Source organism: Bacillus sp. ISL-7 (assembly GCF_018613065.1).
Genome location: NZ_JAGGQW010000002.1, coordinates 57,451 through 103,868, shown reverse-complemented (window position 1 = coordinate 103,868; position 46,418 = coordinate 57,451). Strand labels below are relative to the sequence as shown.

The window sequence follows — 46,418 nt, the reverse complement described above, 5'->3', positions numbered from 1 at the left end:
AAAGTTGCTTTTTTTGTCTTTTGTTCAACCATAAAAAATAAAAACGTAAGTTTTTCAGTGCCCTCGAGGACGGGGCTGGGGAGACCCCGCAGGCGCTAGCGCCGAGGAGGCTCCCCAGACCGCCCGCGGAAAGCGAAGTGCCTAGAGCGGAAATCAACAGGCCCATTAGCAGGTACTATGAATAATTAAATGCGAGAATAAAAAATTGCCGAGATAAATACCCTTTCTCGACAATCTGAGTGATCAAATGATCATCCATAATGCTTGCTATTGTTAACTCAACGGCTTTATTGAAGGGAGATCCTGACTAAACCAATTATCCTCGGGGATAATATTCGAAACAGTTAAAATTAAGGATGGAATTCTCTCCACATTGAACACAATTGCACCAATTTTCTTTGTAAATATGATAAAGGCATTTCCATGTGAATAATTATCTAGGTCTAACCCCATATGGAGCAGTGCAAATAAAATGGTCTGCTTTTCATCAGAATCAATATAAACTTGGGGTGAAAATCTTAATATCCACTCATCGCCTTCAATGGAAAATCGGTACATCCTATCCCCGCCTCTGTAAATAAATTGATTAATTTAAGATATGATGCAGAGGTATTTTTCATGTTAGGGATACGGACAAAATCAGACACTTAAATATTTTCATAGAAACTACCATAATTTCAATAAAAGAGACAAGTCATTCCTTGACTGTAAATTTTCATTATTGTATATTTAAAGCATCATGTAACTATATATGCATAGCAAGTGGCTGCGTGATAATATTTATCTTTGGCACCAATAAGGGTGGCTTGAAAGGCTTAGGAGGAAGAAGTAAATGCAAAACGGTAAAGTAAAATGGTTCAACAATGAAAAAGGTTTTGGTTTTATCGAAGTAGAAGGCGGCGACGATGTATTCGTACACTTCAGCGCTATCACTGGCGAAGGCTTCAAATCTTTAGAAGAAGGCCAAGAAGTTTCTTTTGAAATCGTTGAAGGAAACCGTGGACCACAAGCAGCTAACGTTGTAAAACTATAATCTAAAATAATCAATCAAGGGCTGACGTTTTCGTCAGCCTTTTTAATAGGCGCTGACAGGACTTAGGTGAATTTTCAACTCAGTTTCTTCCCATACTCCTGAAGTTGTTCTCCCACTGTACACTTTGAAATGCAAAACCGGTGTGCTGCTCTCCGCCCACCTTCTTTTTTCAAATGCTGGTGTAAAAAGCAGCCTTCACAGTATTGAACCATTAAGGATTCTACATGAACCAATAATTGCCTTTTGTTTAAGTCCTTCACAAGAGTTTCACACCCATTTCCTAAAGAATCAATGTTTTTGCAAAAATTTCTTTTCCTTCTAATGCTTGTGTCGCCAATTTATCAGCTTCTTTGTTATCTTTTCTAGCAATGGACGTATATTTAGGGACTAAACCAAGCGTTCTAATTTTTTCCTCTATTCTGTCAAGCCAGCTATTAAGCGTATCTTCATAACAAGGCCAATCCCCTTCCAGCTGTTTTAAAACCACTTGGGAGTCACCTTTAAATTCACAAGATAAATGATGAACTCCTAAATCCTCTAAAATACTTAGTGCATAATAAAAAGCAGCATACTCTGCTTCATTATTTGTTTCCAATTCATCAATCCGTTCATTGGCTCGGATACGGTATTTCTTCTTCCCCTGCTTAAAAAAGATTACAGCCCCAAGACCTGCTTGATTTGTTTCCTTTTGAAACCCTCCATCAAAGTAAACAGTTATTTCATGAGGATCATCTTCAATTTCGGTCATCAACTTTTTCATTTCCTTTAAGATCCATGATGTTCCCTTTTCATCATAAAAAAACAAATCAGATACCTTCCCAGTCATTTCAAGCTCTTCACCAATTTGTATAGCCGTTTCACCTGATACCATTTCAGAGGAAAACTGTACCTTTTCATTACTTTTAATTTTATACATCCACTCTAATCTATAGTTCAATGTCCTCAACCTTTCTAAAAAGAATTCAAGGGCTTTTTAAATAACATATTCCATGACACTATATCGACTACATCATTCTAACCTATTCTGATATATATTCTTATCATACCCACTTCTTCATAGTAGTTATAAGAATAAATATTTTCTGACTTAAAAGAAATATGATAAACTTTCAATATTAAGTTTATGGAGGAAACAGAATTGATTGAGGTTTATATTGACGGGGCTAGTGCTGGAAATCCTGGACCAAGTGGGGCCGGGATATTTATTAAAGGAAACGGTATTACAGAAAAATATTCGATTCCATTAGGAAAAATGACGAATCATGAAGCAGAATATCATGCATTTATTAAGGCATTGGAAATATGTTTAGAAAAGGGATTTGAAAATGAAGTCGTGTCATTTCGGACCGACTCTCAATTAGTTAACAATGCGATAGAAAAAGAATTTGTAAAAAACAAACTATACTTACCATTATTTGAACAGGCATTACACTTATCAAAGAAATTTCAATTATTTTTTATGAAATGGATCCCAAGTGCTGAAAATAAAGCGGCGGATGAACTAGCAAGGCAGGCAATAAGAAAAAATATTCCCGAGGAGCAATGATACATCATGAAAAAACCTATATTTGCAGATTTAAGTTTGCTCCTTGTAACGATCATCTGGGGCAGCACTTTTGTGTTAGTCCAAAATGCGATTGATTTTCTTGAACCATTTTCCTTTAATAGCATTCGCTTTCTTGCGGCAGCGATTTTATTGATTTTCTGCCTTGTAATATTTGAAAAAAAACAGTTAAAACAATTGAATTTAAAACTGCTTTTATCAGGTATATTTATCGGATTTTGGCTTTTCCTTGGTTATGCTACCCAAACAATCGGCCTTTTATATACAACTTCTTCCAAAGCTGGTTTTATTACAGGGTTAAATGTTGTCCTTGTTCCAATATTTTCAATGATGTTATTAAAGCAGTTTCCGAACAGGAATGCTGTCTTGGGCGTGTTAACTGCGACCATTGGCTTATTCCTACTGACGATGACGGATGTTACTTCATTAAATAGAGGTGATGGTTTCGTTTTCATTTGCGCCATCAGTTTCGCACTACAGATCATCTATACAGGTAAGTTTAGTAATAAATATCCAACCTTGCTGTTAACAGTCATTCAAATTTCAACAGTTGCCCTTTTATCGATTTTATCCTCTTTCTTTTTTGATGATTGGAAAAAGTCATTTAATCTACATATATTACTCAAGCAAGATGTTCTAGTTGCCCTTGTAATCACAAGCATATTTGCAACAGCACTGGCATTTTTGATTCAAACAAATTTTCAAAAATACACTTCTGCAACACGAGTTGCGTTAATTTTTGCAATGGAGCCGGTATTTGCCGCGATTACAGGTTTTTATTGGGCAAATGAACGACTTTCCTATAGTGCCTTAGTTGGATGCTGCCTCATTTTTGCAGGAATGATTTTTGCTGAGATGCCAACAAACAAAATCCCTTTACTTAGAAAAAACAAGCCCTTTGAGGATAGGGTCTCATAAAAAACTCCCTTTCAGAGAAGGGAGTTTTTTCCTAATTATATCGCTAACAGTTCCTTTTCTTTAACGAACCTAATGGCATCTTTCCTTGAGTTGATCCTGTTCGAAATTAATGTTTCCAGTAAGGATACATAAAAACTGCCATCAAAACTTTTTTGCGCTTTTAATGTCAGTTCAATGGCTGTAATACTCATCTCATCAGAAGCATTTGTGTAGTGTTTCCCAAAAAATATAAAGCCAATTGCATCCTCTTGGAATTGAAATCCTTTTCCTTCCAAGTGGTGCAAATAATCTTCGACTGTTCCCAATAACTTTGCCATCCCTCTCCCAACAAACTGTGAACATCCCTTAGAATCTTAACTTAAATTTTGATAATTTTCTATTCTTTTTTGTACATAAGTGACCAATGACTCCCACCAAAACACCTAGAATTGCCCCTCCAACAACTTCTTCGGGCTCATGGCCTAACATTTCTTTTAGCTTTTTTGGAGAGTCCTGTTTAAATTCAACACTTTCCTCTTTATGAATTTTTTCTATTAATTCATTCATTGAATTCACCTTTAATGTTAGCTCCCCTGTTTGCCTTCTTACCCCTTGCGCATCATACATGACAATTAAGCCGTAGATGAGGGAAAGGGCAAAATCAAAGGTTGGCAGTCCACGCTGCATTGCAATGTATGTTGTTAATGTAGAAACCCCTGCTGAATGTGAGCTAGGCATCCCACCGGTACCAAAAAACAACTCTGGACGCCATTCTTTCTTATTATAATAATGTATAGGAATTTTCATCCCTTGTGCTAGTCCCATGCTGAAAAGTGCTAAATAAACACCCTTGTTCATCATATCACCCCTGCTAATATTGTTCGAAAGCCCGTGTTTTATTATTCCACATGGAAATACTAAAAAAGTGGGAGGTGAACGTAGATGGGTAAAAATGGTCAAACTAATCGAGGTGTCAAAGCTCCAGGGGTTAATCCTCAAGGATATGGTCAAGATGCGGAGTTCGCTGAAGAACCAAAAAGTAAACTAGAAAATGCAGCAAAGAAAAAAAACACTAAATAGACGCAAACATAAAAACTGGCTGTCCCTTGTCGAGACAGCTAGTTTCTATTTAAAGTTTTTGCCTATTCGCAAGATAGATGCAATAAGGAATAAGCCGCCTGGCCACTTCAAATTCCCTATGCTTACAACCTGGCCTCCAATTGACTTCAAATAACCATAGCCTTTGGAGTTGATCCATTCCAACATCAATACCCAGTTCATCAAAGGAATGTGCGTATAATGTGTCGAAATGAGCAGAAAATGTTAATGCAAATTGCTCTAGAACTGTTTTTATTCGATCTGACTCTTCCCCAAATTCATCTAAAAGAAAAGTTTCTAAGTCACCGCGGTACCCTCCGCTGCTAATATTGCTAATCAATTGGGCGTTGCCGCTGATCCGTGGATAAATTAAGGTAATTTCCCAAAAACCACATCCATTTTTTTGAACATGCAAGCGAAAATCATAGGTTAATCCGGCTTTTGTTTTACATTCAATAAAAGGCTGAAGCAAATATTTTTGCTCAAGGACCAGCCCTTCAATTAGAACCTCCATTTCTTTTTGGTTAAGTACGCTAACTTTCTGACCCTCGGTTAATTTGAACAGTTGCTTTTCATTAAGTTTTTCGATAAATAATATTTTTTTACCTTGATTACCGGTTACTGGTTTAATTACAACTCGAGAATGTTCCTGGAAAAAAGAGATAAATTTTTGTGAATGATTTAATTTTGTGGAAGGAATCAAATAACTGGAGAATTCTTTCGCATTAAAGATTTTTTTGTACACTTTAAACTTATTTCCAACAGGATAACTTGTAAAAATAGCATATTGCTTTAATTTTTTCAAAATGGTGGATTGTCTTTTCGTTTTAGGGTTGCAGCTGTTAATGATGACTGTTGGAAAGTCGATAACTTTTTGTGTCCATTCACCATTTTGATACACCCAGCCATTAATTTTCAAATGATTAAAATCAACATTGTTGTAAGAAAAATAAAAAAAGGGGATTCCCTCCATTTTTGCGACAGCAGCAAAGGGATAAGCTTTTTTAACTTCTAGCGGATTTTTTCGATAGTGAAGCATCCCAATCGACTTCAAAATCATCACATCCTTAAAATGGCTCTAAGTAAAACTTGATTTCTTTCGAAGCTATTAATGCAATCTCCTTGGCCTGTTCAGGTGTATCAGCGCTGGCAATCACATAGGCATAGCGATCACCGAGTGAATACGGCTTTGTTAAGATCGCCCCTTTTCTTGGTTTCACATAAACTTCCTTTACACCATCATAATTTAAGGCTTTAGTTTTTCCTGTTACTTTTATGAGTCGGCCCCTTGAATTAACAGTAAGAAATTTTGCATAAACATGCGACTTTTTCGTTGCTTTTAAGACGGGATCTAGCCCTAAGAAGAGTTTAAGTGTTTCTTTAATTAAATTGATTCCAGTACCCTCTTCAATAATTTTATTCATTGCTCCGCCCGACATTCTTGGATTTATTTCTATTAACTTCCACTTCCCTTCAATAAGCCTCATTTCTAAATGACAAGTTCCATTTTCTAATTCAAGTACTTGAATAATACTTGCAACTGCAACTTCTAATTCCTCTAAAGTCTCATTTTCTAGTACGGCCGGATAACAATACCCGGTAATAATAAAGCGATCACCATTTAAGACCTCTTGTTCAATTACTGCCACCATAGCAATCAGCCCATCCTTAACGATGACTTCGATTAGATATTGCGTTCCAATCAAATATTCTTCAATTAGTACCGGAATAGAAGGGAATTTTTTATTTAAGTACTCCAATCCTTCTTTTAACTCTGAGCAGGTTTCAACCAATAATACATCCTTTGACCCATTTGATACAGGAGACTTTAATATTAGTGGTAAATGACATTGATTTTCCGCAACAAATTTTTGAATAGACTGTTCTCTTTGAAAAATTGTAAACTTTGGTGTAACAGGCAGTGTTTTAAGGTGTTCACGAAAACGAGTTTTCTCCTCCATGATTGCCAAAGCATCCGTGGACATTTGAAAAAGTCCTAATTTTTTCGAGATTCGCGCCGCAAAAGAGACAAATGGATCAATGAAACTAATAACAGCACAGATTTGTTTTCTATCTTCTTCAAGGTTATTAATTATTGAAAAAATCATCTCCTTATCCATTAGATTTTCGACATATACCATTTGATGTACTTCAGGGAATTCTTTCTCTTGCTTTATAAATTCTCTTCTGTTCGTTAACAAAACAGTATAATAACCCATAGTTGTTGAAATACTCAGAGCTTCTCGGCTCGTTCCTGATTTGTTACTTCCAATAAAGACAATTGTTTGCATACCAACCTACTTCCTCTTTGTTTTTTATTGGCTATTTCTTTTAGTCAACAAATATTTCCCATAGCATATTGGGGTAATGTAGGTTTCTCGCCATGTTTCGAACATTAAAGCATGACGAAATGCTAACCTTAGATCTCGCGCATTACATTCAATAAACATTGGAAAACCATCTGCTGTAATCCCGACATCAAGCCCAAGATCTGCTAGGTTATCAATTTGATTGCCCATCTGTTTGGCAACCATTAGTGATACCTGTTTCACGTCAGCTACGACCTGTTTTTCATCAAGGTATGGAAGGCTTCTAAGGATATCTTCAAGAGAAATGCAGATACCACCTCTAGCAACATTTGTAACAAAGCTGCCTGTTTTTGCTACTTTCCCCACCATCCCTGTCACTTGCCATTCTCCATCCTTATTTCGTTGGACGGTTACCCGAAGGTCAAATGGATTATTATTATATTCTGCAAGTTGAATTCTCTCTTGAATTATATACAGCCCGCTTGTGAGCAAAGATCCTATCTTCAAAGGTAATTGGTCCGCAGAATACATTTCTTCTTGCCACATGTCTTGTTGGGGATAGGATAACAACCACTCTGTATCGTTAAGGCGTGTTGCTCTCATGTTACGTTTTCCAAATGTTCCACTGTTTGGTTTTATGATTAACTCCCTATGTTTTCCCATCATTTTGACCATATTACCAAGATTGAATCGAACCGTTTCTGGGAGGTGTGGTCTAATCTCTTCACTTTCCATTAATAACTTATGAGCTTTGTGTTTCCCATATTGATTCCATTCATTAAAAATGATTAAGCCTTCAGCTAGTAGCATTTTTATCTGTTTCTTGGCATCCTTCGTCCAATGATACCCTCTGTTATGAATCACAAATGGTTTAGGTATAGTGTACTTCTGATACTCACCGTTGATATTCATCACAAAACCCGTTGTCTCTGGTTCACCAGGCTGTAAATCCTCCAAACGAAGATAAACAGGAATCAGATTATTTATTTTGCCCCCTTCCTCATAGAAAGCCAAGACTTTTGGTTGATTACCGCGGTCAAGTTCTCTATATAATTGCGAGCTGATTATAATTCCAATAAATTGCTGTTCCAAGCTATTTTCCCCGCCTTATTAATAGGGTTTACTTTCAGGTTAAATAAATAAACTTCTTTCGTACTATTAAATGCAAAAGTTGTATATTTGGAGAGATAAAAACCCGAATTATTTTGAAACATTCATTAAATACGTGAATACACTAACTTACATTAATCTAAGAGGTGTTTTGCTTTATGAGAACTAAACCAAAGGTAGCCATTATTACCCCTGGTTCCTTCCCTATTCCATCCTCTCGTGCAAGTTCAGTTGAAACAGTGGTTGAAATGCAAACAAACATTCTTCAAAACGATGTTGATTTCACAATATTTGGGAAAAAGGCTAAAGGAATGGCCTCTACTGAAAACCAAGGAAATATTTCTTTTATCCGGTTTCCTTATCAAAATTGGACAAGGTACCTCACAAAGGTCATTCCTAAGTTATCAAGAATCAATCCTGATATCATCCAAATTGAAAATCGCCCTAAATATATTCCCATCATTCGGAACAAGTTTCAAAAAGCTCAAATTTGGTTGTCACTGCACTCGACCATGTTTATTTCAAGTCCACATATTGAAAAGGAAGAGTTAATTAGTTGTCTTCATCAAGCTGATAAGATCATTGTTAACAGCCATTTTCTTAAAAACTATTTAATTGTTCAAACTGGTTGTGAGGAAAATAAAGTCATTGTTAATTATTTAGGTGTGGATATAACACAATTTCATTCGAAATGGTCCATCGATCAAAAAAGTAAAATAGAGAATTTTATTAAACAATTAAACCTCGAAGGAAGGAAAATCATCCTATTTGTCGGACGTTTAAGAAAAATAAAGGGCATTCATAAAATACTTCAAGCGATGCCTTCCATTATTCAAGCGGTGCCTGACACCATATTAATTATTGCCGGAAGCGCCTTTTATGGTTCAGAAAGAAGAACAAGCTATGTTGATAAATTGCATGCGTTAGCAAAGGATTTCCCAGAGCATGTCAAGTTTATGTCGTTTATTCCACATGCGGAAATCCACATTTGGTTTGAGGCGGCAGAGATTGTATTAGTACCCTCAATTGGACATGAAGCATTTGGATTAGTGAATGTGGAGGCAATGGCATGTGGTGTCCCCGTGATCGCAACGAATATTGGGGGAATGCCAGAGGTTATTGAACATGGCAGGACGGGGTATTTGATCAATACTCAAAACATTGAAGTGGAACTATCCAATTGTGTTATTCAGCTCTTAAATAATCCCAAAAGAATTAAAAGGTTAGGTCTTAACAGTATAGATAGAGTGAAGGAAAGTTTCACATGGGAAAAAAGTGCTAACCGTATCCTCCAATTATATAACCAAAATGTATCTGAAAAATAAAAGAACGTCCCTTTATGAAAAGGGACGTGAATGACTATAAAAAATATACTCTTTTTGGAAGTGAAAAGTATTTTTAAATGCATCTTCATCAAGAATTTGAAACCCTTGAATTTGAACTGCATAAAACATTGGTTGATTACGAATTTTTAAATACGTATCATAATCCAATTTCTTAAAGCCTTTGAAGCTAGGATATATATTTGCTTCAAGAATCCACGGGAAGCCCACTTCATCTAAAGCAATATCTATACCAAATTCAGCGAAATGATCATTTCTTTGATCCATGATGCGGCAAAACCTTTGACAAAGGTTTAATATATTCCGATAAACAAGTGAATAGCTGAGGTCTTGAGAAGACTTCTTTATAACTGTTTCTAATGTCATCGCTTCTCCACCCCGAGCAATATTAGTTAGATCCTCATCTTCTCGAGCAACCCTGCATTCAATTCCAGTGCATTGCCACTTCCCTTTGTTATATTTCTGCATCACAACCCTGACATCAAGGGCTCGATTATTTACCTTTAAAAGCGGAATGTAGGTTTGATATAAATACTCCTGTTTAAAAATTCCAAACTCCTTTAATAATACTTGTAAACCTTCTTTATCCTTCAATCTGTGTTGTACCTTTGTCATACTCCGATAATCGTATAAACTAAAACCTTCTGTTTCGTCATTTAATTCTAGTATGAAAATTCCGCGTCCTCTTGATAAGCTAACAGGCTTTAAAATAATCTTCTTATTTTCTATTAAAAAGTCAATTAATTCTTCCATGTTATTTAAAAGGAAAGTTGCAGGTAAGTGTTGTTTAATTTCTGGGGTATTTTTTAATAAATAAAGATCTGATTTTTTAAAGTGGTAGGAGTTAAATAAATTATTATTGGTTATTTCCACTAGTTGTCTAATATTATCTTTCTTTTGATGGAAATTTCTACGGTATATAGTAGAGGGAATCGGAGTAGAACCATAGCGCCAATGTTTTTTTACTGGGTCATAGATCATCCCATATGCAATTCTCTTTTCCCAGTCGACTGACCTTGCTGAAAAGGCGATCGTTACTCCGCCATAGCGATGGTATTCACCAAAACGGTCATTGAATTTCTCCATATAATCCAAATTATAAACGTGATTTTTTTCACCTAATAGTAAGCCAATTGTTGGACCGATAATTGCCTTTCCCTCTGAAAATTGGATTTGATAAACTAGGTCAACAGGAAGATGCAGATATTCTACTAGAGTGTCGGAAACAAATAGCTCTATGGGATTTTGATAGGAATTATGTCTTAGCGGAATTGCTTCTTCGTAATTTACAAAGTGACATGGCAGCTCATTTACCCCAAATTTTACAATTTCAGGTTGTTCCCTCCAGCTTTCTGTAATTCGGTTAGGTAATTTCATTATCATTTCATGGTCTTGAAAAACTTTAAATTTCACCCAAACATTCTCAAAAAGCTGACTTGATTTCCTGGTAAATGGCGTAATATTATCGTCGTGTAATTCTCCACTGCTTACCTGAACGGTTGCCTCAGTTTCTCCACTATACGTATCCATTGTCTTTTCATCGTTTTTCAATTCCTTGATTTCTTTTGCTAGATCAATCGGCCACTTAAGAATCATACCCACTACTTTTTTGTTGCTATAACTTAAGTCTTTCACAATGGTAAAGATAGGACAAGTGGAATGAATTCGAATTTCACCAGTTTCCATCCCGACAAATTGAAGACCGATTTCATAAATTCTTGGATAATAATAGTGAAGAATTTCTAAAATACGGTGGGTTACTTCATAAAGGTACTCTTGTGTCTCTTCTTGCATTTGGTGATCACCGGTAAGTAGCAGATAGGCTTCCTTAAAGGTTAACACTTGGTCATTATTCTTTGCATAAATAATCGGAGTCGTCCATTGATGATGGCAATCTTTTTGTCCTAAAACGTAAAAACTAAATGAAGTTGGAATTTGATTTTCCGCTATTAAATTAAAATCCTTTAGTGCAGGGTGTGTTGCTATCAATTCTAGGAAATGCTTATTCTTAATATTATTCTTTTCATTTATTAGAGTTACACCTGTTTGCTGTGCGAGTTCAAAGATTGTCCGATTGTTTTTCTTACGATGATAATTTGTGGGATTATAGATAATTGACGGAATATCAACGAAACCTAGTAAAACGATCTCCTCATCCTTTATCATAATTGCATTTCCCTTACGCTCTTTTACCAGCAATCCTTCAATATTAATAAATAGTACGTCAAAATTTAACTCTTCGCCCGCTTTTGCATATTGTAAAACATAGGAATCATCATCGTTTAATTCCTCTTGGGCCAGCCTATTCCATTGCCGTTTTGATAAAATAATGCCAATAGACTTTTCATCCATTACTCAGTCACCTTCAATCATTTTCAGGTCATTTAAAATATTTCTATTCATGATTCTATGAAACTGTATAGGCATATGGGAGTAACCCGCTGATATTAGTCTTTTATTTTCAACGATTTCTTCCATTGTTTATAGAGGTCAGGCTCTTGATTATTTACATGCTCTAAAAACGTTGCCAATAAACCCAATTGTTTTAAGTCTTTGAAAAGTCGTTTTGGAAACGACCTTTGAATTTTAAAAGAATTAACATGATCTATGATTTTCAACTTTCCATTTATATCATAGATGGTGTGTCGTAAGGAGAAATCAATTCTCATAAACTGTAAACTTCTAAGTTCTTTTATTAAATTGATAATTTCAACTGTTAAATCCTCGGAAATTGTCTTTGATTTTTCAAGATATTCTTGTAAGGAAGGTCCAGCAAGGTATTCCATTATAATAAAATTTTCTCCCGCTTCATAAACCTCTGGTAAAATGGCAGTTTTTTCACCGATTTGTTGTAGTACCTTCTTTTCTCGAAGGCAATATATTTGTTTTGAATAAATTTTCACACATCGGTCTTCGGATAGTTTAAACACTGCACCTTGTAATCCTTTTCCAATGAGTGGATAGTCGGTTGGATTGGTTTGAACCTGAACTGGTTTTCCCGGCGTAACAACAATTTGGGTAAAATCATTCAACTTGCATTATCTCCTTTAATGGAAATTATTATTGTTTTGTGCTTCCTGTTAAAGCATATCCAGAGACTACCTTTTATGAAAATGGTAGAAGTGCATCAATAAATTCTTGTGCCGATTGATACCGTTTGAGTTTATGCTTTCTTGTTGATTTCCTCAGAACCTTTTGTAATTTCTGATTGGGAATCTGTTTGCACGCCTGTTTTTTTCGATACGGTGCAAAACCAGTTAACAGGTACAAACATACACATGCAACACTATATAAATCTGAGCAATAGTTTAAATTAGCAGTAAAGATATGATTTTGTTTCTTAAGCTCAGGTGGTCGATACCATCTCGTTGCCCCTCGATGATTTCCAATATATTCACCAGAGTCATTTGTGCGGACAGCAGAGCCGAAATCGATGATTTTTACTGTTTGGGGGTCATCATTACAAATTAAAATGTTATGTGGAGTAATATCGCAATGGAGAATGCCATGTTGGTGGATCTCCTTTAACCCTTTAAGGATGTTAATTGTTATTTGAACGGCTAATTTTTGATCATGGATAATCCCTTTTTTAAAATGCCCCAGCCTTCCCCCTTCGTGATATTCTAAAACAATATACCCTTTATGTTCATCCTCAAAAAAATCTAGCCAGGTGATGATATGTTTATGAACCGGTAAGCTTCTTAGTATATCGCTCTCTTGTTCTGCTTCTCTTCTGCTATCCACCTTTTTTATTACTACCCTTTCATTTCGTTGATTCAGACCAAGAAAGACAAGGCTTGTCGCACCCTTACCTAAAGTTTGATGATCCAGTGTGTACTTTTCGAATGTAGCTCCCCCCCCCTTTGTGGCCCCTGTTTTTTATATCTTATTATTAGTAAGACAAGAATTCCTGTATGTTTATCCATAAAAAATAAGGTTGTCTCTAATGGACAACCTTATTTTTTCAGGAAACATACGCTTCGTCTATTGGCAAGAGCCGTTGCACTCCACGAAGTTCTAATTCCATTAACTTATTCAATGCTTTTTCTTTTTCAATACGAAGTCCTGCATCATCCAATGAACAGCTCACTGGAACATCGCATTTTATTTCAGCAAGCAGTCTCGACAAATGAAGCATGTCTAAATCTTGCTCAATTTTAGTCTTATTTGACTTTGATAATCGATCTAAATTAGAGATAATGCCCTCAATATGTTCAAACTCCTGTAAGAGCTTAAGGGCTGTCTTCTCTCCTATCCCTTTTACGCCAGGATAATTATCGCTAGGGTCCCCCATGAGGGCTTTTAAATCTATCATCTGCCGAGGAGTAATTCCTTTTTCTTCAAAGAAGGAATCTGGTGTATGAACCAGGTAATTTCCATAACCTTTTTTCAACAAAATAACAGAAATACTATCATCAAGCAGTTGCAGCATATCCTGGTCACCGGTTAGGATGGACACATCGGCAAAGTCCTTTGATTGCTTAGCGATTGTTCCAATGCAGTCATCTGCTTCATAGCCTGCTAATCCAATATTGGGGATATCAAAGGAAGCAACCACTTCTTTTACTAAATCAAATTGTGGGATAAGCTCTATCGGAGCATCACCGCGATTACCTTTATAATCTGAGAATAATTCAGTACGAAAGGTCTTACTGCCCATATCCCAACAAACTGCGAGATGGGAAGGTTTAAATGATGAAACTGCCGTGAATAAATGCTTAACAAAGCCATGAATTCCATTGGTCGGTGTTCCATTTGAATTTATCATAAATTGTCCTGTAACTGCCGTAGCGTAAAAAGCTCGGAATAGCAACGCCATTCCATCAACAAGCATAAGTGAAGGCTTTTGATTTGTCATATTGGACCTCCTTATTGGTGTCGTTTAAAAACAACACGCTTTCCATTATAACATAAGTTGGCCTGAAAGATTATTCTATTTTATGATCCGCATAAGAAATCCAATCACTAAAGCTTCCGACATAAAGCTTTACTTTATTAAATCCAGCCTCCTTTAATGCCAAGTAATTAGGTGTGGCCGTGACCCCAGATCCACAGTAAACAATAATATCCATATTAGGTTCGATATCTGAAAACCTTTGTCTCTGTTCCTCAGCTTGTTTATATCGCCCGCCACGAATCCCCTCCATCCACGGCTTATTTATGGCACCAGGGATGTGACCGGCTTTTTTATCAATCGGTTCTTCTAGCCCTAGATATCTTTTTGATTCCCTTGAATCGATTAATATCTTGTTTTCCAGCTGTTTTTCGACTACTTCTTTTACTTCTTCTGTAGTTGCTAGTAATTCCGGCTTTAAGTTGCAATGGAATTTTACCTTTTCAAATGAAGGAATATCTTTTGTTACTGGATAATTTGCTGCTGCCCATCCATTAAATCCCTCATCAAGTACATAAACATTTTCATGACCAAGGTATTGAAGCAGCCACCAAAAGCGGGCTGCATACGCCCCTTCACCAGTATCATAGGCTACAACGACTGTGTTTTCATTAATTCCCTCTTTCTCAAGTTTCATGATAAATTCCTCAAGTCTAGGCAAAGGATGCCGTCCGCCATGGACTTGAACTGGACTTGATAAATCTTTTTCTAAATCAAAGAAAACTGCGCTAGGTAAATGACCTTTTAAATATTCCTGTCTCCCTTTTTCTGGTTCAGCTAATGAAAACCGGCAATCGACAACCCTGACATTGCTCTCGGTTAAGCTTTTCAATAACCATTCTTTGTCTTTAACAAATTTCACGCAGCTTCCTCCTCGTCATTGATTAATACTTTATAAGTTTTTTTGTATTTCCCTTAAATATTCAATAGAAATTCCGCCATCTAAGGCTGAAAGATAACTCAAATAAAAATCATTTACTTGTTCGTTCATTTGTTCTATTAGCCGATTGAATTCCTTTGTTATGTCATCTGAATAATGTGTTTTTAAACGGTGAGCTCCATTCGATAGATATTCATCCGCAGGCAAATTCAGCACTTGATACAGTTCATCACTCATGAATTTTTTTTCATTTTTTTCAAAAAATGATTTTGGATTTTTAAAGTACGACAAGGCTTTAGCAAATAATTGTTTATTCATATCTTTAAAAGCGATAGGAAATTCGATTGCTTGTTGATGCTTCACTTCAAATGCTGAAAAGGAAAGGTCTTGATTGATTTCTTGTAAATTTCGGATGAGACCTGATTGGTAATCAGCCAATTGCTTTTCGGCAAATCTTTCCAGGCGAACTGTCGTTGCCCGCAATTCCTGAGCAAAATCAAAGCCTAGACTTTCGAGAAATTCATCCAGTGCAGCTAGTAATACTTTTTTCAAATGACGACCATCATCCTTTAGTATGGCGGGATTAAATGACTCCCTAAAGAAATCCCCAAAGCGGAGGAAGACTCTTTGTTTAATGTAATAAACTAACTCTTCTGCTTCCTGGTACAAACGATTTTGCAAGATTTCAATCGTTTGGTTTTTCAATGACACTAAGATATCTGCTTTTTGTTTTTCAATAGTCCCGCGTTTTCTCTCTTTTACAGTTTGGTCTTCCTGTGAACTTTTGATAAGTTTATCAATTAAATCATGAACCCGGGTTATTTCTTTTTCTGCAGAGGAAATAGCCATTTCCGTTAGTTCATTAGTAATAAAATGATAAAAGGCCTGCTCAAAGTTAGCCATTCCAGATTCCGAAATAGGATTTGGTGTCTCCTTTTCTTTTAACGCCAGCAAGCTTGATACAGGATAGAGATGAGGATTTCTTATTCCATATTTGCTAAGCTGCTCCTCGACATATTCAATAACGGTTTCCTTTTCTTCTTCATTCTCAGCAAGGTCAATGGCATTAATAATAAAGAACATTTTATCCATTTGAAAGGATTCCTTTACACGTCCAAGCTGGATTAAAAATTCACGATCTGCTTTCGAAAATGCATGATTGTAATAGGTAACAAAAAAACATGCATCCGAATTTTTAATGTAATCAAAAGCGACACCTGTATGGCGGGCATTGATAGAATCCGCTCCTGGTGTATCAACCAGAGTAATTCCTTTATTAGTTAACTCGCATTCGTAGTAGAGCTCAATCCATTCTACGAAGCAGGATTTTTCTTCATTAGCAACGAAATCGGTAAATTCACTTAAGTCTGTTTCAAGAACGCTTCCCAAAGAATTACCAAATGATTGATAACCTCTAGTAAATGCCTGTAAGAAAGCAATATGTGTCTTCTCCAAGACACCGCCTTCTTGCTGTTTTTGAAGCATAACCTGGTCAATTTTTTTGACCGCACCATCAAAATCATCTGCTTGGAGTTCAAAAACCCTTAATGAGCGATTTACATCTTCAAGCATGGCTGATACTTCCTTAAACTTAACAAGCACGGTGCCATGCGGATGTCTTTCCGTAACAGGTTTAATTTTGTTAATGGCTGCAGTCGTTGGATTGGGTGAAACAGGCAGGATCTTAGCACCCATAAGTGCATTGGCAAAAGAAGATTTGCCTGCACTGAATGCTCCAAATAATGCTACGGTAAATCCCTTGTTTTCAAGTCTTTCCGCTTTTTCGGATAATTCTTTAGAAAGCTTATAAAAACCAGGGAGGTCTCTAATTAAGGATGAAGTCTTTACTAGACGTTCGACGGTTCTCTCTAAATGATTGCCTGATGGAAGTACCTTTGAATCATTTTTCGCGCTCTCAATCACTTTGCCTTTCAAATCGTTTTTCATGTTGCTACTTCCGTTTTCAGACTTTAGCTGTGTTTTGACCACTTCATATTCTTCTTCGTCCTGACTAAAAAGATGATAAATATCTTCTTGTAAAATATCATCTTGTGTTAATAACTCTTCGATCTTTGTTTCCTTCAACTTAGCATTCTGCTTAACCTTTTCCAGTTCTGACAAGGCATTTAGGTATCGATCGTTTTTGCTCAGTTCCTGTTCATACTGTCCAATTAATTTAGCTGTTTGTTGCTTTAATGCTTTTAGGAACTCTTCCTTAAAAATAGCCAGTTTTTGTCGTGCGATTTTTTTAATTTCATTAGCCACGTCTTCTGTGTAATGTAGGACATATTCACCTGATACTCGTGCGCCAGTTTTAACAGTATCGGATAAGAGGTTTGCCTGCACATCGATTGAATAAGACTGCGCCAAGCCCTGTAAATCTCCTCCGTCAAGACCCGTTTCCTTTAAGGTGCGCAGTAAATATTCGCGTACGTGCCACTCGAGCTGAGATTTTGCTTTATCATGAATATCATGATGAAAGCGTTCAAGCCTCACATTCTTCTCATCCAACGTCTTTTGCTTGGAAAATATGAATCCAATTTTGAATTCCGGTTGACATGATTCCAAATAACTCTCCGCTAACTCTCTGGTTTGAAATGGCATGAGGTATGCGTTTTTAAGTATTTGGGCAATTTGATGATCAAATTCCTTCTCTGTTCCGATTACCCCCTCTTTTAAAGTCTGGAGGTTTTCTTCCATTTCTCGAGAACTATTGGATAATTCACTTTTTTCTTCCTCAGTTAATTCATTCAATACCTCAACGATAGGTCTTAGCTCACGCTCATCTAATTTACTTAATTGAGCAATATGATCTTGGGTAATTTTTTTTAAGGAATGAAAAACCGATGGTATTAATAATTGGTCTTTTGAGGCCAATTTGTCTGTAATAAATTCCTGAAGATCATTGAATTCATTGAAGGCATGGTTTTTATTTTTCAAAGAAGTATAAAAAATTCTTGCTGGTTTCACTCCCCAAGATGCAAACGAATCCACCACACTGTTTTGAAACTCATCGAAGCTCAGTTCTTCATCATTGTGTTTATCAATTTGGTTAATTACTAAATAAACCTCTTTTCCAGCTTGGGTTAATTCCTTTGTAAATAAAAAATTCAACTCTGCTTGGACGTGGTTAAAATCCATGACATATAGAACGATATCGGCAAGATGAATTGCTGATTCGGTTGCAATCCGGTGGGCATCATCAGCAGAATCAATTCCAGGTGTATCCATGATTACCGTATGATCGGGTAACCCTGTTTCACTGTGACTAATTTCAATTTCTTCAATTTGATCGCCGTCTTTGCAATAATTTTTGACTAATTCATAATCATACGGAGCTAAATAGATGCGAGGCTTTTCATTTTTGAAAAAGACCTTTGCATATTCTTCTCCAGCTTTTACTTTCACTAAGTTTGCACTTGTCGGAATTGGACTAGATGGAAGTAAATTCTCTCCAACGAGTTGATTGATCATTGTCGATTTCCCTGCAGAGAAATGGCCACAAAATGCAATCATAAACTCTTTGTTCTTCAGCTTCTTTGCTAGTTGTTTTATTTTTTCCGCATTTTCATAATCTTCTTGTTCGTTTATATATTCAAATACTGAAACGATTTTAGTTTTTAGTGTTTGGATGGTTTCTTCTTGATTGGCTATTTTCACCATTTACTTAATCCCCTTAGCAACTTTGTAATATTTTTTATTTTATACGATAATTCAAATTTTTCCTATCTTGACACTTCTTTTACTTAAAACAAATTTCTTCCAAAAACGATAAAAAGCCAAGGTGCAAGACCCTGGCTCTCAAAATACACGATTAATTTAATGTGTAACGTTTTTTAAGACGTGCTTCATGACAAATGCATAAATAATAACCGTTCCACCAACTAAAGCAAAAGTCAATTGTAACACCTTCCTTATCAGACTTCATTGAGAATGATTTTCATCGATAACCAAAGTTTAACATAGGTGATAATCATTTTCAATAGCCCATTTCTAACTGTCACAATTATTTAACAACTTTAGGTAGAAAACGATTACAATCCTGAAATGTCCCTTCATATTCCGTCAGCTCCCTAAGTGCCTGTTCCTCCTCAGGTATACGAATCCTAAGCACGATGATATTTAATATCGTAAATAAACTAGCTGTAAAATAAGCGTTGAACAACAATGGAACAACAGCCAGTTCAACCGCAACAACAAAATAATTGGGATGTCTGATTAAACGGTATGGTCCCTTTCTAATCACATTCGCATTTCTTAAGACAATAATTTTTGTATTCCAAAACCTTCCTAGTGATGCAATCGCCCATATTCTTAATAGCTGGGCTATAAGAAAAACAATTATTAGGATGCCCCATAAAGGAGATAGACCCAAATTCATGAAAATTTTTTCACAACTTAAGAAAATAAAAAACAGCGAATGCATCGTTACCATATATCGATAATGTTTTTCGCCAAATTCAATGGCCCCACGTTTCTTCATCCACTTTTCATTGCTGTTTGCTATTCTTAGCTCAACAATCCGCTGAAGGCCGATGAATCCAACTAATATCAGAAATGAGATAATGTCTTTCATTTTACTCCCACCTAAATAAAAGCAGTTCGGAACTGAAACCAGGTCCAAGCGCGGTACCAAGTCCTAAAGCATCCTGAGGAATATCCATCTCCATGTAACGTTTCAGCACATAAAATATCGTTGTTGAAGACATATTCCCAAATTGTTTTAACACTTCAAGTGAAACGTCAGTCATGGATGGAGGTAACTCTAATGATTTTACATAGGCATCTATCACTTTTTTCCCACCCGGATGAGCAATAAAATAGTCAATTTGTTCAAGATTGATTTGATGTTCACCTAAAAATCCACTTACATTCGGCTTTAACCAATCCTCTATGATCTGGGGGATATCTCGAGAAAATACAACAAACAGCCCTGTGCTCCTAATAGCCCAGCCCATCACATCTAAAGAGTTCGGCATAAGAGTGGACTGTGTAGCAATGATGGAGGGGGAAGTCGGCTTCTTCCTGAAATCTGAAGAGTATGAATCATCACCACAAACCAAGGCACAAGCTACACCATCGGCAAACAAAGAAGTTCCGATTAAATTACTTTTCGAAAGATCGTTGCGCTGAAACGTTAGGCTGCAAAGCTCAACTGAGAGTACTAGGGCCTTTGCTTTTGGAAAGGCAAGACAATATTCATAGGCTCTCGATAGACCAGCAGCACCGCCTGCACAGCCAAGTCCCCAAATAGGTACCCTCTTAGTGTGTAAATTAAACGGGAGGAGATTCATGATTCTAGCTTCGATACTAGGTGTGGCCATCCCCGTGGTTGAAATAAAAAAAATGATGTCAATTTCTTGATAATTAATATTTCGCTTTAAGTAATCCTTATTATTTAAACACTTCTCGATTGCTTCTTTTCCAAGTGTCACAGCAGATTCAATATATGCAGAATTTTTTTCCTCAAAAGTATGGTCTTCTTTAAACCAATCGAGATTTTTAACAAAATGTCTTTTTTCAATTTGTCCATTTTGAAAAGCTCGTAAAAGTCTTTCAATATCCTTAAAGGAATCTGAGAAAAGCTCTCGTGCGAATTCCAAAGCTTGATTTTGGTTAACTTCAAAAGGGGGAATAACCTCTGAAACTGAAATAATTGTAGGCATGTTTTTGCTCCTTCAATCTATGTAAGGGTATTTTTTCCAGTTTAAAGGTTTTTATTCAAGGGTTTCAGAAAGCAAAAAAAAGCTTCCCTATATGAAGAGGAAACCAAAAGTTTCCACTCTGGGAAGCAAACGTTTTGAAGGTTGTTGCTGTGCTCTTAAATTATATAATGGATACTGATTTCATTCATTAACTAATGATTTCCAGTTCAGAAGTTCTTAATAAACAGCAAGAAAAATGCTTATAAATGTTTTTTCAACTTATTTTTTATCGGGTTGTTTTTGAACTTCAATTTTAATTTTATTTTTTACTAATGTTCCGCAGATTTTACAGATTTCTACCTGGTCATACAAAAGGCGGCAATTATCACAATAATATTTTTCCACAAAAACACACTCTTTTCTGAAGGAAAATATGAATTTCTTAATATCATATTTATAGGATTCCAAAGTGTGACATTCATTTCAAAAAGGGTGGTTAATTTCGTGTGTGAATGATTATTCAATTACTTTTATCACAGGTAAAGTGTGATCCTATTTGTTGAACGCTTTTAATAATTGAAGGGGGAAAGAATTATGCATATGCATAAGTTCGAGAAGATTTGGCTAACTTTCGGAATTAGTGCACTGGTTGTATTTTTGACAGTTGTGGGTGTAAGCGCATTCTATCTTGGTAACAAGCCGCCAAGTTGTTTAACTACAATTAATGTGGATAAGGTCGATCAAGCAAAACCATTTGATAAACCAGGATTACATAAGGTTGAAGGTAAAGATTGGGACTATGAATTAGTATATGCAGCTGCAGCGTTCTCCTATAATCCAGTGAAAGTGGAAGTACCAGTTGGGGCAAAGGTAAAAGTTATTGCTACAACCAAAGATGTTGTCCACGGGTTTGAAGTAGCTGGAACAAATATTAACATGATGCTTGAACCTGGTTATGTCAGCGAATATACAACCACGTTTGATAAAGCTGGTGAATATTTAATTGTTTGTAATGAATATTGTGGTGCTGGGCACCATTTAATGAGTTCGATGATTGAGGTGGTAAAATAATGGCTAACTCGACAGCAGCAAAAGTAAAAGTTGATCCTCGTGATGCAAAGCTTTCAATGGCCCACTTTTCGGTCCAAGACGTTCCGCTTTCTCTACATACGGAGGGGCAAAGCAAGCAGCAGAATGGATTCCTTATCAAATCGCTCAAGCAGTCGGCGGGACTATTTTATTCCTAGGAATTATTCTGGTTATTATCATATTTATCAATCTTGCCTTCTTTGCTCCAAAAGGGGAAGAAGAATTCCCTGTTGCTGTTGCAGAAAATCTTGAAGAAAAAGCACCAATGGTATTTGAAAACTGGAAATTGTGGCTTGGAATTGCAGCAGCCCTTATTCTTTTTGCTTACACGATTCCGTTTATCGATATTATTCAAAATGCCCCTCCAGGTTCAAAAGGATTTCAGACTTGGAGTAAATAGTAATAAGAAAAGCGCAAGCGCCCGTTTAGCGGCGTATGGACTGGAACACTTTGACTGAGTAAAGGAAACACGGAGAGCGCTAGCGCATTCGTGCTTGACTTATCGTAGGGAAAAGGGCGAATTCCGCTGGGCGCTGGAGCTAGACAGTTATCTAAGTTCAAAAACTTATATTTTCTTATCTTATAGGAAAAGGCTTCAATCTCATCGATTGAAGCCTTTTTGTATCATTGTTACATTGCTTTAATCACAATGAGCCTTTTTTATTTAACAAATAAATCTTTCTATATTTCTCATAAAGATAATCAATTAAATATTTAGGATTTAGGCCTTCTCCTGTAACATCCTGTAAGATTTCAAGCGGTTTTTTCATTTTTCCATATTGGTGGATATTTTCGGTCAGCCATTCTTTTATCGGCAGAATGGTACCGTCTTCGACTAATTGATCAAAATTTGGAAGATTATCCATCATTTTATGCTTAAATTGTGCTGCATACATGTAGCCTAAGGCATAAGATGGAAAATAACCAAAGCTGCCTCCTGCCCAATGGACATCTTGAAGAACTCCCTGTGCATCATTTTCAGGACGAATTCCTAAGTATTCTTCGTACTTGTCATTCCAAATAGTCGGTAAATCCTTCACATCGATCTCATCATTGAATAAGCCTTTTTCAATTTCATAGCGGATAATAACATGGAGCGGGTATGTTAATTCATCTGCTTCAATTCTAATAAATGAGGGTTTAGATTCGTTTATAGCGCGGTAGAAATCTTCAATTTCCACTTGGTCAAATTGACCATTTGCATACTCTTTTAAAAGATCGTAGTTATTTTTCCAAAATGGTAAACTTCGTCCAAGGATGTTCTCATAAAAAAGAGACTGAGATTCGTGAATTCCAGTTGATGTTCCTGAACAAAGAGGGGTCCCAATCAAGTCTTTTGAAACATTCTGTTCATATAAAGCATGACCGCCTTCATGAATCGTACCAAAAACTGCTGTCCTAAAGTCGTTTTCGTCATATTTGGTGGTAACGCGGACATCGCCAGGATTTAACCCAATTGCAAAAGGATGAACGGTTTCATCCAGTCTTCCTGCTTGAAAGTTATAACCTATTTTGTCAAGGATCTTCAAACTAAATTCACGTTGTTTTTCCTTTGGAAATTTTTCAAATAGAAAATCCGTTTTTGGTTTATGTAGAGATTTTGAAATTTGTTTAACCAAAGGAACTATTTTATCTCTTAATTCACCAAATACTTGATCTAAAACTTTCATTGTGATGCCAGGTTCGTACATATCTAATAACACATCATATTTATTTTCTTCATGACCCCAATAAGTGATAAACTTTTTTGTCATCGCGACAAGCTTTTCTAAGTAAGGACTAAATGAGGCAAAATCCGAATTTCCCTTCGCTTCCTCCCACACACTCTCTGCCTTTGACTGGAGAATCACAAATTCCTTGTATTCTTCAGCTGGGATTTTTTTATTTCTTTCATATTCTTTTTTACATTCTTCGAGGATTTTGCGTGTCTTTTCTGACAGTGATTGTTTTGATAAATTAGCTATGTATGCTGCCATCTCTTCAGAAGTAGACATTTTAAATACTTCGGACGATAACATCCCAATTACCTCGGACCGTTGTTCCACCCCATGCTTCGGGGCCCCAGTTCTTAGATCCCAATAAACTAATCCAAGTGCTTCGTTGTAGGCAGACATCTTTTTCACATAATCTAGAAATTCTTTTTCTAATAGTTCATATTTCAAAGCAATCCCCCCTTTTAATTCCCATTAAAATTTTAACACATTATTCTGAAAAGTATGCAAAATACTGTGCACAAGTGAATAAAAAACAACAGAATGAATTTCTGTTGTAAAATAAATTTATAGGGAAAAGAGGATGTTAGTAAGATTGTTGGATGTTTTTCACGTGGTGGAAAATCTGGTACATTAATGACTTTTGCGTAAGTTTGCATTATTATCACTCCCATTAGTTTGTTAACTTCTTTTTTATTATAAGGAAACTTGGTCTAAAACTTAGTGAGTGGTATCACACCAATAAGATGATTTTGTTAATACAGGGGGTATGACCAATGAAGGAACTAATTGGAAAGTGTAAGTCCTGCAGTAAAGAAATTTATTGCTTAGATGGCTTCTTTAACGGTATCCATACCGAGGAGAAAGAGATTTATTGTTTTGAATGCCACGAAATATTGATTTTGAACAAAGAAAATCCGCAAAGCTGACCTTTGCGGATTTTTCTATTAATCTTCGTCAATTGAAAGATCTTTAACAGGAAGTTTTTCTCCTTCTTTGTGGGTTGGCTTCCGTAAATTAAAGATTGCTTTAGTACAGAATAACAATAATACTACCACTCCGATTAAGAAAATGGTGTCAGGCACCGCACGCCATTTTCTTAATGTTTCAACAATATCCTTTTGTAGGAATGATGCTGAACGAGAAGCATCATAACCATGATTAAATGCTTCTTTGATTTGGATGAAACCAACAGGAAGCAAGGATAGGAAAACCATTACTGCAAGTCCAACGTTTAACATGATACAGCTAAATTTAATCCACTTATGATTCCATGCCTCTGGTTTTACAATGTTTCTCAATGAGTAAAGTAATACTGCACATGCAAACATTCCGTACACACCCATCATGGATCCATGACCGTGAGCAGGTGTTAAGCCCCAACCGTCGACTTTAGTAAATATCTTTTTATAGTACTCTCTTACTTTTTCAAGTCCATACGCTTGAGCATTTGTTAGTTTCATTGTATCGCTATTGCTATCATAACGATTTTTACGCATTTCTTTTATTACTTTATTTTTTATAACAGATTTTTGATCTTCATTTAATGAAGCATAATTTTTACCGAATTCAGCATTTGCTTTAAAATCTTGCATTCCTTCAGTATAGAGCTTTAAAGCTTCCGCTGTATAATCGGGACCCATATAAGAACCGTGACCTAAAACGGTACCATAATCCATTAAACCGTACCTTTGAAAAACGGCCTGACCGCCCATAATTGTATCTTTTGTAAATAAAACGTCACCCTTTTCATTGGTAACTTCTACAGGTCTTGGTGCCTGCTCCTTAAAGATCCAATAGCCACCTACTAGTAATACCGTGAAGCTCAGTAAAATGGTTATAACTAATATTGATTTAAGCATGGCATTTTTATTTGTCTTCACCACTTTTTTTGTTGGTGTTCCCCGTTGTATTTCCATTCCAAATTCACCCTTTCATAGTTTGTCGTCACAAATCGTATTGTAACTTTTACAAGACCGTCACACAGTGAAGCAACTCATCGTACTCCTGTGATATTTCCCACACCACAGTTCCAACTGAGAATTATTTTCATAAAAACGAGTTATCTATGACGGAGGTCACATAATTACAGTGAAAACACTGCTACAATTTAGTCAAACAGAATTACTAATACGAAGGTGATGTTAATGAAGCAAGGTGACATAGTAAAAAGATTATCTGAGGTCCCAATCTTCAAAGAATTATCGACAGAAGAAATAGAGCCCATCGTGAAGATTGCACAAACTCGTTTTTATAAACATAAGATGTTTATTTTTATGCAGGACGATCAATCATGTGAAAAAGAAAGACTATGTTGCCTTGAATGAGGATGGTTTTTATCTAATTGACAGGGAAGCACTTCAGCGGGAATTATTCTATTAATTTAGCAGGCTTTGATTTATAAAATATAGAGGAGTTGTAACTACGATGGAACAACGAATTATCGAACTTGATGTACGCGAGGATTTAAAGAATAAAATTGAACCCTTTCAAAAAATAATGGAGGCTATTAAGGAAGTAAAGGATAATGATATATTTATCCTTCATGCCCCCTTTAATCCAGTTCCACTATTCGCGGTTTTAAAAGCAAAAGGCTTTACTCATGAAGAAGAAGAAATTGAGAGTAAACATTGGAAAGTAACTTTCACAAAGAAAGCGTAATGGAAGAAGGAGGGAATATTCATGATTTTGGATAATCGAGGTTTAGAACCGCCACAGCCAATGATGAGAACCTTGGCCGCCTTGGAAACCCTTGGGGAAAATGAGGTTTTGACAATAATTAATGACCGCAGGCCGATGTTCCTTTATGAGCAATTAGAAGAATTAGGCTATCAGCAGCGTACAGAACAACAAAATGACGGAAGTTTTAAAATTGAAATCTTCCGGTAAGAGGGTGAAATGTCATGCTTCCTCAAAATATGGGAAGTGAAACGAATATTAAGCTTCCATTTTCATTTATCTTGTTTAGTTTAATTGCCTTGGTGTTCTCGCAAATTCTTCTTTTAGTAAATGGTCAATTGATGGCGGATGGGAGCTTTAGAATCCCAGTAATTTGGTCTTCAGCCCATATATTAATTCTAGGGTGGGCATTAATGGCAGCAATGGGTGCGATGTATCAGCTTGTACCTGTTGCATTCCTAACTAAAATATGGAATGAAAGATTTGGTTTTATACAATTTTTTCTTACTGCGATTGGTATAACATCATTTTCAGCAATGTTATATTGGTCACCACAAAATGCAATGATTCCTGGTGTCCTTACTTTACTCGGCATCTTAATGTTTTTATTCCAAATGTTTATAACACTAAAAAAACAAGCAAAACCAACTATTCTTACCGCTTTCGTAGGTTCGTCCCTTGTTTGTTTATTTATTACGATTTCTTTAGGGATTACATTGATTTATTGCTTAAAAACAGGATTTGCCGGTGAAAATTATCAATCGATCTTTAAAGCCCATTTATTAATGGGAGTTACTGGTTGGTTTACATTGTTAATTTTTGGATTTTCATATAAGATGGTGCCAATGTTTTCTCTATCTCATGGTTTTCCGATGATTCAAGCTAAGTATGTTTATGTTTCTTACCTTTCTGGTCTTGTCGTATCGCTGGTTTCCTTCTTTACTCATAACAATACCCTTTTGAAAATTGGTTGCTTGCTGCTTTTAATAGGATTTTCCATTTTCAGCTGGCATATCAGAATAATCATCAAAAAAAGATTGAAGAAAACATTAGATAAACCTTTTACGTTTACACTAGTGGCTATTGGATTTGGAAATGTAATTCATTTTGCAGCTTTTATTATGCTTTGGAATCATGATGTTAACACTTTTACTGGTCCACTTATCTATGCCTATTTATTACTTTGGATTGTCTTAAGTATTGTTAGTTATTTATATAAAATAGTTCCATTCCTTTGGTGGACTTACAAATACAGTAAGGAAATCGGGAAAAATAAGGTCCCTTCAATAAAAGAGATGATGAATGAAAAAATGGTTATGCCGTTATTTTCTTTATTTATCGTCGCTATACTGATAGTTTTTTGCGCTCTAGCTTTTCATATTGCTATTCTCTTTAATGTTGGACAGTCCGTACTTTCGATTGTTTTTATTATCATTGCAATTAATATCCTAAGCGTTTTAAAAAAATAGTGAGGTGTTTATGATGAATATAAAAGAAAAGATCCTAACTGAGTTAAAGAGTGTTTACGATCCTGAATTAAATATAAATGTCGTTGACCTAGGCTTAATTTATAATGTAGAAGTAACAGAAACCGCTGATGTTACTATTACCATGACGTTAACAACACCCGGCTGCCCACTCCATGACAGCATAACCAGCGGGGTAGGTTATTGTGTGGAAGGAATGGAAGAAACTAAAAAAGTTGAAGTAAATCTTGCCTGGGAGCCGGCCTGGTCACCAGAAAAAATGACACCGGAAGGCCTACGATTATTAGGTAGATAAAATACAAAGCGGAAGAACCCTCAATAGGTCCTTCCGCTTTTGTTTATTCTTCATGATTATCAATCTTTAGCCTCTGTTGGCAATACTTCTTTAATTTTCTGTAAGACAATTGTGTCGATATCTTCATCAATTAAAATATGAACCGTTCCTTGATCCTTTTCACTCCTGATCAAGCGGCCAACGCCTTGACGTAAGCGGAGAAGCATATACGGCAAGTCAACTTCCGTAAATGGATTATCTACACCGGCCTTTTTTGCGGTAAAGACAGGATCATTAGGTGGAAAAGGAAGTGAAAATATCAAGACATTTTCAAGTGATCTTCCCGGAATATCAAGACCTTCCCATAGATGAAGTGAACAAAGTATCGCATGTTCTTCATTCTGAAATTTAGAAACAAGTGTGCTTATTTCTTCATCTCCTTCAAAATAAACTGGATACGGGACTGCTCCTGATAGCTTTTTCTTTAGTTGTGCCAATTCCTCTTTATTATTTAATAGAACTAATGCGCGTCCCTCTGATTTGCGAATTTCCTCTAAAATATATTCTAATTTCCCTTCAATATCAGCATCTTTAAATTTTGGAAGGTAAAGCTCCATCCTATCATCATAATCAAAAGGAGATGTCACTGAAAAAGATAAATAGTCATCAACGCCAATACTAGAAGCAATATAGTCGAACGACTTTTGATTTGCTAGCGTCGCAGATGAGAAAATAAACGGCTTTTTCTGAGTGAAAACTTCTTCCCGCATTACTTCCTCGACCATTTTAGGCATAATAACCAGTGTGCGTTCTCCCCCTTTTTCCTCGAACCAAGTGATTCCGTTTAATTCCTGAAGAAAAAGTGATAACGAATAGGTGATTTGCTCTAAATATTCCTCGACAATTTTCAGATCATACTCATTAATGACATATAACTCACTTTCAAACACTAATTCCTCCTCTAATCCTTGAAGGGTTGAAAGTAACTTTCTGCATGTTTTTAATACTAATGGATGCTTCGTAATCATTTGTTTTTCAGAACCTTGTGAAAGAGAGGAGAATTGTGAAATCGCATCAAAAAATGCCTCGTTATCTAATAAAGCCTCATCAATCGTATACAAGGTCTTCTCACGTACTTCATTTTCCATTAACCTCGTGAGCAGGGTTTCTAATGTATAATCAGTAAACCGGTAGCTCAATGCTTTTTGCGCTGCATATTCAAGCAGGTGTCCTTCATCAAAAACAACGGAAGAATGCTCAGGTAAAAGCGGAAGCTGCCCTTCTCGCTTTCTTGATTCCTTTGTCCAGATATGCTCCATATAAAAATCATGGGAACAGATAATTAAATCCTCTGAATGTCGATAATAATCACGGTGCAATGTCAGCCCACAGCGATGACGCTTTTCACAAGAAAAACAATCTTGGACAGCATCCCAATTAAGTTCACTCCATTTTTCATCTGATAAAGCTGGATAATCTCTTCTGTCACCATATCTTTCAAATGTTTGCATGGAGCCAACAGAATGAACAAAATCAGGCAGTTTTTCATAAATATCTGAAATTTCATCTGAAAAATCAGTATTCCTGGTCAGATCTAGCTTTTTTAAACACAGGTATTGATCTCGCGATTTTGCCAAGCGGACATCGATATCTAGTCCAAGAATTTTCTCCAGCTTTGCGATATCTCCCTCTTTTTTAACCAACTGCTCAATTAAAGTCTCATCCGCACAAGCAATAACAGCCGGACGATTGGTATAACGTGCATACATAATCGCATAAAGCAAATATACAATGGTTTTCCCTGTTCCAACCCCTGCTTCTGCAAACATTACTTTTTTATCCTTGTAGGCATTTTCAAGTTGAAAAGCCATAAATATCTGTTCATCTCTCAGTTCGAATCCAGCTTCAGGCAAAATATCATAAAATAAGTCACCAATCCATTCACCTAATTTATCATAAAAGGATTCAGTTTTTGCAATCTCAAATGGCATGCGTTTTTGCATAGTACCCTCCCCAAAAAACTTTCATGTGTTACCACAAACATAAGTATATTAATCGATTGATTATTCTAGATTCAGTTCATTTTGACGAGGAGGTTTCTTTCCCCAATATTGATAAAGGTCAGTACGAATAAAGCCATTAAATAGCTTTCTCTTCCTAGTCGCTGGCTTTCCATAAAATTGTTCGAACTGTTCATTAGAAGTCAGGATATAAATTGACCATGTATCAAGCGCATTGAATGCTTCACCCATTTCTTTATACATGTGTTCGACCGCTTTTTTATCCCCTAGTCTTTCACCATAAGGTGGATTTCCGACTATGACACCGTACTGTTTATTGGTAGAAATATCTTTAACCTGCATTTGCTTGAAATGAATTAAGTCAGCGAATCCAGCTTCAAAGGCGTTTTCTTGGGCAATTTTCACCATTCTATGGTCGATATCAGTGCCTAATATGTCTAATGGTTGATCATAATTTGCAAGGTCCTCAGCTTCATTTCTAGCGTCCTCCCAAACCTTTGCAGAAAACCAATTCCAACGCTCAGAAACAAATTCTCTGTTAAAACCTGGAGCGATATTTTGCCCTATCATTGCCGCTTCAATGGGAATAGTCCCCGAGCCGCAGAAAGGATCCATAAAAGGACGGTCTGCCTTCCAATTGGTGAGTAAGACAAGTGCAGCAGCAAGTGTTTCCTTTAGGGGTGCCTCCCCCTGATCGAGACGATAGCCGCGTTTATGAAGCCCTTGACCACTAGTGTCAATGGTGATCGTAGCAACATCTTTTAATAGTGCGACTTCGATGCGAAAATAAGCACCGGTTTCCTCAAACCAGGTACTTCGTTTATAATGTTGTTTCATTCGTTCTACCACTGCTTTTTTAACAATTGCCTGGCAATCAGAAACACTAAAGAGCTTTGACTTTACAGATTTACCAACCACAGGAAATTCCGCGTCTTCAGGTAAGAATTTTTCCCACGGGAGTGCCTTGGTTTTCTCGAATAATTCATCAAAGGTATATGCCTTAAATTCTCCGACCTTGATCTTAATTCTGTCCGCTGTTCGGAGCCATAAATTACTGCGGGCTATCGCATATTCATCACCAGTGTAGGTGACTTTGCCATTTTCAACTTCACAGTCATATCCTAATGATCGTACTTCTTTGGCAACTAAAGCTTCAAGTCCCATTGCCGCCGTAGCTATTAATTGATAATTTCCCATTTTTTCACCCTTAATTCATTTGTATGTATGTTTATGTTTAATAAAAATAATCTTAATTCGCTTTCATTATTGACAAAAAGTCGACAACGAATGCAATATGTCCCGTAATAATAAAAAGCTCTCCTTATCAGGAGAGCCATTTAATATCCAGCATACTTTCCCATTAATAACGTTCTGTAAGCCATGTTCTGTACCAGTGTACTACAAACGACACGGGTGTGTCTCGTACTTAGGTGGTAATCATCTATCTACAGGCTCAGATTTGAACCTGTCCTTCTCCTTGTTCAATTCCTCAGAGAAAGTGCCCCTACCATTATTTGGGTTTCTCGCTCGTGGGGTTTACCCGTTCCACCCTTTCCATTTCTGGAAAGGCTACGTCACTGTGGCACTTTTATAGGTATTCATACCATATCCCCAAAAGGACTTAGGTATTTTCCCGGCCGTCAACTGGATGCTAGCCCCAGCTGCCCTAGCTTATGAATTCGCTAGGCACGAACACTACGAGCATCTCAGCTCGTGCGAGCATGGACTTTCCTCTGCAAGAATGCAAATGCTTCTTACAGCGATTACCCGAACGTTATTAATGAATACAATTTATTATATGTATTTCACGCTGGTAATTCAATGGTTATTATTAGGAAATTTTAATACATCCTGTTAATCGTAGAGCTTGTTACCAAAAACATGTTTTTCAAGATTGGATAATCGTTTCAAGATATCAAAATTTGTGGTACCCGCAGGTTGTGCTGCCGGCTGCCTTTTTGAAGTTTCTTCAAGCTGTTTCCGAAGCCGAAGATTTTCCTGTTGTAGATCTTCAACCTCCTGATGAAATGTTCCATAATCTTTAATGATTAAATCCAAAAACTTATCAACATCTTCTTGTTTATAGCCGCGTACACCAGTCTTAAACTCTTTTTCTAAAATATCCTTAGCTGTTAATTTCACTTTATCTGACAGCATTCTATTCACCTCAGTATTCGCCAATCACTACCTATTATTTTTTCAAAAATATGTAGTTTTGTCAATTTTCATTTGTTTTGCTAAATTTTTGATTTGATAAATCATTTCAATATATGAATTTGTACTTAAAAAATGACTAATAAGGTTAAAAGTCAGCGAGTTTCATTTGTTCTTCCTCGACAATCATCTGCAAATCATAAAATGTAATTAGCTCAATCGGGTATAGATGTTTTTTTTGGTACTCAAGAGCCATTTCATATAGATATTTTGGGCTCCCATCCCTTTCCTGATCGTAAAGTAGGAGGAGTCCCTCACTTTTTTCTACAAAAAATTGATTTTTCAGCCTAAATTGCCATGGCTTTTCATATCCCTTTTTTGTAACAGAATCAATGAAATCAGCTTGTGCAAGGACTGACTCATACCATTCCTGATTATTTTCCTTCCAAGACGCTTGCTGATCTAAAAAAGGCGTTATTACTGCTAGTTTTAGATCTGGAAATTCCAATTGTAGTTCAAATACAACCTCAGCAGCCCACAGTTCCACACCTAATTGTCCACTAATCAGCACCCACTCTAATCCTTCGTCTATCATTGGAATAAGTGATTTTTTAATAGCAGCCTTGAGAAATAATACCGATGGATGGTCATTTTTAAAAATTCCTAATTCATAGGGTTTATAACCTGAAATGGCCAGAACTTTCATAAAGAATGTTCTCCTCACCAAGAAATTTTTTTAAAATGGACAAACATTTGAATGAAACAAGCATATCATATTAGTAAATAAAAATTAAAAAACAAGGGCTAAAAAGCCCCTGCAAAAGACATTACTTCAATTAACGTCTAGGACCCATGAATGGTCCTGGTGCAAAGCCTGGGCCTCCTGGTCCAAAACCTGGGCCTCCTGGTCCAAAGCCTGGGCCTCCTGGTCCAAAGCCTGGGCCTCCTGGTCCAAAGCCTGGACCACCCATTCCTGGCATAGCATTTGGTAAAGCATTTGCAGCAGGCATAGCCACTGGCATTGCAGTAGGTGCACATGGGTTACAGCAGTTAATTTGCTGATTGCATACCTCTTCAGCACAAGAAGCAGTTTGCGGACAGTAATGTTTATGTTGATACAAATGGTGATTTACCGTGGTTGTGTGGACAGGGTGAATATGGGGAACCACTGTCGTTGAAAACGTATGGTTCACAATTTGTTGAGTCGGATGAATGACTGGCGGCATAAAATTAGTTCCAAGATACATATAATAGTCTCCCTTCAATTATTTGTTTACATTACAGCCTATGTTGAAGGGATTACTCTTGTACTAATGAAAATACCTATTTTTTTGGTTTAATACGTTCATTGCTATGTTTTCAATATTTATATATGTTCAGATATGCCTAGTTTTGCTCAAAAAAGGGCTGCTCCCCTAGACATATGTTTCATTTATAAAAAAGAATAAAAGCTATCTTTTAAACTCGTAAAAATAACTGCAGTCAAACAAACGACAATAAAAAATAAGAATAAAATCGCTTTATACATGTTACCAGCTCCAAATGTTTTGTTAGTCGTTTTTTTCTCAATCTAATTTCAAATTTTACCTCTTTCAACTATGATAAACAATATGGAAATGCTGGTTTTTTAAATTAATTTTCACTGATTTTGTGGCAATTAGATGAACTTTACAAAAAACAATAGTCAGACAGGTTATTTTGCATTTTTTCTCTCTAACCGGCTAAGACGGAATTTGAGTTGTTCTAAGCTATTTTGATTTGTAATTTTAGGTGGTTTTTCAAATTGGGATACGATCATAATCGCTTTTTGACAGTAATCCAACGCAAGTTGATAATCTTTTAGCCTATGTTCATGGATCTTGGTTAGCTCCAGGCATGCATCTAACATCATTGGTTTATCACCCGAATCAACAACATCCGAAAACAATTTCCGTGCTCTTTCCCAGTCGCGTTCTTTTTTGTGTTGTATAGCTAAAGCATGCTTTGCTTGATAGGAAGTAAAATCACTTCCATTTGCAAGCTTGGTCAAAACTTTTTCTGCTTCATTTTGTTCTCCTAATGAAGCAAACCAGCGCCCTACCTCAAAGGACTCGGGTCTGGTTTGAGAAGTATCTGTTCCACATAGTTGAAAGGTTATATGTGTATACAAGGTAACAAGCGATAAAATATCAATTTCATTATGTTTTAGAATACCAAGCATTCCATCAGGCTGTTTACTATCAATAAACTCAAAGTAAATCATCGGGGCCAAAAAGCCAGGAATATCATCTACCCTTTCTACCCCAAGAACCTCTTTCTCCACAACAGCTAACTTTAAACGGTCTAATTTATGCTTCCATAGCCTTCTAGCCGCATGAAATAAATCGAAATGCCCAAAATGCGGCAGCTTTGGCACATGTTCTCTTACGAGCGTATGCCTTGTTTTTACCTGCGGCCAATCAAATGACTTCCCATTATAGGTAACTAGCGTTTTATAATTCACTTTTTCTAGAAAGCTTTGATATAAAGGGACCTCTGCCCCCGGATTCGGTAAAATATGTTGTCTTAAGATAAGGGAATCACCAGAAATGCTCGCATAGCCGAGTAAAAAAATCGTGTTTCCGACCCCACCGCCAAGTCCAGTTGTTTCAGTATCAAAAAAGAATAATTCTTCCGCTTGATGCCCTTCTGCTGATAAAGGATGATTTACGGGCTGTTTGTTCCATATTTCTACTGCGGTTAGAAAATCACGAAAACAGTAATGACCATGCTGATATGAGAGTGGATATTTCACTTCTCTGATTAAACAGTAATTTTGATCCATAAAAAACGGAAAAACGTTTTCTTGCTCCCATTGTTCCTTGAAAGGAACCTCAATGTTAACCGCTAAAGGGGGAGTACTAATTTTTTCAGATTGATCGCCAACAGAAAGATGTGGTTTTAAACGATTTAATTTATTTTTTAACGACATCGCTAGTCTTCCTTCTCCTATATTGAGGGTTTTAAAAAGGCTTCAATAATTTTTAAGGTATCATTTTTTGCTGTATCACTAACGGTGTCTGTACCAATACATGACGGGCAGCCGGATCCGCATTGACAGCGAGTAATCATTTTCTTTGTTTCCTCAAATACTTCCGACATACCTGTGTGTATTTTCTCGCTTAATCCTATCCCACCTGGGTAGCGATCATAAAAGAAAATGGTTGGCTTTTCGTTATGGTCTGCCTTTACTTGCGGAATGACATGAATATCCTGAGGGTCGGCCATTACGAATAAGGGAGCTATATGGTTTAGTGCATGCGCAGTCCCGACAAGTCCCTGTTCGAGTCGCTCATGGCCCATTTCTGATATCGGATGGTTTAAGGAAATCCAGGCCGCATTTGTATGAAGCTCCTCTTCCGGTAAATGGATCGGTCCAGACCCTATATTTTCATGGGTTTCGAATTTAATTTTCTTAAAAATTGTGGCCATCGCCCTTACACTAACATCCCCATAACCGAATTCAGCATCATCTTTTGATTCAAGTTTGTCTACTTCCAGTACTTTTAATTGAACCGCTAAATTGGCATCAGTAAAATAGTCTACATCGACTTCCCTAACGAACGCCTTTTTCTCTTCCCAATCAAGCTTTTCTACCTGGAATTGAGTCCCTTGATGTAAATAAATTGCTTCATCATGGAGAAGAGTCATCGCTGAAAAACGATCCATTTCTCCAATTACTTTTACATTCGCAACATCTGACTGATCAACGATAATCACGTTCTCTTGTGATGCAGACCTTAAACTAATGTTATGTGCTGGAAAAGAATCATTCATCCAATACCATTTCCCGCCATTATGATAAAGGACACGTTCTTCTGTTAAATATTCTAGTAGTTCCTCTGTTTCTACACTTCCAAAATGCTCACCCGCTTTAAAAGGGAGTTCATAGGCAGCACATTTCATATGATCGATTAAAATAATTAAATTATCAGGATTAATCCTTGCTGTTTCAGGGCTTTTGTTAAAAAAGTAATCCGGATTCTGGATGATGTATTGATCTAGGGGACTGGAGCTTGCAACCATAATGACAAGGGCTTCTCCATGCCTTCTTCCCGCTCTTCCAGCCTGCTGCCATGCGCTGGATATCGTACCAGGGTAGCCTGTCATGATACACACTTGCAACTGCCCAATATCCACTCCTAGTTCAAGTGCATTCGTACTGACCACACCGTATATATCACCTGAACGAAGCCCTTTTTCAATCTTCCTTCGTTCGGTGGGTAGATACCCGCCCCGATAGCCCATTATGGATTTTGCCCCCAACTGATTCTTTACTAATTCCTGCAAATAGGTCAAAATGATTTCGACTCTAACTCTGCTTCTCGCAAAAACGATGGTTTGAATTTTATTTTTTAAAAGTTCACCCGCAATTTTCCGAACCTCAAGTGTGGCACTTCTTCTAATGTTTAATGGTTTGTTTACAATAGGTGGATTATAGAATAGAAAATGCTTTGTACCACTAGGGGCCCCATTATTATCAATCAGGTTCATCTTTTCTTCTGTTAGGGTTTCTGCGAGTTCAAGTGGATTAGCAATGGTTGCTGACGTGCAAATAAATACAGGGTTACTCCCATAATACTTACAAATACGCTTCAACCTTCTGATCACATTGGCCACATGACTGCCAAAAACACCTCGATAGGTATGAAGTTCATCGATGACAATAAATTTAAGGTTCTCAAACAAAGAAACCCATTTTGTATGATGTGGCAGTATGGCTGAGTGGAGCATATCTGGGTTAGTAATAACCACATGCCCCGCCTGTCTTACTCGTTGACGAATATTAGCTGGTGTATCCCCGTCGTACGTATAGCTGTTAATCTCTACGCCAGCCGCTTGAATAATTTCATTGATTTCACTCTTTTGATCCTGAGCAAGTGCTTTTGTAGGAAACATATAAAGAGCTCGTGTACTTGGCTTTGCTAGAATCGATTGTAAAACTGGAAGGTTATAGCAAAGGGTTTTTCCTGAAGCTGTAGGGGTAACAGCAACGATACTTTTTCCCTCAATAATTTTTTCATAGGCTGATTTTTGATGTGTATAAAGTTGTTCAATTCCCTTGCTCTTTAGAGCAGACTTTAAAACCGGATGAAGGTCTCTTGGCATCGGGACTGTTTGGGCCGGCTTTTCCTCGATGGTGTGCCATGTAACGATATTTTCCTTAAATTGATCATTTATTTTTAAGTCTGACAAAATTTCTTGCAGGCTTTTTCTTAACTTCATGCTTCCTCACCTCATTACTTCTATTTTAACGAATGAACGTTCGCAACAAAAGAAAAAACGACTTTTTTATTTCTTATATGCCTAGTATTTTTTTCCAAGCGTAAGAATAACTTTAAATTCTACTTAACCAATAAATATCAATAACATTAAAACTATTGCTAGAATTTTTGTTACAATAGATAGTAACGGAATCTATATTTGAAGGTGATTGGATGAAAATTGAAGAAATTAAAAGGGTGCTCGCTGATTTTACCCTTTTTCGTGAATTGAATGATTTTGAAATAACAAAAATCTCTGATATCGCTATTGCTAGGGAATGGAAAAAACATAGTCATGTGTTTCTCCAAGGTGACCCGCTTGAAAATGTCTATTTTATTTATGACGGAAAAATTAAAATTTATAAAAGTGACATTAATGGCAAAGAACAAATCGTCGCCATTGCTAAAAAAGGTGAGATGTTTCCCCATGTAGGTTTTTTCAGAAAAGGCGATTACCCAGCCTATGCAGAAGTACTTGAGTCCTCAACTCTTATTGCTGTTCCAATTTCAAAATTTGAAACTGTACTGATTGAAAACCCTGAACTATGTATTAAAGTTTTTAAAGTATTAGGAGAAAAAATCGTTGATTTGCAAAATCGTTTAGAAGAAAAGATTCTCAATAACACATACGAACAAATTATTAAACTACTGATTCGGCTCGCCCAGAAGCATGGTAAAGAACAAGAAGATGGTACGATCCTTTTAAAGTCCGAATTCACGAATAAGGATCTTGCCAATATGATCGGCACGACAAGAGAAACCATAAGCAGGACGCTAACAAAAATGAAAAAAGATGAATTAATAGAAGTAGATGAAGAAGGCAACATGATTGTAGATGTTGAAATTCTAATGGAAGAAATTAATCTAATCTAATACATTAAAAACCGCAGCAAATCTATGCTGCGGTTTTATTATATTTATTTAATTGAGAGCTGTAGCATGTCTTCCATGTCTTCTTTAGCTGTTCCAATCAATTTTAGATTAAAGGTGTCCTGAAGGACCTGTAATACCCCTTCAGAGATAAATTCAGGCGGCTTCGGGCCAATGCGGATATCCTGGATCCCTAAGCTAAATAAACCAAGCAAAATAGCAACTGCTTTTTGTTCAAACCAAGATAACACGATGCTGACCGGCAGTTCATTCACTTCACATCCAAATGCATCTGCAAGTGCTAAAGCAATCTTAACAGTTGATCCAGAGTTATTGCATTGACCTAAATCTATATACCGTGGAATATTGGTTCCCGGCACCACACCATAATCCACGTCATTAAAGCGGAATTTTCCACAAGAGGTTGTTAATATAACAGTCTCTGGCGGTAGTGAAGTGGCAAGTTCACGATAATAATTTCCGCCTGGTCCCGGTGCATCACAGCCTGCGATAACAAAGAATCGCTTGATTTTACCAGCTTTGACTGCATCAATTACTTCAGGTGCTAAGCCTAGAACCGTTTCATGATGGAACCCTGTTAACAATGTTTCTTCGGAATCAATTGCTGCTTCAGGAAGCTCTAAAGCTCGGTTAATTAATGGTGTAAAATCATCATTTATAATTTTCTCTACATTTTCAAGACCTGCTACTTCATATGTAAACATCCTGTCTGCATAAGTCCCTTTAATTGGCATTACACAGTTGGTCGTTGCTAGAATCGCTCCAGGGAAATTTTCAAAAAGTCGTCGCTGGTCGTACCAAGCTTTTCCGATATTCCCTTTTAGATGAGTATATTTCTTCAATGCTGGATAGCCGTGCGCAGGTAGCATTTCAGAGTGCGTATAGATATTGATACCCTTTCCCTCTGTTTTCTTTAATAGTTCCTCTAAAGCAAATAAGTTGTGTCCTGTAACAATAATACATTTTCCTTTAATTTTGTTTTGGCTGACCCGGATTGGCTCAGGAATACCTAAACGCTTTGTATGAGCTTCATCTAGCATTTCCATTACGCGGACTGCTGATTGGCCAACTTTCATCGCCATGTCGATATGTTCTTGAACATTAAAATTTGAATTCGTTAAAGTCAAATAAAGGGCTTCATGGGTGGTGGCATCGACAAAGGGATCTGTATATCCTAATTGATTAGCATGGGTTCGATAGGCCGCAATTCCTTTTAATGCAAAAATAATCGTGTCTTGTAAGCTAGCAATGGTTTCATCTTTACCACACACACCGATGACATTACAGCCGCCAGATGGAGTTTGTTCACATTGATAACAGAACATTTTAATTCCTCACTTTCGATTTTATTTCTGCTTTACTATACTAATCGACCAAAAAATTTAATGTGATTTACATCACATTTAAAGCAACTGTAATAAATCGTTCATAAAATTATTGCCATTTGATGACGGCACCTACCCAGTTTAGCCAGCATATAATAGTGAGTGAAATATTGGAAAGCGAGGGGAACTTAATGTCATCTAAGGTACCGAGTGATAAGAATGACCCTAAAAAGCCGAAAACAGAAGCTTTTGGCGAGTTAATGAAATCGATGAACGACTTTTTCAATGAAAAACCAATCAAAGGCTTCCTACAATCAATCGATGATTTTTTTAAAAGTCCATTTCCATCTGGATCGAGCTTTCATGTTGACACGATTGAAACAGGCGGGGAATACATCATCTCTGCAGAACTGCCAGGGATAAAAAGAGAGCAAATTCATTTAAACATTTCTGGAAACTATTTAACTATTTCTGTGGAAAATAACGAACTTGAAACCGAGGAAGACGAAATCAATCATTTATATCGACGTAAATACTTACGCCAAAAATCATCAAGAACGGTTTCACTGCCGCATACGATTAATGAAGAGAAGGTGAAAGCATCCTATCGTGATGGTTTATTAAAAATCCGCATTCCACAGGAAAAAGGGAAAATTATTGAAATCGAAGACTAAATTCCATTTCCCTTCCATATGAAAAGACGGCTAGTAAAAAAGCCGTCTTTTTGCTGTTAAAACTTAGCTGTTGATTTCCACTCCAGGGGTTTCGCTTTCCGCGGGCGGTCTGGGGAGCCTCCTCGGCGCTAAGCACCTGTTGGGTCTCCCCTGCCCCGTCCTCCCGCAGGAGTATTCGCGCCTTCCGCTTCAATCAACTGGGGTTTTTATTAAGCCTTAAATATTCCACCGAATCCCTTTACAAGTGATGATACTTGATTTACAGCATTCATCATTTGACCTGCTGTATTCACCATTTTATTTATATCCACTGATCCATCTTGGGACTTGAAGGAATTCATAAACGATTGGACTCCTCCTGGCTGTTTTGAGGTTGCACTTTGCTTTGGATAAGGGTTCATCACTGGATAACCATTCATGGGCATATACTGTGGTTTTTGAACTATTTCTTCCTGTGGCTGTAACGGGTTCTGGAATAGGAATTGCGAATCTTTTTGCGAAAATGGCTGGCTATTGAATGGCGTATTTTGAGAAACGTAGCCAGGTTGATAGTTTTGACCATATTGCTGGTACACTGGCGGGTAATAAGGAATTTGTTGATTGGGTTGTTGATAAGCGGTCCAATCATAGTTTTGGGGCTGAGCTTGGTAATGGAAGGGTTGATTACTATTAAAAAGCTGCTGATTCCTGATCTGACCAACTGGACCTTGCTGCATCATTTGCCCCGAATATTCATAATTGAGGTAATTAGCTGGCCTTTTTTTGCCAAACATGGGCAAACATCTCCTCCGCTTTTTTATCTACTACACATTATGAAGGAGAGAGAGGAAAGGTGATTCTTTTGAAAAACAATAATTATGTCAAAATGACGAGAATTTTGTCTGAAGTTTAAATATTTTAAAAACTAGGAATCCTTTATTTTCGTGATACGATAGAAAAAAGGATGAAGGAGGAGCTAATAGATATGGACATTCGCGAATTAAAAAGCAAATTTATTCAAAGTCGGGATTATACACCAGATGATGTTAATACATTAATGGATTTTGCTAAGAAAGCGTATATTCAAAACGATATTAACATTAAAGAATATCGTCTTCTTGTCCGTGAACTTGAAAAACAAGGCGCGGTAATACCTGAAACGGATAATGAAAACTCCCTCATCGAACATTCTTAATAATAATTAAAGAGATGCAGCTGCATCTCTTTTCTATTTTTTAACCTCTTTTAATATTTCCAAGAGGAAAAATTCAACCGTACGATTTGCATTTAAAAATCTCGTTTTGCTAGTTTCCGGGAAAAAGGATTGAATTGACAACTGGTCAATATGTTCAGATGTCGTGTCGATTTGCTTTAAATGAAGATGTTTATGGTCCGTTTCAGACAGCCATTTCTTCATGGCATGTTTCCATTGGTCATTTATTTCCTTAACTTCATTTGCAAATGGCTTAATCACTTCATGAAAATCATGCTTGAGCCCTGACTCCCTTCCCTCTAGATAGTACTTCATGAATAAACTATTATAAGCTAAAAGTTTTTCCGTTAATTGGATAATTTCTTCATACATCTTTTTAATAAACCCTTTCTTTAAAAAATGGCTCTGTTATACTTGGCTGTTGATTTCCGCTCCAGGCGCTTCGCTCCAATCAACTTGTGCCAAAATCAACAATAAGCTTTAACATAGCCTAAAAAATAAAAAGTAGCAAAGATCTTTATGCTACTTTAATCGTTACTATTATTTTATAGGCAATTAATAGCCCAATTCAAGTTGTAGGGCTCTAGACACATGATTTGGATTGGCACAAGCAATCTCTAAATTAGATATGGAGTTAACTTTATCAATACTCCGTTCAAGTCCCATTAGTTTTTGTTTTGATACGATTAACTTAGCCTGCTCTTTCTTGTCTAAACTTTTGCGCAGGTCTGAGAAGGATGCTTCAAGCACCACTTCCAATTCTTCTAATTGATCGTATATTTCTGACAACATTGAAATCAACTTTTCCTTATCGGACAATGGCTTATTCATCTATTAAACCCTCCCAGCAATTTCTATTAAGTATAATTATTCTCTTTCTTTTTTCGGCTTCCTTCTACCCTGACAAAACTAGAAGCTATTCGTCAAAGGTAGTGGTTAAATGGCATTTTCCTCCATGTAATTCGACATCAATTAAATCCTGCATGAAAAAATAAAAAAGCGCACAAGCTATTGTTGGAGGTGTTTTTTAATGTCAAAAAATAATAAACAAAACAAAAAGCAGCAAACAGTTCAATCTGATGCAGCAACAAAAACAGGCTACGGTGATAAAAAGCTTGTGGGAGAAAACCGACCTGCCGAATAACAACCAACCAAAAAGCAAGGGACACTTCCCCTGCTTTTTTATTTCCATTTTTTTAGCTGCAAGGTCTTTTGGAGGGCCAACATTAATTGAAGTTGGTTTGATTTAGCAAAGTACCAATCAGTAAGGTGAATGGGGTGACGATGTCGTGCGGGAAGATACAACAAGAAGGGGGATACTCTGCGTTGCGTACTCCAATCCTCATATTTATGTTGATTATGCTTTATAACTGGGAAACTCACTCGCAAAATCGGGGTTTTCAGGCCAGTTTTTATTTTAAAATATTGTTCATAATCATTTCTTGAACCAGTATGCGGCGTTTTTTCAGCGAATTCATAAAAATAAGGAAATAGCCGTGGATGAAAAAGTATGCTGGCTAGTCTTTTACCCAGGTTGATTCTTTTTGAAAGTGATTTGAAACCATTTGCACTTGCCCCATATACTTCTCCCCCGCAGGTTGGAAATAGGACACAACTGAAATGAAACCAATCTTGAAAAGAAAAAAGCTTCGATTGGAAAACCTTTTTCTTATATAGAGGGTGATCAATAACCGGTGTTTGAATGACATTTTGTTCATTTATGATTAATGAAGTGGTCAGTCTGTTCTTATCATTTTCTTTCCAATATCGGAACCATTCTTTTTGGATAAACGTAGAAACATGAAAATAAGGGAGTAAATGAAACATTTTTCGATTTAATTTCGTCGAATATTGGTAGACCAATAACTGGGGATAGACATCATGGAAAATCAACCAATTTGCCCGCTCATAGGTAAGGAAAAGCTGCTTTCTCGTCATGTCCGTTAATAATTGAGGAAATATTGACCCTTGGAGGTCACACATATTCCACCCCCCATTCCTAGATACCATGCTTGCTAAGAAAGACCAAATGATATCTGGATGTTTCTTAAAAAAAGAAAAGTATGCTTCAGTCCTTGAGATATTATCGACATTTTTTTTATTGGTTTCCTCTTGAATTTGACGAATGATTGTTCGTTCCTGTATTGTAAGATGATTCATATTCATCTTCCCTTAAGTTTTTTTAATAGATTATTAGTACTATGATTGAGTTTAAATTCTTTTATGAGAAATGCATCATGTATAAATTTAGCAGTCACAGTACAATTGTTATTAGAGTGTGTATGCAAATGTATTTTATACACCCCATTCTCTTCAAGATTTGATATGATAAGGAAGAGTTTGAGAGGTGTAAAACGTGAACTTTAACTATCCAAATGGAAAAAGATACTTACCAAGAGAACAGAACACAGAAAATATCAATAATAAAAAAAAGAAAAATGGCTCTTATAGTAACAGAGGAATGACACTTGAGGAAGATTTAAATGAGACAAATGAATATTACCGTGCGAGAAAAGTAGCTGTTATTCATAAGAAACCAACGCCGGTTCAAATTGTCCAAGTTGATTATCCAAACCGCAGTGCTGCTGTAATTAAAGAGGCATATTTCAAACTTGCCTCCACCACGGATTATAATGGTGTTTATAAAGGAAAGTATATTGATTTCGAAGCTAAAGAAACACAGAACCCTACCTCTTTTCCATTAAAGAATTTCCATCAACACCAGATACAGCATATGGAAGAAGTCCTGGATCAAGGAGGTATTTGTTTTGTTATCCTTCGTTTTACAAGATATGAGCAGGTTTTTTTACTCGAAGCAAAACACTTGTTAACATTTTGGAAACGAATGAATAATGGCGGCAGAAAATCAATAACCAAAGAGGAAGTGGAACTACAAGGACATCAGATCCCACTTGGTTTTCAACCGCGAATTGACTATATTAAAATTATAGATAAGCTTCATAATTGAGAAAAGGCTTGAAAGGAAGGAATATTACCATGTCAGAACAGTACCAATCAAGAGAGGAGCGCCGAAAGAAACTCCAAACCAAAGGTAAACCAAAAACCAAGAAAAAATCGGGTGGATTAATAAAGAAAATTTTTCTAACCCTAGTGGCCCTTGGTATTATTGGAATACTTTCGGGAGTGGGGACTTTCGCCTACTTAGTAAAGGATGCTCCCGTACTTGACCCAAAATTATTAAAAGATCCAATCCCTTCGAAGATTTTAGATAAAGATGACAAGTTGATTACTGAAGTAGGTGCAGTTAATCGGGAATATGTAAATTACAAAGACATACCACAAGTAGTTGAAAATGCCATTTTGGCAACCGAGGATTACCGTTTCTACAAACACCATGGTATTGACCCGATTAGATTAGGCGGTGCTGTTTTAGCTAATATCCAACATGGATTTGGATCTGAAGGTGCCAGCACAATCACACAACAAGTGGTTAAAAACTCATTTTTAACTCCCGAAAAAACCTTAAAGCGGAAAGTCGAAGAAGCCTGGCTCTCTTATCAGCTTGAACAGCAATATACTAAACACCAGATTTTCGAGATGTATGTAAATAAGGTTTATGTTTCTGAAAATAGCCACGGTATTGCAACTGCCGCAAAAATTTATTATGGAAAAGAATTAAAAGATTTAACATTATCAGAGGCTGCCCAAATTGCTGGGATGCCGCAAAGTCCTAATAATTATAACCCATTCGATCATCCTGATTTAGCTGAGAAGAGACGAAATATTGTCTTGACGTTAATGCACCAGCATGGTTTTATTTCTAAGAAAGAGATGGAAAATGCGAAAAAGGTTTCAGTTAAGTCGACCGTTCTAAATGAACAACAACGTAAAGTTAATGAAAAACCCTTTGATTCATTTGTGGATGCAGTTATTGATGAAGTGAAAGAAACATCTGATTTTGATATCTTTACAGATGGTTTAACAATCCATACGACTCTAGATCCAGATGCGCAATCATATGTTGAAGACATTCTTAATAAATCAGACATTATTGATTATCCTGATGATGAATTCCAAGCTGGGGTTGCTCTCCTTGATACAAAAACTGGAGAAATTCGGGCAATTGGAGGCGGAAGGAACCAGAAAGTAAAACGTGGGTTTAACTATGCCATCGATACACAACGTCAACCAGGTTCAACAATCAAGCCTGTGCTTGATTATGCTCCCGCGATTGAATATTTAAATTGGGGAACCTTTGAAATGATTGAGGATAAACCAATAACCTATTCATCTGGGAAAAAGTTTGGGAACTGGGACCAAAGCTATAAAGGACCGATGACGATTAGAACTGCACTGCAATTATCACGAAACTCACCAGCCGTTCAGACTCTACAGCAGGTTGGTCTTGAAAAAGCGAAAGACTTTGCAGTTGGTTTAGGTATTCCTTTAAAAGAAATTTTTGAATCCTACGCAATTGGCGGTTTTAAAACGGGGGTTTCCCCACTTGAAATGGCTGGTGCCTATAGCGCCTTTGGCAATAATGGCATTTATACAAAACCACATGCTATTAGAAAAATCAAGTTGCGTGATGGAACCTTTATTAGCACAGAACCTGAACCAAAAGTGGTAATGAAAGATTCGACCGCTTTTATGATTACCGATATGTTAAAAAGTGTCCTCGTATCTCCTGGGACAGGAACAAGGGCAAAAGTTCCCGGACTTCCAATCGCCGGTAAGACCGGTACAACGAATTATACAGATGAGGAAATACAAAAATGGGGTATTCCGAGCAGCAGGTCCGTTCCTGATGCCTGGTTTACTGGATATACAACTAATTACACTGCGTCTATTTGGACAGGATACAAAAACCGAAGTACACCTATCAACGCGGTCGGAAATAATCA

General features: G+C 36.7%; 46 protein-coding genes, 1 other RNA gene and 2 pseudogenes (1 of these 49 running past the window's edge). 18 read left to right on the top strand and 31 right to left on the bottom strand.

The genetic code is table 11. From position 1 onward, the window contains the following. Window positions 1–273: 273 nt before the first annotated feature. Complete coding sequence (locus J7E66_RS01170) at window positions 274–558, bottom strand: hypothetical protein (protein WP_214997629.1); 285 nt, start codon at window positions 556–558, stop codon at window positions 274–276. Window positions 559–832: 274 nt separating this feature from the next. Here J7E66_RS01170 and cspD point away from each other — a divergent pair, with 274 nt between their 5' ends. Beyond that, window positions 833–1,033 carry a cold-shock protein CspD gene (gene cspD / locus J7E66_RS01165; RefSeq protein ID WP_026563856.1) on the top strand — a complete coding sequence of 67 codons (201 nt, stop codon included), beginning with the start codon at window positions 833–835 and terminating at the stop codon, window positions 1,031–1,033. Between the two features lie 74 nt (window positions 1,034–1,107). Here cspD and J7E66_RS01160 read toward each other — a convergent pair whose 3' ends face one another. Further along, complete coding sequence (locus tag J7E66_RS01160) at window positions 1,108–1,293, bottom strand: zinc-finger domain-containing protein (RefSeq protein ID WP_168244852.1); 186 nt, start codon at window positions 1,291–1,293, stop codon at window positions 1,108–1,110. 20 nt (window positions 1,294–1,313) lie between these two features. Then, on the bottom strand, window positions 1,314–1,970 hold the full coding sequence (locus J7E66_RS01155) for a reverse transcriptase-like protein (protein WP_214997628.1): 657 nt from the start codon (window positions 1,968–1,970) through the stop codon (window positions 1,314–1,316). 201 nt (window positions 1,971–2,171) lie between these two features. Between J7E66_RS01155 and J7E66_RS01150 the strand changes: the two genes are divergently transcribed. Further along, window positions 2,172–2,579, top strand: a complete 408-nt coding sequence (locus J7E66_RS01150) for a reverse transcriptase-like protein (protein WP_214997627.1) — start codon at window positions 2,172–2,174, stop codon at window positions 2,577–2,579. A 6-nt stretch (window positions 2,580–2,585) separates the two neighbouring features. Further along, window positions 2,586–3,515 (top strand): DMT family transporter, encoded by a 930-nt coding sequence (locus J7E66_RS01145; protein WP_214997626.1) that lies wholly within the window; start codon window positions 2,586–2,588, stop codon window positions 3,513–3,515. A gap of 35 nt (window positions 3,516–3,550) precedes the next feature. On the opposite strand, the gene J7E66_RS01140 is transcribed toward J7E66_RS01145, so the two are convergent. Both J7E66_RS01140 and J7E66_RS01135 read right to left on the bottom strand, forming a co-directional pair. Next, window positions 3,551–3,832, bottom strand: a complete 282-nt coding sequence (locus tag J7E66_RS01140; RefSeq protein WP_214997624.1) for a DUF6123 family protein — start codon at window positions 3,830–3,832, stop codon at window positions 3,551–3,553. Between the two features lie 28 nt (window positions 3,833–3,860). Continuing rightward, entirely contained in the window at window positions 3,861–4,352 is a 492-nt protein-coding gene (locus J7E66_RS01135; protein WP_214997637.1) for a divergent PAP2 family protein, read from the bottom strand. A gap of 84 nt (window positions 4,353–4,436) precedes the next feature. Between J7E66_RS01135 and sspL the strand changes: the two genes are divergently transcribed. Beyond that, window positions 4,437–4,574 (top strand): small, acid-soluble spore protein L, encoded by a 138-nt coding sequence (gene sspL / locus J7E66_RS01130; protein WP_088088727.1) that lies wholly within the window; start codon window positions 4,437–4,439, stop codon window positions 4,572–4,574. Between the two features lie 49 nt (window positions 4,575–4,623). Here sspL and J7E66_RS01125 read toward each other — a convergent pair whose 3' ends face one another. From J7E66_RS01125 to J7E66_RS01115, 3 genes are read right to left on the bottom strand one after another with little or no spacing between them, the layout of a single operon-like run. After that, on the bottom strand, window positions 4,624–5,646 hold the full coding sequence (locus J7E66_RS01125; protein ID WP_214997623.1) for a YheC/YheD family endospore coat-associated protein: 1,023 nt from the start codon (window positions 5,644–5,646) through the stop codon (window positions 4,624–4,626). Between the two features lie 13 nt (window positions 5,647–5,659). Then, window positions 5,660–6,883 (bottom strand): ATP-grasp domain-containing protein, encoded by a 1,224-nt coding sequence (locus J7E66_RS01120; protein ID WP_214997622.1) that lies wholly within the window; start codon window positions 6,881–6,883, stop codon window positions 5,660–5,662. Window positions 6,884–6,907: 24 nt separating this feature from the next. Next, complete coding sequence (locus J7E66_RS01115; protein WP_214997621.1) at window positions 6,908–7,993, bottom strand: YheC/YheD family protein; 1,086 nt, start codon at window positions 7,991–7,993, stop codon at window positions 6,908–6,910. A 176-nt stretch (window positions 7,994–8,169) separates the two neighbouring features. Here J7E66_RS01115 and J7E66_RS01110 point away from each other — a divergent pair, with 176 nt between their 5' ends. Continuing rightward, a complete protein-coding gene (locus J7E66_RS01110; protein ID WP_214997620.1) occupies window positions 8,170–9,336 on the top strand; it encodes a glycosyltransferase family 4 protein in 1,167 nt (388 codons plus the stop codon). Between the two features lie 12 nt (window positions 9,337–9,348). Here J7E66_RS01110 and J7E66_RS01105 read toward each other — a convergent pair whose 3' ends face one another. From J7E66_RS01105 to J7E66_RS01070, 8 genes are all read right to left on the bottom strand, one after another. Further along, complete coding sequence (locus J7E66_RS01105) at window positions 9,349–11,706, bottom strand: YheC/YheD family endospore coat-associated protein (protein WP_214997619.1); 2,358 nt, start codon at window positions 11,704–11,706, stop codon at window positions 9,349–9,351. Between the two features lie 95 nt (window positions 11,707–11,801). Beyond that, window positions 11,802–12,386 (bottom strand): kinase, encoded by a 585-nt coding sequence (locus tag J7E66_RS01100; protein ID WP_214997618.1) that lies wholly within the window; start codon window positions 12,384–12,386, stop codon window positions 11,802–11,804. A gap of 73 nt (window positions 12,387–12,459) precedes the next feature. Next, window positions 12,460–13,185: a serine/threonine-protein kinase gene (locus J7E66_RS01095; RefSeq protein WP_214997636.1), complete on the bottom strand. Its 726-nt coding sequence runs from the start codon at window positions 13,183–13,185 to the stop codon at window positions 12,460–12,462. 133 nt (window positions 13,186–13,318) lie between these two features. Continuing rightward, window positions 13,319–14,212: a 5'-3' exonuclease gene (locus tag J7E66_RS01090; RefSeq protein WP_214997616.1), complete on the bottom strand. Its 894-nt coding sequence runs from the start codon at window positions 14,210–14,212 to the stop codon at window positions 13,319–13,321. Window positions 14,213–14,282: 70 nt separating this feature from the next. Next, complete coding sequence (locus tag J7E66_RS01085; protein ID WP_214997615.1) at window positions 14,283–15,110, bottom strand: sulfurtransferase; 828 nt, start codon at window positions 15,108–15,110, stop codon at window positions 14,283–14,285. 30 nt (window positions 15,111–15,140) lie between these two features. Then, a complete protein-coding gene (locus tag J7E66_RS01080) occupies window positions 15,141–18,791 on the bottom strand; it encodes a dynamin family protein (RefSeq protein ID WP_214997614.1) in 3,651 nt (1,216 codons plus the stop codon). Window positions 18,792–19,134: 343 nt separating this feature from the next. Beyond that, a complete protein-coding gene (locus J7E66_RS01075; protein WP_214997613.1) occupies window positions 19,135–19,704 on the bottom strand; it encodes an isoprenylcysteine carboxyl methyltransferase family protein in 570 nt (189 codons plus the stop codon). A 1-nt stretch (window position 19,705) separates the two neighbouring features. Then, window positions 19,706–20,794 carry a type III polyketide synthase gene (locus tag J7E66_RS01070; protein ID WP_214997612.1) on the bottom strand — a complete coding sequence of 363 codons (1,089 nt, stop codon included), beginning with the start codon at window positions 20,792–20,794 and terminating at the stop codon, window positions 19,706–19,708. A 573-nt stretch (window positions 20,795–21,367) separates the two neighbouring features. Here J7E66_RS01070 and J7E66_RS01065 point away from each other — a divergent pair. Further along, entirely contained in the window at window positions 21,368–21,844 is a 477-nt protein-coding gene (locus J7E66_RS01065; protein ID WP_214997611.1) for a cytochrome c oxidase subunit II, read from the top strand. A 52-nt stretch (window positions 21,845–21,896) separates the two neighbouring features. Next, window positions 21,897–22,262, top strand: a pseudogene (locus tag J7E66_RS01060) (cytochrome C); the annotation flags it as partial. Window positions 22,263–22,506: 244 nt separating this feature from the next. Here J7E66_RS01060 and J7E66_RS01055 read toward each other — a convergent pair. Further along, window positions 22,507–24,030: a carboxypeptidase M32 gene (locus J7E66_RS01055; RefSeq protein ID WP_214997635.1), complete on the bottom strand. Its 1,524-nt coding sequence runs from the start codon at window positions 24,028–24,030 to the stop codon at window positions 22,507–22,509. 320 nt (window positions 24,031–24,350) lie between these two features. On the opposite strand from J7E66_RS01055, the gene J7E66_RS01050 reads away from it, so the two are divergent. Then, on the top strand, window positions 24,351–24,503 hold the full coding sequence (locus J7E66_RS01050; RefSeq protein ID WP_168244870.1) for a hypothetical protein: 153 nt from the start codon (window positions 24,351–24,353) through the stop codon (window positions 24,501–24,503). 444 nt (window positions 24,504–24,947) lie between these two features. Here J7E66_RS01050 and J7E66_RS33045 read toward each other — a convergent pair. Continuing rightward, window positions 24,948–25,493, bottom strand: a pseudogene (locus J7E66_RS33045) (nitric-oxide reductase large subunit); the annotation flags it as partial. Between the two features lie 228 nt (window positions 25,494–25,721). On the opposite strand from J7E66_RS33045, the gene J7E66_RS01040 reads away from it, so the two are divergent. From J7E66_RS01040 to J7E66_RS01020, 5 genes are all read left to right on the top strand, one after another. Next, window positions 25,722–25,901 carry a hypothetical protein gene (locus J7E66_RS01040; protein ID WP_214997609.1) on the top strand — a complete coding sequence of 60 codons (180 nt, stop codon included), beginning with the start codon at window positions 25,722–25,724 and terminating at the stop codon, window positions 25,899–25,901. Window positions 25,902–26,001: 100 nt separating this feature from the next. After that, a complete protein-coding gene (locus J7E66_RS01035) occupies window positions 26,002–26,235 on the top strand; it encodes a DUF2249 domain-containing protein (RefSeq protein WP_214997608.1) in 234 nt (77 codons plus the stop codon). Window positions 26,236–26,256: 21 nt separating this feature from the next. Continuing rightward, window positions 26,257–26,463, top strand: a complete 207-nt coding sequence (locus tag J7E66_RS01030) for a DUF2249 domain-containing protein (protein ID WP_168244874.1) — start codon at window positions 26,257–26,259, stop codon at window positions 26,461–26,463. A 14-nt stretch (window positions 26,464–26,477) separates the two neighbouring features. Then, complete coding sequence (locus tag J7E66_RS01025) at window positions 26,478–27,722, top strand: hypothetical protein (protein WP_214997607.1); 1,245 nt, start codon at window positions 26,478–26,480, stop codon at window positions 27,720–27,722. A 13-nt stretch (window positions 27,723–27,735) separates the two neighbouring features. Next, window positions 27,736–28,035, top strand: a complete 300-nt coding sequence (locus J7E66_RS01020; protein ID WP_214997634.1) for a metal-sulfur cluster assembly factor — start codon at window positions 27,736–27,738, stop codon at window positions 28,033–28,035. Window positions 28,036–28,094: 59 nt separating this feature from the next. Here J7E66_RS01020 and J7E66_RS01015 read toward each other — a convergent pair whose 3' ends face one another. From J7E66_RS01015 to J7E66_RS00980, 8 genes are all read right to left on the bottom strand, one after another. After that, window positions 28,095–30,017, bottom strand: a complete 1,923-nt coding sequence (locus tag J7E66_RS01015; RefSeq protein WP_214997606.1) for an ATP-dependent DNA helicase — start codon at window positions 30,015–30,017, stop codon at window positions 28,095–28,097. A 60-nt stretch (window positions 30,018–30,077) separates the two neighbouring features. Then, window positions 30,078–31,232 (bottom strand): THUMP domain-containing class I SAM-dependent RNA methyltransferase, encoded by a 1,155-nt coding sequence (locus J7E66_RS01010; protein WP_214997605.1) that lies wholly within the window; start codon window positions 31,230–31,232, stop codon window positions 30,078–30,080. 172 nt (window positions 31,233–31,404) lie between these two features. Beyond that, window positions 31,405–31,810, bottom strand: an RNA gene (rnpB, locus tag J7E66_RS01005) — RNase P RNA component class B. A 79-nt stretch (window positions 31,811–31,889) separates the two neighbouring features. After that, entirely contained in the window at window positions 31,890–32,192 is a 303-nt protein-coding gene (gpsB, locus tag J7E66_RS01000) for a cell division regulator GpsB (protein WP_066257064.1), read from the bottom strand. Between the two features lie 145 nt (window positions 32,193–32,337). After that, window positions 32,338–32,895 (bottom strand): SLOG family protein, encoded by a 558-nt coding sequence (locus J7E66_RS00995; RefSeq protein ID WP_214712116.1) that lies wholly within the window; start codon window positions 32,893–32,895, stop codon window positions 32,338–32,340. 130 nt (window positions 32,896–33,025) lie between these two features. Then, complete coding sequence (locus tag J7E66_RS00990) at window positions 33,026–33,436, bottom strand: CotD family spore coat protein (RefSeq protein ID WP_214997604.1); 411 nt, start codon at window positions 33,434–33,436, stop codon at window positions 33,026–33,028. Between the two features lie 446 nt (window positions 33,437–33,882). Then, window positions 33,883–35,139, bottom strand: coding sequence for a ribonuclease H-like domain-containing protein (locus J7E66_RS00985; protein ID WP_214997603.1), 1,257 nt, complete (start codon window positions 35,137–35,139; stop codon window positions 33,883–33,885). A gap of 17 nt (window positions 35,140–35,156) precedes the next feature. Next, entirely contained in the window at window positions 35,157–37,433 is a 2,277-nt protein-coding gene (locus J7E66_RS00980; RefSeq protein WP_214997602.1) for a DEAD/DEAH box helicase, read from the bottom strand. Between the two features lie 212 nt (window positions 37,434–37,645). Between J7E66_RS00980 and J7E66_RS00975 the strand changes: the two genes are divergently transcribed. Further along, the gene (locus tag J7E66_RS00975) at window positions 37,646–38,344 is read left to right on the top strand and encodes a Crp/Fnr family transcriptional regulator (protein ID WP_214997601.1); all 699 of its coding nucleotides are present in this window, start codon (window positions 37,646–37,648) and stop codon (window positions 38,342–38,344) included. A 44-nt stretch (window positions 38,345–38,388) separates the two neighbouring features. Here J7E66_RS00975 and hcp read toward each other — a convergent pair whose 3' ends face one another. Next, on the bottom strand, window positions 38,389–39,687 hold the full coding sequence (gene hcp / locus J7E66_RS00970) for a hydroxylamine reductase (protein WP_214997600.1): 1,299 nt from the start codon (window positions 39,685–39,687) through the stop codon (window positions 38,389–38,391). Window positions 39,688–39,878: 191 nt separating this feature from the next. Between hcp and J7E66_RS00965 the strand changes: the two genes are divergently transcribed. Then, window positions 39,879–40,361: an Hsp20/alpha crystallin family protein gene (locus tag J7E66_RS00965; RefSeq protein WP_214997599.1), complete on the top strand. Its 483-nt coding sequence runs from the start codon at window positions 39,879–39,881 to the stop codon at window positions 40,359–40,361. Window positions 40,362–40,570: 209 nt separating this feature from the next. Here the strand turns inward: J7E66_RS00965 and J7E66_RS00960 are convergent, their stop codons facing one another. Continuing rightward, the gene (locus J7E66_RS00960) at window positions 40,571–41,134 is read right to left on the bottom strand and encodes a YppG family protein (RefSeq protein WP_251032679.1); all 564 of its coding nucleotides are present in this window, start codon (window positions 41,132–41,134) and stop codon (window positions 40,571–40,573) included. A 191-nt stretch (window positions 41,135–41,325) separates the two neighbouring features. Between J7E66_RS00960 and yppF the strand changes: the two genes are divergently transcribed. Then, window positions 41,326–41,535, top strand: a complete 210-nt coding sequence (gene yppF / locus J7E66_RS00955) for a YppF family protein (protein ID WP_098931669.1) — start codon at window positions 41,326–41,328, stop codon at window positions 41,533–41,535. A 33-nt stretch (window positions 41,536–41,568) separates the two neighbouring features. On the opposite strand, the gene J7E66_RS00950 is transcribed toward yppF, so the two are convergent. The 3 genes from J7E66_RS00950 to J7E66_RS00940 form a co-directional block, all read right to left on the bottom strand. Continuing rightward, window positions 41,569–41,925, bottom strand: a complete 357-nt coding sequence (locus J7E66_RS00950) for a DUF1798 family protein (RefSeq protein WP_214997598.1) — start codon at window positions 41,923–41,925, stop codon at window positions 41,569–41,571. A 183-nt stretch (window positions 41,926–42,108) separates the two neighbouring features. Continuing rightward, window positions 42,109–42,384, bottom strand: a complete 276-nt coding sequence (locus J7E66_RS00945; RefSeq protein ID WP_168244888.1) for a hypothetical protein — start codon at window positions 42,382–42,384, stop codon at window positions 42,109–42,111. A gap of 351 nt (window positions 42,385–42,735) precedes the next feature. Further along, entirely contained in the window at window positions 42,736–43,713 is a 978-nt protein-coding gene (locus tag J7E66_RS00940) for a DUF2515 domain-containing protein (RefSeq protein ID WP_214997597.1), read from the bottom strand. A gap of 196 nt (window positions 43,714–43,909) precedes the next feature. Between J7E66_RS00940 and recU the strand changes: the two genes are divergently transcribed. Both recU and J7E66_RS00930 read left to right on the top strand, forming a co-directional pair. Further along, window positions 43,910–44,521, top strand: a complete 612-nt coding sequence (gene recU, locus J7E66_RS00935) for a Holliday junction resolvase RecU (RefSeq protein ID WP_214997596.1) — start codon at window positions 43,910–43,912, stop codon at window positions 44,519–44,521. Window positions 44,522–44,550: 29 nt separating this feature from the next. After that, window positions 44,551–46,418, top strand: partial view of a transglycosylase domain-containing protein gene (locus J7E66_RS00930; RefSeq protein WP_214997595.1) — the 5' portion only. 877 nt of this gene lie beyond the right edge of the window; 1,868 of the gene's 2,745 nt are visible here — the first part of the coding sequence; it begins with the start codon at window positions 44,551–44,553; its stop codon lies off the right edge, out of view.

What these genes read in the sequence shown, in the direction of transcription:
- J7E66_RS01170 (WP_214997629.1), bottom strand. Translation starts at nt 558, where the DNA reads ATGTACCGATTTTCCATTGAAGGCGATGAGTGGATATTAAGATTTTCA.
- cspD (WP_026563856.1), top strand. Translation starts at nt 833, where the DNA reads ATGCAAAACGGTAAAGTAAAATGGTTCAACAATGAAAAAGGTTTTGGT.
- J7E66_RS01145 (WP_214997626.1), top strand. Translation starts at nt 2,586, where the DNA reads ATGAAAAAACCTATATTTGCAGATTTAAGTTTGCTCCTTGTAACGATC.
- J7E66_RS01140 (WP_214997624.1), bottom strand. Translation starts at nt 3,832, where the DNA reads ATGGCAAAGTTATTGGGAACAGTCGAAGATTATTTGCACCACTTGGAA.
- J7E66_RS01135 (WP_214997637.1), bottom strand. Translation starts at nt 4,352, where the DNA reads ATGAACAAGGGTGTTTATTTAGCACTTTTCAGCATGGGACTAGCACAA.
- sspL (WP_088088727.1), top strand. Translation starts at nt 4,437, where the DNA reads ATGGGTAAAAATGGTCAAACTAATCGAGGTGTCAAAGCTCCAGGGGTT.
- J7E66_RS01120 (WP_214997622.1), bottom strand. Translation starts at nt 6,883, where the DNA reads ATGCAAACAATTGTCTTTATTGGAAGTAACAAATCAGGAACGAGCCGA.
- J7E66_RS01110 (WP_214997620.1), top strand. Translation starts at nt 8,170, where the DNA reads ATGAGAACTAAACCAAAGGTAGCCATTATTACCCCTGGTTCCTTCCCT.
- J7E66_RS01105 (WP_214997619.1), bottom strand. Translation starts at nt 11,706, where the DNA reads ATGGATGAAAAGTCTATTGGCATTATTTTATCAAAACGGCAATGGAAT.
- J7E66_RS01090 (WP_214997616.1), bottom strand. Translation starts at nt 14,212, where the DNA reads ATGACAAATCAAAAGCCTTCACTTATGCTTGTTGATGGAATGGCGTTG.
- J7E66_RS01080 (WP_214997614.1), bottom strand. Translation starts at nt 18,791, where the DNA reads ATGGTGAAAATAGCCAATCAAGAAGAAACCATCCAAACACTAAAAACT.
- J7E66_RS01075 (WP_214997613.1), bottom strand. Translation starts at nt 19,704, where the DNA reads ATGAAAGACATTATCTCATTTCTGATATTAGTTGGATTCATCGGCCTT.
- J7E66_RS01070 (WP_214997612.1), bottom strand. Translation starts at nt 20,794, where the DNA reads ATGCCTACAATTATTTCAGTTTCAGAGGTTATTCCCCCTTTTGAAGTT.
- J7E66_RS01065 (WP_214997611.1), top strand. Translation starts at nt 21,368, where the DNA reads ATGCATATGCATAAGTTCGAGAAGATTTGGCTAACTTTCGGAATTAGT.
- J7E66_RS01050 (WP_168244870.1), top strand. Translation starts at nt 24,351, where the DNA reads ATGAAGGAACTAATTGGAAAGTGTAAGTCCTGCAGTAAAGAAATTTAT.
- J7E66_RS01040 (WP_214997609.1), top strand. Translation starts at nt 25,722, where the DNA reads ATGAAGCAAGGTGACATAGTAAAAAGATTATCTGAGGTCCCAATCTTC.
- J7E66_RS01035 (WP_214997608.1), top strand. Translation starts at nt 26,002, where the DNA reads ATGGAACAACGAATTATCGAACTTGATGTACGCGAGGATTTAAAGAAT.
- J7E66_RS01030 (WP_168244874.1), top strand. Translation starts at nt 26,257, where the DNA reads ATGATTTTGGATAATCGAGGTTTAGAACCGCCACAGCCAATGATGAGA.
- J7E66_RS01025 (WP_214997607.1), top strand. Translation starts at nt 26,478, where the DNA reads ATGCTTCCTCAAAATATGGGAAGTGAAACGAATATTAAGCTTCCATTT.
- J7E66_RS01020 (WP_214997634.1), top strand. Translation starts at nt 27,736, where the DNA reads ATGAATATAAAAGAAAAGATCCTAACTGAGTTAAAGAGTGTTTACGAT.
- J7E66_RS01015 (WP_214997606.1), bottom strand. Translation starts at nt 30,017, where the DNA reads ATGCAAAAACGCATGCCATTTGAGATTGCAAAAACTGAATCCTTTTAT.
- J7E66_RS01010 (WP_214997605.1), bottom strand. Translation starts at nt 31,232, where the DNA reads ATGGGAAATTATCAATTAATAGCTACGGCGGCAATGGGACTTGAAGCT.
- gpsB (WP_066257064.1), bottom strand. Translation starts at nt 32,192, where the DNA reads ATGCTGTCAGATAAAGTGAAATTAACAGCTAAGGATATTTTAGAAAAA.
- J7E66_RS00995 (WP_214712116.1), bottom strand. Translation starts at nt 32,895, where the DNA reads ATGAAAGTTCTGGCCATTTCAGGTTATAAACCCTATGAATTAGGAATT.
- J7E66_RS00990 (WP_214997604.1), bottom strand. Translation starts at nt 33,436, where the DNA reads ATGTATCTTGGAACTAATTTTATGCCGCCAGTCATTCATCCGACTCAA.
- J7E66_RS00985 (WP_214997603.1), bottom strand. Translation starts at nt 35,139, where the DNA reads ATGTCGTTAAAAAATAAATTAAATCGTTTAAAACCACATCTTTCTGTT.
- J7E66_RS00980 (WP_214997602.1), bottom strand. Translation starts at nt 37,433, where the DNA reads ATGAAGTTAAGAAAAAGCCTGCAAGAAATTTTGTCAGACTTAAAAATA.
- J7E66_RS00975 (WP_214997601.1), top strand. Translation starts at nt 37,646, where the DNA reads ATGAAAATTGAAGAAATTAAAAGGGTGCTCGCTGATTTTACCCTTTTT.
- hcp (WP_214997600.1), bottom strand. Translation starts at nt 39,687, where the DNA reads ATGTTCTGTTATCAATGTGAACAAACTCCATCTGGCGGCTGTAATGTC.
- J7E66_RS00965 (WP_214997599.1), top strand. Translation starts at nt 39,879, where the DNA reads ATGTCATCTAAGGTACCGAGTGATAAGAATGACCCTAAAAAGCCGAAA.
- J7E66_RS00960 (WP_251032679.1), bottom strand. Translation starts at nt 41,134, where the DNA reads ATGTTTGGCAAAAAAAGGCCAGCTAATTACCTCAATTATGAATATTCG.
- yppF (WP_098931669.1), top strand. Translation starts at nt 41,326, where the DNA reads ATGGACATTCGCGAATTAAAAAGCAAATTTATTCAAAGTCGGGATTAT.
- J7E66_RS00950 (WP_214997598.1), bottom strand. Translation starts at nt 41,925, where the DNA reads ATGTATGAAGAAATTATCCAATTAACGGAAAAACTTTTAGCTTATAAT.
- J7E66_RS00945 (WP_168244888.1), bottom strand. Translation starts at nt 42,384, where the DNA reads ATGAATAAGCCATTGTCCGATAAGGAAAAGTTGATTTCAATGTTGTCA.
- J7E66_RS00940 (WP_214997597.1), bottom strand. Translation starts at nt 43,713, where the DNA reads ATGAATCATCTTACAATACAGGAACGAACAATCATTCGTCAAATTCAA.